This window comes from Acetanaerobacterium elongatum (assembly GCF_900103835.1).
Classification (GTDB): domain Bacteria; phylum Bacillota; class Clostridia; order Oscillospirales; family Ruminococcaceae; genus Acetanaerobacterium; species Acetanaerobacterium elongatum.
Genome location: NZ_FNID01000007.1, coordinates 1 through 57671, shown reverse-complemented (window position 1 = coordinate 57671; position 57671 = coordinate 1). Strand labels below are relative to the sequence as shown.

At 45.7% G+C, this 57671-nt stretch carries 52 protein-coding genes, 2 pseudogenes, 2 riboswitches and 1 other annotated feature (1 of these 57 running past the window's edge); of the genes and pseudogenes, 45 read left to right on the top strand and 9 right to left on the bottom strand.

Going from position 1 to position 57671, the window contains the following annotated elements; all coding sequences use genetic code 11:
* From BLR50_RS03455 to BLR50_RS03435, 5 genes are all read left to right on the top strand, one after another.
* A protein-coding gene (locus BLR50_RS03455) for a patatin-like phospholipase family protein (protein ID WP_092638603.1) crosses the window boundary here: on the top strand, positions 1-786 show its 3' portion. The gene continues 570 nt to the left of window position 1, outside the view; 786 of the gene's 1356 nt are visible here — the last part of the coding sequence; the start codon falls outside the window, past its left edge; it ends in the stop codon at positions 784-786.
* Positions 787-924: 138 nt separating this feature from the next.
* Positions 925-1428 (top strand): hypothetical protein, encoded by a 504-nt coding sequence (locus BLR50_RS14395; protein ID WP_162840306.1) that lies wholly within the window; start codon positions 925-927, stop codon positions 1426-1428.
* Positions 1429-1464: 36 nt separating this feature from the next.
* Positions 1465-2166 (top strand): ABC transporter ATP-binding protein, encoded by a 702-nt coding sequence (locus BLR50_RS03445; RefSeq protein WP_092638600.1) that lies wholly within the window; start codon positions 1465-1467, stop codon positions 2164-2166.
* Positions 2163-3713, top strand: a complete 1551-nt coding sequence (locus BLR50_RS03440; RefSeq protein WP_092638596.1) for a putative ABC exporter domain-containing protein — start codon at positions 2163-2165, stop codon at positions 3711-3713. Before BLR50_RS03445 ends, BLR50_RS03440 begins: the two co-directional genes overlap by 4 nt.
* Positions 3700-4221: a GNAT family N-acetyltransferase gene (locus BLR50_RS03435; protein WP_143008032.1), complete on the top strand. Its 522-nt coding sequence runs from the start codon at positions 3700-3702 to the stop codon at positions 4219-4221. The genes BLR50_RS03440 and BLR50_RS03435 overlap by 14 nt, the downstream gene beginning before the upstream one ends.
* A 79-nt stretch (positions 4222-4300) precedes the next feature.
* Here BLR50_RS03435 and BLR50_RS03430 read toward each other — a convergent pair whose 3' ends face one another.
* Together BLR50_RS03430 and BLR50_RS03425 are read right to left on the bottom strand one after the other, a co-directional pair.
* Positions 4301-5227, bottom strand: a complete 927-nt coding sequence (locus BLR50_RS03430; RefSeq protein ID WP_092638656.1) for a S1 RNA-binding domain-containing protein — start codon at positions 5225-5227, stop codon at positions 4301-4303.
* Between the two features lie 161 nt (positions 5228-5388).
* Positions 5389-5754 carry a hypothetical protein gene (locus BLR50_RS03425; RefSeq protein WP_092638590.1) on the bottom strand — a complete coding sequence of 122 codons (366 nt, stop codon included), beginning with the start codon at positions 5752-5754 and terminating at the stop codon, positions 5389-5391.
* Positions 5755-5956: 202 nt separating this feature from the next.
* Between BLR50_RS03425 and BLR50_RS03420 the strand changes: the two genes are divergently transcribed.
* From BLR50_RS03420 to BLR50_RS03410, 3 genes and pseudogenes are all read left to right on the top strand, one after another.
* Positions 5957-6724: an NYN domain-containing protein gene (locus BLR50_RS03420; protein ID WP_092638587.1), complete on the top strand. Its 768-nt coding sequence runs from the start codon at positions 5957-5959 to the stop codon at positions 6722-6724.
* Between the two features lie 99 nt (positions 6725-6823).
* Entirely contained in the window at positions 6824-7069 is a 246-nt protein-coding gene (locus BLR50_RS03415) for a FeoB-associated Cys-rich membrane protein (RefSeq protein ID WP_143008031.1), read from the top strand.
* 115 nt (positions 7070-7184) lie between these two features.
* A pseudogene (locus BLR50_RS03410) lies at positions 7185-7458 on the top strand (transposase); the annotation flags it as partial.
* A gap of 325 nt (positions 7459-7783) precedes the next feature.
* On the opposite strand, the gene BLR50_RS14390 reads toward BLR50_RS03410, so the two are convergent.
* From BLR50_RS14390 to BLR50_RS03395, 4 genes are all read right to left on the bottom strand, one after another.
* Positions 7784-7927 carry a hypothetical protein gene (locus tag BLR50_RS14390; RefSeq protein WP_162840305.1) on the bottom strand — a complete coding sequence of 48 codons (144 nt, stop codon included), beginning with the start codon at positions 7925-7927 and terminating at the stop codon, positions 7784-7786.
* Between the two features lie 143 nt (positions 7928-8070).
* Positions 8071-8847 (bottom strand): tRNA threonylcarbamoyladenosine dehydratase, encoded by a 777-nt coding sequence (locus tag BLR50_RS03405; RefSeq protein ID WP_092638581.1) that lies wholly within the window; start codon positions 8845-8847, stop codon positions 8071-8073.
* 20 nt (positions 8848-8867) lie between these two features.
* Entirely contained in the window at positions 8868-9431 is a 564-nt protein-coding gene (locus BLR50_RS03400; RefSeq protein WP_092638579.1) for an HD domain-containing protein, read from the bottom strand.
* Positions 9432-9467: 36 nt separating this feature from the next.
* Positions 9468-10871, bottom strand: a complete 1404-nt coding sequence (locus BLR50_RS03395) for an O-antigen ligase family protein (RefSeq protein WP_092638573.1) — start codon at positions 10869-10871, stop codon at positions 9468-9470.
* Between the two features lie 217 nt (positions 10872-11088).
* Here BLR50_RS03395 and BLR50_RS03390 point away from each other — a divergent pair, with 217 nt between their 5' ends.
* Positions 11089-12192 carry an iron-containing alcohol dehydrogenase family protein gene (locus BLR50_RS03390; RefSeq protein ID WP_092638572.1) on the top strand — a complete coding sequence of 368 codons (1104 nt, stop codon included), beginning with the start codon at positions 11089-11091 and terminating at the stop codon, positions 12190-12192.
* A gap of 104 nt (positions 12193-12296) precedes the next feature.
* On the top strand, positions 12297-12689 hold the full coding sequence (locus tag BLR50_RS03385; protein ID WP_092638571.1) for an FMN-binding protein: 393 nt from the start codon (positions 12297-12299) through the stop codon (positions 12687-12689).
* Between the two features lie 163 nt (positions 12690-12852).
* Here the strand turns inward: BLR50_RS03385 and BLR50_RS03380 are convergent, their stop codons facing one another.
* Entirely contained in the window at positions 12853-16632 is a 3780-nt protein-coding gene (locus BLR50_RS03380; RefSeq protein ID WP_092638570.1) for a phosphoribosylformylglycinamidine synthase, read from the bottom strand.
* Positions 16633-16714: 82 nt separating this feature from the next.
* Positions 16715-18001 carry a tRNA (N(6)-L-threonylcarbamoyladenosine(37)-C(2))-methylthiotransferase MtaB gene (gene mtaB / locus BLR50_RS03375; protein ID WP_092638568.1) on the bottom strand — a complete coding sequence of 429 codons (1287 nt, stop codon included), beginning with the start codon at positions 17999-18001 and terminating at the stop codon, positions 16715-16717.
* A gap of 317 nt (positions 18002-18318) precedes the next feature.
* On the opposite strand from mtaB, the gene BLR50_RS03370 reads away from it, so the two are divergent.
* The 34 genes from BLR50_RS03370 to BLR50_RS03205 all read left to right on the top strand — a co-directional run bounded on the left by BLR50_RS03370 (position 18319) and on the right by BLR50_RS03205 (position 56236).
* A complete protein-coding gene (locus tag BLR50_RS03370) occupies positions 18319-18549 on the top strand; it encodes an HPr family phosphocarrier protein (RefSeq protein WP_092638566.1) in 231 nt (76 codons plus the stop codon).
* Between the two features lie 163 nt (positions 18550-18712).
* Positions 18713-19882 (top strand): D-alanyl-D-alanine carboxypeptidase family protein, encoded by a 1170-nt coding sequence (locus BLR50_RS03365; protein WP_242871680.1) that lies wholly within the window; start codon positions 18713-18715, stop codon positions 19880-19882.
* A 223-nt stretch (positions 19883-20105) separates the two neighbouring features.
* A complete protein-coding gene (locus tag BLR50_RS03360) occupies positions 20106-21446 on the top strand; it encodes a glucose-6-phosphate isomerase (protein WP_092638564.1) in 1341 nt (446 codons plus the stop codon).
* A gap of 53 nt (positions 21447-21499) precedes the next feature.
* Positions 21500-21907, top strand: a complete 408-nt coding sequence (locus BLR50_RS03355) for a hypothetical protein (protein ID WP_092638562.1) — start codon at positions 21500-21502, stop codon at positions 21905-21907.
* Between the two features lie 177 nt (positions 21908-22084).
* Entirely contained in the window at positions 22085-24139 is a 2055-nt protein-coding gene (locus BLR50_RS03350; protein WP_092638561.1) for a M13 family metallopeptidase, read from the top strand.
* A 106-nt stretch (positions 24140-24245) separates the two neighbouring features.
* Entirely contained in the window at positions 24246-24740 is a 495-nt protein-coding gene (locus tag BLR50_RS03345) for a YceD family protein (RefSeq protein ID WP_092638559.1), read from the top strand.
* A 39-nt stretch (positions 24741-24779) separates the two neighbouring features.
* On the top strand, positions 24780-24962 hold the full coding sequence (gene rpmF / locus BLR50_RS03340; RefSeq protein WP_092638558.1) for a 50S ribosomal protein L32: 183 nt from the start codon (positions 24780-24782) through the stop codon (positions 24960-24962).
* 108 nt (positions 24963-25070) lie between these two features.
* Complete coding sequence (locus tag BLR50_RS03335) at positions 25071-26375, top strand: DUF512 domain-containing protein (protein WP_092638557.1); 1305 nt, start codon at positions 25071-25073, stop codon at positions 26373-26375.
* Positions 26376-26492: 117 nt separating this feature from the next.
* Complete coding sequence (der, locus tag BLR50_RS03330) at positions 26493-27824, top strand: ribosome biogenesis GTPase Der (RefSeq protein ID WP_092638555.1); 1332 nt, start codon at positions 26493-26495, stop codon at positions 27822-27824.
* A 36-nt stretch (positions 27825-27860) separates the two neighbouring features.
* Positions 27861-28511, top strand: a complete 651-nt coding sequence (plsY, locus tag BLR50_RS03325) for a glycerol-3-phosphate 1-O-acyltransferase PlsY (protein ID WP_092638553.1) — start codon at positions 27861-27863, stop codon at positions 28509-28511.
* Between the two features lie 17 nt (positions 28512-28528).
* Positions 28529-29557 (top strand): NAD(P)H-dependent glycerol-3-phosphate dehydrogenase, encoded by a 1029-nt coding sequence (locus BLR50_RS03320; protein WP_092638652.1) that lies wholly within the window; start codon positions 28529-28531, stop codon positions 29555-29557.
* Between the two features lie 244 nt (positions 29558-29801).
* Entirely contained in the window at positions 29802-30641 is an 840-nt protein-coding gene (gene dapF / locus BLR50_RS03315) for a diaminopimelate epimerase (RefSeq protein ID WP_479714955.1), read from the top strand.
* Between the two features lie 214 nt (positions 30642-30855).
* Positions 30856-32046, top strand: a complete 1191-nt coding sequence (locus tag BLR50_RS03310; RefSeq protein WP_092638650.1) for an LL-diaminopimelate aminotransferase — start codon at positions 30856-30858, stop codon at positions 32044-32046.
* Positions 32047-32143: 97 nt separating this feature from the next.
* The gene (gene metF / locus BLR50_RS03305; RefSeq protein ID WP_092638549.1) at positions 32144-33016 is read left to right on the top strand and encodes a methylenetetrahydrofolate reductase [NAD(P)H]; all 873 of its coding nucleotides are present in this window, start codon (positions 32144-32146) and stop codon (positions 33014-33016) included.
* 14 nt (positions 33017-33030) lie between these two features.
* On the top strand, positions 33031-33732 hold the full coding sequence (locus BLR50_RS03300) for a hypothetical protein (RefSeq protein ID WP_092638547.1): 702 nt from the start codon (positions 33031-33033) through the stop codon (positions 33730-33732).
* A complete protein-coding gene (locus BLR50_RS03295) occupies positions 33722-36091 on the top strand; it encodes a homocysteine S-methyltransferase family protein (protein WP_092638545.1) in 2370 nt (789 codons plus the stop codon). Before BLR50_RS03300 ends, BLR50_RS03295 begins: the two co-directional genes overlap by 11 nt.
* 64 nt (positions 36092-36155) lie before the next feature.
* Entirely contained in the window at positions 36156-37349 is a 1194-nt protein-coding gene (locus tag BLR50_RS03290) for an AI-2E family transporter (protein WP_092638544.1), read from the top strand.
* Positions 37350-37557: 208 nt separating this feature from the next.
* On the top strand, positions 37558-37884 hold the full coding sequence (locus tag BLR50_RS03285) for a PadR family transcriptional regulator (RefSeq protein WP_092638541.1): 327 nt from the start codon (positions 37558-37560) through the stop codon (positions 37882-37884).
* A complete protein-coding gene (locus BLR50_RS03280) occupies positions 37871-38449 on the top strand; it encodes a DUF1700 domain-containing protein (protein WP_092638531.1) in 579 nt (192 codons plus the stop codon). The genes BLR50_RS03285 and BLR50_RS03280 overlap by 14 nt, the downstream gene beginning before the upstream one ends.
* The gene (locus BLR50_RS03275) at positions 38446-39345 is read left to right on the top strand and encodes a DUF4097 family beta strand repeat-containing protein (RefSeq protein ID WP_092638530.1); all 900 of its coding nucleotides are present in this window, start codon (positions 38446-38448) and stop codon (positions 39343-39345) included. Before BLR50_RS03280 ends, BLR50_RS03275 begins: the two co-directional genes overlap by 4 nt.
* Before the next feature lie 160 nt (positions 39346-39505).
* A complete protein-coding gene (locus BLR50_RS03270) occupies positions 39506-40159 on the top strand; it encodes an HAD family hydrolase (protein ID WP_092638529.1) in 654 nt (217 codons plus the stop codon).
* A gap of 51 nt (positions 40160-40210) precedes the next feature.
* Positions 40211-40454: a binding site (T-box leader), on the top strand.
* 132 nt (positions 40455-40586) lie between these two features.
* Positions 40587-41183 (top strand): helix-turn-helix domain-containing protein, encoded by a 597-nt coding sequence (locus BLR50_RS03265; protein ID WP_092638523.1) that lies wholly within the window; start codon positions 40587-40589, stop codon positions 41181-41183.
* On the top strand, positions 41176-42843 hold the full coding sequence (locus tag BLR50_RS03260) for an AMP-binding protein (RefSeq protein WP_092638521.1): 1668 nt from the start codon (positions 41176-41178) through the stop codon (positions 42841-42843). Before BLR50_RS03265 ends, BLR50_RS03260 begins: the two co-directional genes overlap by 8 nt.
* Positions 42844-43019: 176 nt before the next feature.
* Positions 43020-43943: a sigma-E processing peptidase SpoIIGA gene (locus tag BLR50_RS03255; RefSeq protein ID WP_162840304.1), complete on the top strand. Its 924-nt coding sequence runs from the start codon at positions 43020-43022 to the stop codon at positions 43941-43943.
* Positions 43933-44664 carry an RNA polymerase sporulation sigma factor SigE gene (gene sigE / locus BLR50_RS03250; protein ID WP_092638517.1) on the top strand — a complete coding sequence of 244 codons (732 nt, stop codon included), beginning with the start codon at positions 43933-43935 and terminating at the stop codon, positions 44662-44664. Before BLR50_RS03255 ends, sigE begins: the two co-directional genes overlap by 11 nt.
* Positions 44665-44791: 127 nt before the next feature.
* Positions 44792-44888: riboswitch (NiCo riboswitch) on the top strand.
* A gap of 206 nt (positions 44889-45094) precedes the next feature.
* Positions 45095-47614 (top strand): cation-translocating P-type ATPase, encoded by a 2520-nt coding sequence (locus tag BLR50_RS03245; protein ID WP_092638515.1) that lies wholly within the window; start codon positions 45095-45097, stop codon positions 47612-47614.
* Between the two features lie 152 nt (positions 47615-47766).
* Positions 47767-48339: a manganese efflux pump MntP gene (locus BLR50_RS03240; RefSeq protein ID WP_092638513.1), complete on the top strand. Its 573-nt coding sequence runs from the start codon at positions 47767-47769 to the stop codon at positions 48337-48339.
* A 206-nt stretch (positions 48340-48545) separates the two neighbouring features.
* Positions 48546-50054: a sodium:solute symporter family protein gene (locus BLR50_RS03235; protein ID WP_092638510.1), complete on the top strand. Its 1509-nt coding sequence runs from the start codon at positions 48546-48548 to the stop codon at positions 50052-50054.
* A gap of 109 nt (positions 50055-50163) precedes the next feature.
* Positions 50164-51483, top strand: a complete 1320-nt coding sequence (locus BLR50_RS03230; protein WP_092638508.1) for a phenylacetate--CoA ligase family protein — start codon at positions 50164-50166, stop codon at positions 51481-51483.
* 137 nt (positions 51484-51620) lie between these two features.
* Complete coding sequence (gene iorA, locus BLR50_RS03225; protein ID WP_205408658.1) at positions 51621-53366, top strand: indolepyruvate ferredoxin oxidoreductase subunit alpha; 1746 nt, start codon at positions 51621-51623, stop codon at positions 53364-53366.
* The gene (locus tag BLR50_RS03220) at positions 53363-53953 is read left to right on the top strand and encodes an indolepyruvate oxidoreductase subunit beta (protein ID WP_092638497.1); all 591 of its coding nucleotides are present in this window, start codon (positions 53363-53365) and stop codon (positions 53951-53953) included. The genes iorA and BLR50_RS03220 overlap by 4 nt, the downstream gene beginning before the upstream one ends.
* A 41-nt stretch (positions 53954-53994) precedes the next feature.
* Positions 53995-55302 carry a phenylacetate--CoA ligase family protein gene (locus tag BLR50_RS03215; RefSeq protein ID WP_092638491.1) on the top strand — a complete coding sequence of 436 codons (1308 nt, stop codon included), beginning with the start codon at positions 53995-53997 and terminating at the stop codon, positions 55300-55302.
* A 73-nt stretch (positions 55303-55375) separates the two neighbouring features.
* Positions 55376-55807, top strand: coding sequence for an ACT domain-containing protein (locus BLR50_RS03210; RefSeq protein ID WP_092638489.1), 432 nt, complete (start codon positions 55376-55378; stop codon positions 55805-55807).
* Between the two features lie 30 nt (positions 55808-55837).
* Complete coding sequence (locus BLR50_RS03205) at positions 55838-56236, top strand: thioesterase family protein (protein WP_242871679.1); 399 nt, start codon at positions 55838-55840, stop codon at positions 56234-56236.
* 160 nt (positions 56237-56396) lie between these two features.
* On the opposite strand, the gene BLR50_RS03200 is transcribed toward BLR50_RS03205, so the two are convergent.
* Positions 56397-57026: an energy-coupled thiamine transporter ThiT gene (locus BLR50_RS03200; protein WP_092638488.1), complete on the bottom strand. Its 630-nt coding sequence runs from the start codon at positions 57024-57026 to the stop codon at positions 56397-56399.
* A 128-nt stretch (positions 57027-57154) separates the two neighbouring features.
* A riboswitch (TPP riboswitch) is annotated at positions 57155-57264 on the bottom strand.
* Positions 57265-57442: 178 nt separating this feature from the next.
* Between BLR50_RS03200 and BLR50_RS14550 the strand changes: the two are divergent.
* Positions 57443-57671 (top strand): annotated as a pseudogene (locus BLR50_RS14550) (IS481 family transposase); the annotation flags it as partial.

The window sequence follows — 57671 nt, the reverse complement described above, 5'->3', positions numbered from 1 at the left end:
GGCGCTGAGGAGGTAATAGCTGTCAAGCTCAAGGCAGTAGGCGTTGAAAAACTCTCACATTATCCCTCAATAAAGCTCGATGTAATTGAACCTAAGTGGGATTTAGGTGCCATGTTGGTGTTTGACGGAAGCCGTGCCAAGCGGAATATTGCATTGGGGTATTACGACTGCTTAAAGTATTTCGGGCAATATGACGGGTTTATGTACACCTTTTTCAAGGGTGACGCGGAAAAGAATGCTCATCGTATTCTTGAATTGTTTATGACATTTTTCATTAAACTCAATTTCAATATCCGGGCGACTGTTTCGCCGACATTCTCTCAAAGGTTTAGCGGTGCACATGAATACATTGCCCAGTTTGCGGTTTTAAAAGCCGCCAGAAGGCGCTGCGGCAGTAAAGATCTGTCGGAGGCCGACATCGTTACTGCGGCTGCAGAGGCGGCGGGGGAGCTGCTGGATATCAGCCCGATGGAGCCGTACTCTTTTGAAACCTTCAACCTCAGGCTGATGAATCAGCTGGTACGTTATGCCAGACTGCCATACTCTGAACTGAACCTGGATGTGAACCCGGCACTCTCGGTAAAGGAGTGCCTTACCAATATCACCCGGGCCGTTTCACCTATTTCTGCCCCGAACAGGATGATGTATATTCTTTCTTGCCTTACCGATGAAGAAAGGCTTGTACAGAACAAGCGGCTGCTTACCATGCTGGCGGTTTCTATGCCGGTTGAATTTATGGCTGCCCTATACATCAATGCACTCAGAGATTTTATACTGCTTGAATAGATTTTTTACTTTGGCAGACTGATAATTTAATCAGCCTGCCAAACTTATTATTGAAAGAAAGAAATAATTGACAGAGGCAATTCGATAGTGATATACTCCATATGGATGGTGCTTGGATGATATATGGAGGGTATATAGATGGATACCGAGAAAATTACAATCAATTTAGGTGCTGTAGACCTGGGACAGATTGACCTTTTGGTGGATCAGGGCTTTTACTCCAACCGTTCGGATTTTATCCGTACCGCAATACGCACCATGCTGTCGACACATGGGGATGATCTGCAGCGCATAAAGTCTACCAACCTGTTCAGAATGGATAAGGTTGTTTCGGAGCTTAACAAGGTTAACGATGAAGCGACACAGGCAGTGCAGGAGGTTGAAAAAATCAATCCCGCAAGTCGCGGAGGATACAGCTTTGCGGGAACCGGTATGTTTGTTTTTGATAAGGCTTACCTTGAGAGTGTAAAAATATCAGGTCGCAAAATTGAAGCAACAATAGTCGGTATGCTCGTTATAACAAAAGATGTGTCTGTTGAGCTTGTGAAAGAAACCTTTAAAAAAGCAAAGGTGTATGGTGTTATTAAGGCATCAGAAGAGGTAAAAAGTGCTCTTTTGAACATTGCGGATAACAAACACTAGAGATATATACATGGCATAAAGAAAGGACTGTTTTGAATGATTACAGTGAAGGAACTTACAAAAAAGTATGAAAAGCTTACGGCGGTTGATAATATCAGCTTTACCGCCCACCCCGGGGAGATTACCGTAATCCTTGGCCCGAACGGGGCAGGGAAGTCTACCGCTATTAAATGCATAGCGGGGCTGTTAAAATACAGCGGCCAGATAGACATCTGCTCCTTCCACAATAAAAGCCTGGAGGCAAAACGAATCCTCGGCTATATCCCCGAGGTGCCTGCACTGTACGATCTGCTTACCGTAGGTGAGCATCTGGAGTTTATCGCGCGTGCCTACCGGCTGGAGGATGGCTGGCAGCAGCGCGGAGATGCCCTGCTGGAGCGTCTTGAGATACTGGATAAAAAGGATAAGCTCTCGCGCGAGCTTTCCAAGGGTATGACGCAAAAACTCAGTATAGCTGCAGCACTGCTGCCGCAGCCAAAGGCTGTAATCTTTGACGAGCCGCTGGTGGGGCTGGACCCCAAAGCCATTGAAGAGGTTCTTAAGATGTTTACCGAGCTCAAGGAACAAGGTATCAGCGTGCTGATTAGTACACATATTATCGATACCATCGAAAGCATCTGGGATAGGGCGCTTATCATGAGCAAGGGCACCATTTTAAGTGAGATCACCCGTGAAGCGCTGGGCGAACAGCCTCTTAAAGAGCTGTTCTTCTCCTTAACAGGAGGGGTGCAGGAATGAAATCGATTCTGTACCTGCTTTGGCGCAGATATATAAACGGCCTTAAGCGTACCTTCACAAAGCCATTAAGCGCAATTATCACGGTACTTGCGGGTGGCGGCATGCTTACGGGAATGATCTTCGCCTTTGCCTTCCCGCGTAAAGGTATCGACGGCGACCTGAATATCATTGTTTCCTGTATTCTGCTGGGTATCGGTTTACTGCTTTCCAATGCGATGCTATCCTCCAACCAAAACGGTATATTTACCCTGCAGGATGCAAACTTTCTGTTTCAGGCGCCCATAAAACCCGCTTATGTCTTGTTTATGGCGATTCTGCAGATAGTACCTACCTCGCTGCTTACGGCCTTGATGTTTACCTTCTACATTCCGTTCCTTACTGGCACAAGTATGGGCGTGGGTGAATATCTGCTTACCCTGCTGCTTACCAGCCTGCTGATTGCCTTTACCTACCTTGTTTTTTATTATATCTATATTCTGGATACCGAATATAAGGGAATCCGCAAGAAGTCCAAATATGTGCTGTGGGCAGTTATAGGGTTGATTGCACTTGTCTTCCTTGCGGTGTTCTATTCTAAAGGATTTAATATCTACGAAGCGGCGAAAACATTCTTCTCCAGCCCGTTTTACAATGCCCTTCCGCTGTTCGGCTGGGCAAAATGGGGGGTAATGGGCACCATTGAGAAGCAATACCTTACCGCCTACATTCCTGCGCTGTTGCTGATGTTGGGAACCAACCTGCTGCTCATCTATGCCATCATGCGCTGCAAGGCTGATTTTTATGAGCAGGCACTCAGCGATTCCTATAAAATCAACGAGATTCTGGAGAGTGCCAAAACAAACAACTACGATGTCCGTTCGGTAGCCAAGGTAAAAAAGAAGGTGCAGAAGGGCTCCTTCAAATCGGGCGCCGCGGCCCTTTTCTCAAAACAGATACTTGAAATGCGAAAAACCTCCACCGCGTTTGTATTCCGCGAGCTGATTTCGGGGCTTGTATATATTGCGATGGCATATTTTATGAAAATGAGTTTTGTATTTGTTTTTTACATGATTCTGTTTATATCACTCACGGCATCTACCAGCGATACATGGAACAGGGATTTTAAAAAGCCCTATGTGTTCCTGATACCTGAAAGCTCACTGAAAAAAGTATTGTATTCTGTTCTGCCGTCGTTCTTTAAAACAGTGTTCAACGGTACGATAATCTTACTGCTTTCCGGAATTGTCTTTAAAGCGCCGGTGACAGATCTGCTTGCATATATCATCATCTTTGCAAGCTTTTCAATGGTGTTTGTATTAACCGAGGTGCTCTCCTATCGCGTGATGAACGGGCTGAAAAGCGCTGTGGCACTGGCATTTCTGCGTTCCTTGTTCGCGATGCTGGGTGGTATACCGTCGGCCATTGCGGCGGTTATCCTGATGATTATCCTGCAGGATGCATTTTCGGTTATCTATATAGCGCCGATTATAGTGTTGATGAATCTGGCCGTAAGCTTGTTGATGGCATTTTTGAGCCGAAGTCTGTTTGAAAGCAGTGAGCTGGCATAAAGCTATGATAATTGAGAATTTACAAGTAGCAGAACCATCGCAGCTTGAAATGGTTTGGGATATCTTCACCCGCGCAGTGGTACAGATGAACAGTATAGGGATCAACCAATGGGATGAACTTTACCCCGATAAAGCCATTTTGCTTGAAGATATACAGAAACAGCAGCTTTATATCTTCAGTGTGGATGACCAACCGGCAGCCTGTGCAGTGCTAAACGAAGAGCAGTCTGAAGAATATCGAGAGGTTCAATGGCAATATACGAATGGAAGGATTGCGGTAATACATCGGGTGTGCGTTGATCCAAGACTGCAGAATAGGGGTATTGCAAAAAAACTGCTGGTTCAGGTAGAAGAACTGTTCAAACGGCAGGGTTATACCTCGGTTAGGTTAGATGCGTTTTCGCAAAACCCTTATTCAAACAGGCTGTATCACGGCGCGGGTTATGTTGCCCGCGGGGAGATATTCTTCCGCAAAGGCAAGTTTTATTGTTACGAAAAATTACTATAAAAACACAAGGACGATTGCATTATTAGCAGTCGTCCTTGTGTGTCTTTACAGCTATTGTTCTTTTTCTGAATAATGCGTATTACTCGAATACCGTTTCAACCACCTTGCTGCAACAGTCGGGTGAATATTGGAACCTGTCAATATGGCCCTCGGTGATAAAATAGCTGAAGGTTGGGGTATAGTTGTTAACCTCAAACGAATCAACAATAATCAGCTTTACCTTCATCTTTTCGGGGATAAGTGATTTTATGTAAACACTAGCATGCTGCCCGGCGGCAACATCCTCTTTCAGTTCCGCAAGGCCGGCAAGATTAGGGGCAAGCTCTACAAAAACGCCATACTCCTCCACCGAACGAATAATGCCGGCAACAGTCTGCCCGGGTGCGAAAAAGATAGAGTTTTGCGCCCAAGTGCCTAGCAGCTCCTTGTGTGAAAGGCAGATACGTCCGGCCTCGTCAATGCTGCGTACAACGGCATAGATATCCTGCCCGCACCGGAATCGATCCTTTGGGTGCATAATACGCGAAACGGATATGCTGTCGATTGGAATAAGTGAAGGAATCCCACAGCCGATATCCACAAAGGCACCGAAGGGTTCAAGATGGGTTACCCTTGCCGGAATTACGTCGCCGCTGCGCAGCTTAGCCAGATAGCTTTGCCTGCATTCCTCCTGAGCCAGTCTGCGGGACAGTATGGCTATAGGCTTACCAGAGCTGTCTGCTTCGAGGCTCAATACCTTGAAGCAAACGGCCTTGTTTACCCTTGATATAATGGCAATATCCTTAGCGGTACCATCGATAATACCTAGTGCACCCTCTTCACGGGGTATAACGCCACGCATGATCCCAAGGTCTACCACCAGATTATGCTCGCTGTCGCACACTACCGCACGCGCTTCCAGTGTTTTGTTCGTCAGGCAAGCCTCCTGCAGAGCTGCGGCGCTGCGCATATGCTGTTTGTTTTCTGCGGTTTCCAGCAACAGACCTTCCGGTTTATAGCTGCTCATTTTAACCATTACCCCCCGTTTTCTTGGGCCAACAATCAGCAAAGGAACTGAGCACTGAAGGTTGGCTTTTCCTGTACACAACATAAGCTGCATTAACATTTATATGAGGGGCAATATGGGGAATAGACCATTGCAGCAGGGAAGAATGGTGTTTTTATCGGTTAATAAACCACAGTATCTCTTCCGCCGGAGTTTATAATAATACTCCTAATCCTATCCTCATCAAAGGCATCGGCAACAATATCAACGGTGGCATCTGAACTGAAAACGTCCGACTCGGTATCTTTTTCCCTATGGGCTCCATCTCCTGCGACCATGCCGAACAACCCGTTTCCATACCTGACGGTACCGGGATAGATGTTGTTCATAAGAGGTAAGATATCCTCTGCGGAAGCCCTGTCCTCCTGAAGGTATTTGGGGGGCAACAGGGTAATCTCCTTTACCCTCAAGTGCGCCTCGCGAATTCGCTTTACACAGATTTCTGCGGTTTCAACATTTTCAAAACGGCTGCGTATCAATATTTCCATGCATGCCTCCAAGCTCTTGATTTATTAGTCTACGCTAAGCATTAAAATATTGTACCCATGTTGAAATCTGCTAGTATAAAATGTTGTTCTCCAATTGTTTCCGTTTAGCACCGGGTATCAGGCAAGATTTAAGCACTATTTGTAAAACTAGACTGTTTTTGATATAATAAAGCTATACCTTTAAAGCAAAGGAGAAACACAAATGAAAAACGATAATCGGTTTGCGGTTTTAATAGATGCCGATAATGTTTCGGAGCGATATATAAAATTCATTCTTGACGAGATCTCCAACGAAGGAGTTATCACCTACAAGCGAATCTATGGAGATTGGACCAAGCCTGCGCTGGGTTCGTGGAAGAACGTTCTGCTGGAGCATTCCATCACGCCGATACAGCAGTACGGTTATACCACCGGGAAGAATGCCACCGATTCAGCCATGATTATTGATGCGATGGATATCCTTTATGCTGCAAATGTCGAGGGCTTTTGTATCGTGTCCAGTGACAGTGATTTTACGCGTCTGGCCTCACGTCTTCGCGAGGCAGGTATGACGGTAGTAGGAATGGGTGAAAAGAAAACGCCCAGCGCCTTTATCGCTGCATGCAATAAGTTTAAGTATTTAGAGGTCATTTCGCAAGAGGTAGCACCCGCCGGCCAATCACAAAAAAGTGCACCGGCCGTGGAACAAACAGCGCTTGAAACGGTCAAGAAGGCGATTCTAACCATTATTGAGGAGACCTCGGATGAAGAAGGTTGGGCCCTGTTAAGTATGGTGGGAGATACGCTGCAAAAGCGTTATCCTGCTTTTGATGTACGAAATTATGGCCACAGCAAGCTTACCCCATTTATTAACTCACTGGCAGAATTTGAAATTAAATCGGTAAGAACAAAAGAAGGAAACGTTAAACTGAATTATATACGTAAAAAGGTGAAGGCTCAATCCAAAGCCAAAACCACGCCCAATAAATAATACACTAATATTGTATAATATGCCTTGACAGTTTTACGAATTCATATTATACTTTAGTAAACAAGTTAGCATATGCTAACAGCAAGCGGAGGCAAAGACATGGCTACTTATGTTATCGTTGGTATAATAATACTATTATCAGTATTTGCAGTTATTAAAATTGTTATGGACCGTAAAAAGGGCGGGTGCAGCGGGAACTGTTCCGGTTGCTCCATGCAGTGCAGCTGCCGAAGTGAAGTTGCTGTCCCAAAGCATAAACGGCTCGTTGTCAATAATTGTGGTGCAGGAAAAGGAAAGAATGGGAACAATAAAAGCAACGAAGGAAGCGTTAAGAGGACAATATAGAACTGTTTTGAGCGTGTAAAATCAAAGTGAATATTTCCTGTCGAGTCTATCCCGAAATTTGTGTAAACCTTCATTGAGGTGTAAAATTGAAGCACCACAATGGAGGTTTTTACATATGGCTAAAAGAAATCGTAGCCCGGAAGAAACGGAGTGCCGCGATAAGATTCGGGATTTGCTGCAGATAAGCAACACCAGCAGCATGGATGACATTCAAGATCTGTTTCAGGAAACCATTGCTGAATATATTGAAAACGGCCTCGATGCGGAACTGGACGCGGAACTAGGCTACAGCAGATATGACTACCGGTACAAAGAAACATCAAACAGCCGGAACAGACACTAGCAAAACCTTACGCACGAGTTTCGGAAATGTGGATATTGCCGTACTTTAGGACAGGGACGGGCAGTTTGAGCTGAAGCTCTTCTAGAAAAGAACCAGTACAGCGTCGAGCTAGGGCATTGGAAGAAGGCTGTTTACATCGCTATCGGCGTTAATCTGGATTGGCATAAAGATGTTCTGGGTATGTCATGATTCACGCCCAACTGACTGTATTTTTCGCCGGCCGAATGCCAGACTAACATCAGCTGTTATATTGCAGATATGGCGGCATCGGACAATGCCGATGCCGCCATATTATATTCTTGCTTCATTTTTACGTTCGATGCTGGAGTTTACACAAAATCGGGATACACGCTGGAGGCTTTAGAAAATACTTAGCAGCGGCTATTGTTGTCATCCTTGCTGTTGCGGAAGTCGTTATTCCTTTTTTCGTTCTTTCTATCATTGACATTATTCTGGTTGTTTTGCTGATTGTTATTCTGTACATCTCGTCTTTCATTACGATTGTTCTTATCCATAGTATCACCTCTTTTCACCTGTAATCTTTAATTACCATTGACAATATTGTTTGTAAAGGTTTTAAAATTATACCGAAAAGTGCAAGGAAAAATGGTCATAGAATGCAGTAAAACTGCTTCATATGACCATCATTATTTAACACTTAATCATCCTGCTTAGCTAAGTAGGGTGCAACAAGGTCTTTGATTACCTCACCTGCCAGTATCAAACCGGCTGCAGAGGGTACAAAGGCGACGCTGCCCGGTATCTGCCTGCGAATGGTACATTTTTGTTTGGTATCCGGCGGGCAGACACAGCCGGTTTTACAGCCGCCGCCTTCAATATCAACCGGTGCAATCGGTGGCTCTTTAGAGTAAACGACCTTCAGCTTATCAACTCCGAGGTTTTTCAGCTCTTTTCGCATTACGCGCGCGAGTGGGCAGACGCTGGTTTTATAGATATCGGTAACCTCAAAACGTGTCGGATCGAGCTTATTACCCGCTCCCATACAGCTGATAATCGGAACACCAAGCTTGTAGGCTCTTAAAATAAGCTCGAGCTTGGAAGATACGGTATCAATGGCGTCTACAATATAATTATATTGCGTTAAATCATAATTATCGGCGTTTTCGGCAGTGTAGAAGCAGGAAAACACCTCAACCTGTGCCTTGGGGTTGATATCAAGTATTCTCTCGCGCATAACCTCGGTTTTTTGTCGACCCACCGTAGCGTGTGTGGCAATCAATTGACGATTAATATTCGTAAGGCACACCTTGTCGTCGTCAAATAGGGCGAAGCCGCCTACTCCACTGCGAGCCAGCGCCTCCACCACATAAGACCCCACTCCGCCGATGCCGAAAATCGCAACCCTTGAAGCCTTTAACGCGTCAACAGCCGGTGCGCCCAATAGCAGCTTTGTTCTTGAAAATTCATCTTGCATGAAAAGGTATACTCCTTTAATTAATCTACAATACTGCTGAGGGTCCGCATGGCCAAAATGGTTTGTTCTATAAGGTAGTCAAGCTCCCACCCAAGCATTCTAGCGCCCCGTTCTATAACATCTCTTGAACATCCTGCCGCAAAATTAGCAGTCTTATACTTCTTTTTAACAGACTTTAACTCAAGGTCGGATACACTTTTAGAGGGGCGCATGAGGGCAACCGCGCCAATCAGCCCCGTAAGCTCGTCCACGGCATATAAAACCTTCTCCATGATATGCTCGGGTTCAATATCCACCGTCAGCTTATAACCGTGGCTTGCAGTCGCATGGATGATTCGCTCATCAATGCCGTTCTCCCGCATAATCTCCTGCTGCTTGATGCAGTGTTGATCGGGGAACATCTCAAAATCAAGGTCATGCAACAAGCCGACAATACCCCAAAGCTCTTTTTCCTCTCCAAAGCCTAGGGTATCCGCAAAATACCTCATTACACCCTCTACAATCAGCGAATGTTTTAGATGAAATTCTTCCTTGTTATATTGTGTAAGCAGCGTCCAGGCCTGCTCTCTGGTGATTGAACCCACGATACATATCTCCTTTTCCTTGCTTTATAATTATTATTACTGAACGGTGGTCTCATTTGTTTTGGGATGTTCAATCTCTTTTTTTCTGTATAAAATGAATCGATCCTTGCTGCTTGCATATTTCAGTAAAATCCCTGCCAGTACATAAAAGACCGGTAATACACTGATAACGCCGATGTTGCATGCGGCCTGAACCAGATAGGCACCCACACCGCAAAATATGGCCTGAAGGGTGCAGGGTAATACTTTGAACCGTTTAAGCAGCGGAAACATCAGCAGGATAAGAAACAGCATAAAGCAGATAAATGCGGGAATACCCATGGTGGCGGCAATCTCCAGATATTCACTGTGGGCCTTATCGATATATACATTCGTTCCCCCCACCGCGATACGGTCAGCCTCCGTTACCAGCGGCTCCAGTGCCGTTCCAAGACAGTCCGGTCCGGTTCCCAACAAGGGATAATGTAGAATTGTTTGTAATGTATAACGGTAAATCACCGTTCTGCCGGAGCCGAAGCTTTCGGATTTGATATTCTGCACCTGATGTGAGAAATCTTGCCCTCGTTCCGAAATGCGTCCACCATCCGTTAGGGTTAATAAACTGAATAACAGAACAAAAATCAGCAAAAGAGCAATCAGGCGTTTAAGATTTTTAAAAATCAGCTTATACTGAAATATGGCCATCGCCATTGAAAAAGCCAAAAACCCAAGCCATGCTACCCGGGTTAGGGATACCACCAAACCGCTGAAGAATAAACCGGATAATATGAAGAATAGAATTGTTCGTTTTTTGGTTTTTGCCGTCAGGTAGAGTACCGCGGCAATTGGGGTGAGCATAGTGAAATAACTGCCCAGAAAGTTACGGTTTCCAATAGTACCGCGGGCTATGTATCGCCCATAGGTTTTTGCTCCAAACGAATCAAAGAAAAGCTCTATACCATAATACTGCAGTAATGCAATTATGGCGATGATACCGGCAGAGGCAAGTAATGCGTAAAGGACCGCTCGTATATTTTTGGCGGTTAAAAACGATGCACAGAAAACCAATACGGAGAGATAGAAGAAATAAGAGTAAAAACCCTGATATCTCCCGGCTATACCTAAAAAGGCGTTGGATCTGTTTAGTGCAAAGAGGGAAGATAACAGTACCAGTAATGCAAAGACAATATATAGTTTGCTGAGTACAAGAGGTTTGTATCGACTGAAGTAACCGTAAATGCTGTAAAATAACATTAGGCTTGCGATGATACAGAAGAAAATGAATTTGAAATAATAATAAAAATCGGATGATATGAAGAAGGTATTGGGTTTCAGGCTGATATCAACAGCCGTTTCCCCCACAATAAGCGGCAAAACCGCCGCGCAGAGGGTGGCGAGCACGGTACTGATCCATTGAAGCAGCCCGGTATTTGGAGGCCTGTCTGTTTTAAAGGTAAACATAAACCCCGACCCTCCTTATAGGGGAATCTACTAGGTGATGATAAAGTCTTATTTTGGATTATTATAACATAATACGAAGCAGAATAGTATACATTATATGTTTAAAATCAGTTATTTTATAACGGTTACTCAGAGTTGACACCAAGCTGTTTTAATAGTACGCTATAGCTAGTTAAACTTAGGTGCTAAACCAATGATGGAAAGGTCAGATATAATAATGAATTTACAGTTTTACATGCCAACCAAGGTTGTTATGGGTAAGGATTGCGTAAGGCAAAACGCTGTGCAGCTTACCGCTTTAGGTACCAAGGCACTTATTGTAACCGGAGCGCATTCCGCGAAGGCAAACGGCTCTATGGATGATGTAATCGCCGCACTTCGCGAAAATGGCAAGCAGTATGCGGTTTATGATAAGGTAATGGCAAACCCCACCATAGCATGCTGCTATGACGGTGCAAAGGTTGCCAAGGAAGAAAAGGCCGATTTTATTATCGCTATCGGCGGTGGCTCCCCGATGGATGCCGCCAAGGGAATTGCACTTCTGGCGTGCCAGGATATAGCGGAGGAGAATCTTTTTAGTGGCAAGTATGGGGAAAATGTTCTGCCGATGGCTTTTATCCCTACCACTGCGGGTACAGGCTCGGAAGTTACTCCCTATTCGGTTTTAATAAACCATAAGGTTAAAAGCAAAACCAGTATCTCCTCTCCGCTGTTATTTCCGAAGCTGTCACTGCTGGATGCAAAATATACAATGAATATGCCAATGCATACCACCGTCAATACGGCTATCGATGCGCTTTCGCATGCGGTAGAGGGGATGCTTACGGTACGGGCCACATCTGTAACCGATATCTTGGCAGCGGAAAGTATCCGCTGCATTTCAGGACGTTTTGAGGCATTAAAGAGCGGGAAGCTAACCTATGAAGACCGTGAGCAGTTGTTATATGGCTCGATGCTGGCGGGAATGGTGATTGCTCACACCGGCACCACGGCGGTTCATGCAATGGGCTATTCCTTAACCTACTTTAAGAATGTGGATCATGGCCGTGCCAACGGCCTGCTTCTGGCAGAATTCCTCCGTTTTATATCCTGCTCCCGTCCCGACCTGACCAATGCCGTTTTGAAACCGATGGGGTATAGCTCAATTGACCAATTTAGTCATACGCTGAATGAACTTCTAGAAAAGAAGGAATTGCTTACCAAAGAAGAGGTTGAGCAGTATACGGCAATCTCGGAAAGAGCCAAAAGTATTCCAAACAGTAAGGTTGTGCCAGAGAAAAATGACATTCGAAATATATATTTGAAAAGTTTTAACTTATAATTTACGGGCAGGAAGAAGAACCTGCCCATTTTTGAAGACAATGATAGACTAACATCGTTAGTATAGATGAAGCATTTAAAACATTGAAGGGTAGGGTGGATGACATGGCAAAAAAGATATTAAAGATTTTTGGGTGTATTATACTGGTTATTGCGTTAATAATCATCGGCTTTGCAACTTTTATATTATTGGGTAAAGATTCTACAATGAAGCAGCCTATCGGTGACATTAACCTTTCTAATGTAGAAGACGGGGTATATACCGGCAGCTACAACGGGTTTCGTTTTTCAGACGCGGTTGAGGTGATCGTTAAAAACCATGAAATTACCGATATAAAAGTAATTAAACCACAGCTCTTTGCAAAAGAATCTGTTTATCAGGAGCTCACCGAAAAGGTAAAAGAGCAGCAAAGCTTGGATGTGGATGCAGTTACAGGTGCAACGGCAGATACCAAGGCATTTTTAAAGGCGGTTGAAAACGCCATCAAAAACAAATAGCGGCCTTAAATATTGAACACCCCCGAACGCTACCGTTTGGGGGTGTTGTAGTAAATAACCCTTACACTTCTCTCGATTATAAAACATCTAAAGAATCGAGAGAAAAGTCTGACTTAATTGCTTTGTAAAGACTTCATAGAAAGGATTTAATGAGAGATTAGTGTTATAAAGCAAAGTAATCCACGGCGGCCTGGAACAGTTTTTGGTTCTTCTCGCCGGGTACGTTCTTAATAACATTATCGCCCCTGCGTTCACTGTGCCCCATCTTGCCGAAGATACGGCCGTCGGGGGAGGTAATACCCTCAACCGCATATGCAGAACCATTGGGGTTGAAAGGAATATCCATGGTGGGAACGCCCGAGAGATCTACATACTGTGTGGCAATCTGTCCGTTCTGAACGAGCTTTGTCATTAGTTCATCGCTAATAATAAACCGACCTTCACCGTGTGATACAGCAATGGTGTGAACATCGCCTACCTTGTTGTACATCAGCCATGGCGAGAGATTGGAGGCTACACGGGTACGCACCATCATCGACTGGTGTCTGCCGATGGTGTTATAGGTGAGGGTAGGGCTTACCTCGTCCACGTCAACGATATCACCGAAGGGTACCAAGCCGAGCTTGATGAGTGCCTGAAAACCGTTGCAGATGCCGATCATCAGGCCATCACGTTGGTGAATGAGTTCACGCACCGCTTCTTTAATCTGCGGGTTTCTAAAGAACGCGGTAATAAACTTTGCCGAACCATCCGGCTCGTCACCGCCCGAGAATCCGCCCGGGATGGCGATAATCTGGCTGTTTGAGATGGCCTTTGCCATGCTTTCAACCGACTGGGCAACCGCTTCGGGTGTTAGGTTACGAACCACAAAACATTCGGCTTCGGCGCCTGCCAAGGTAAATGCCTTTGCAGTATCATACTCGCAGTTTGTACCCGGAAACACGGGAATCAGTACTCTCGGCTTTGCAACCTTTGCTTTGGGCGCGGTACGCAGAAGTGCATTGTAGGAGTATGCCGGTAAATCTGCTGCAGGCTTAGTAAAGGCAGCGGATGCATGTTTTTCGGTATTATAAGAGAATGCCTCCACGGGGCCTTCCTTGCCCTTCACATTGCAGGGGAATACGCTTTCAAGCTTATTCTTCCAAAGGTTTTCCAAGGGCATAATCGCAGTCTTTTTACCGGCATATTCAATATAATATTCACTCTGCGTTACACCGATAATATTAAGCTCCTCAACGTTACTGTTCAGCTCCAGCAAGAAGCCGCCGTAGCCGCCGGAGAACAGAGCTTCATCGTCAATTTCCTTGGTGAAGGAAAAACCAATCTGGTTGCCTAAGCCCATCTTAAAGATGCCCTCGGCAATGCCGCCCATCGATAGTGCCCACGCAGAGAGCACCTTTCCTTCAGAAATCAGGGCTTCTACCTGATCAAAGCAGGCTTTAATACTGTCAAAATCGGGCAGGCGGTTTGCAAGGGTTTTAGGCTGAATAAGCGCAACGTGACTGCCGCTCTGCTTAAACTCAGTGGAAACAACCGTTGAGGCCTTTCCGCAAGAGATTGCAAATGAAACCAGCGTGGGGGGAACGTCAATATCCTCAAAGCTGCCGGACATAGAGTCCTTGCCGCCGATAGCCGCAATACCCAGTTCCAGCTGTGCCTTCAATGCGCCCAAAAGAGCCGCAAACGGCTTACCCCAGCGCTCAGGGTTACCCTTGGTACGCTCGAAATACTCTTGCAGGGTGAGGTAGCAGCCCTTGCGTGAACCACCTGCCGCAATCACCTTTGCCACCGAGCTTATAATAGCGGTCATTGCGCCGTGAAAGGGGCTTTGCTCAGAGATAAACGGATCAAACCCATAGGCCATAATCGAACAGGTATCTGTATTGCCGTCTAAAACCGGTATCTTGGCAGCCATGGCCTGCGTTTCAGTTAATTGTGTCTTTCCGCCGTAAGGCAGTATTACCGATGCGGCACCGATGGTGGAGTCGAAGCGTTCTACCAAGCCCTTCTGTGAGCAGATGTTCAGGTCGCTTACCAGTTCCTCCATACGAGAGGCAAAGTCCTTATTATCCGCGGCCTTTTCTCGGAAGGATGGAGCATTTACCTTTACCGCCGTTTTCTTGGAAGCACCGTTGCTGTTTAGAAAATCACGGGTGATGTTTACGATATTGATGCCGTCAAGCTCCATAACCAAACGGTTGGTATCGGTAACGTCCGCAACATAGGTGGCTTCAAGGTTTTCGGTATCAGCCAGCGCGATGAAACGCTCAAGATCCTTTTTGCGAACCACACAGGCCATACGTTCCTGCGATTCACTGATGGCAAGCTCGGTACCGTTTAAGCCGTCATACTTTTTGGGTACACGGTCAAGGTATATTTTCAGCCCGTCGGCAAGCTCGCCGATGGCCACAGAAACGCCGCCTGCGCCAAAATCGTTGCAGCGGCGGATAAGCCCGGTTACCTCGGGGTTGCGGAACAGTCTTTGCAGCTTGCGTTCCTCGGGGGCGTTACCTTTTTGAACCTCCGCACCGCAGCTTTCAAGCGAGGCAAGGGTATGGGATTTCGAAGAACCTGTGGCACCGCCGCAGCCGTCACGACCGGTCTTGCCGCCAAGCAGCACCACTACGTCGCCGGGTTCAGGGCATTCGAGAATTACATTTTCAGCCTTTGCAGCACCCACCACGGCACCGATCTCCAAGCGCTTTGCCACATATCCTGGGTGGTAGAATTCTTTAACATGGCCGGTAGCAAGACCGATCTGGTTGCCGTACGAAGAATAGCCGTTTGCCGCTGTGGTAACAAGCTTTTTCTGCGGCAGCTTTCCCTTAAGGGTTTTCTCAAAGGGGGTAAGCGGGTTGGCAGCGCCTGTTACGCGCATGGCCTGATAAACATAGGCACGCCCGGAAAGCGGGTCGCGGATAGCGCCGCCAAGGCAGGTGGCCGCGCCGCCGAACGGCTCAATCTCGGTAGGATGGTTATGGGTTTCGTTCTTAAACAGTAACAGCCAATCTTCCTCTTTGTTATCCACATCCACCTTAATCTTCACCGTACAGGCGTTAATTTCATCGGATTCATCAAGGTTAGGGAGCAGGCCGTTCTTTTTAAGGTACTTTGCACCGATTACCGCAATATCCATGAGTGTTTGCGGCTTGTTTTTGCCGGCATACAGCTCTTTGCGGCAGTTTAGGTAATCGTTATAGGCGTCCTGGATATAGTCACTGGCAATGTCGGCTGATTCTATCTCGGTAAGGAAGGTGGTATGCCGGCAGTGATCCGACCAATAGGTGTCAATCATACGAATCTCGGTTACGGTCGGGTTGCGTTTTTCGGTATTCTTAAAATAATCCTGACAAAACTTAATGTCGTCAAGATCCATGGCCAACCCCATGGATACAATGAACCCGCCGAGCTGTTCCTCGGTATAATCAATAAAGCCGTCAAGGGTTGCAACAGGCTCTGGTACCGGCTGCTTCATTTCAAGCGTGTCAAAGGAAGCAAGCGTCGCCTCCCGGGACTCTACGGGGTTTATCAGATAGCCCTTAATGGTTTCAAATTCCGCGTCGGTAACAGCGCCCTTCAAAATAAATACCCGTGCCGATTTAATCAGCGGCCTGGCTTTCTGCGTCATCAGTGAGATACACTGGCCGCAGGAATCAGCGCGCTGGTCAAACTGCCCGGGTAAGAATTCAACCGCAAATATCCGCTCGTCCGCATTTAACGCAGGCAGCTTGTCATAGACGTTATCTACCTGTGGCTCTGAAAAGATGGAGCGCTTTGCCGCCGCAAAATCGCTTTCGCTCAATCCCTGAGCGTCATAGCGGTTAATCACCCTTACGCCTTTTAGTGACTGGATGTTAAGAGTAGAGTGGATATCCCCCAAAATTCCTTTAGCCTCTACCGCAAACTCGTTCTTCTTTTCTACATACACACGAAAAACTTTCATCTGTTTACAATCCTTTCCCCAACAAAGTTTGCCATGCCTTTATATTATAAATCCGACTACGCGGAGGTAAAACTCAATATTCTTAAACCAGCTGTCCAACACAGGCATCCTCTGCCGCTCCGGTCAACCGTACCTGCCTGATGGTGCCCTGCAGGTTTTCGGAGCACGCAACATGCACAGGGGTATAGTTCATGGTATAGCCGCTGTTTAGGCCATTCTCACTGGTTTCAAACAGCACCGGAACGATTATGCCAGTCTGTGACCAAAGAAATTGCTCGCGGGCTTGCTCGGCGGCGGTAAGCATGCGGTGGCTTCGTTGCTCCTTGATGCTTTTTTTAACCTGCTCATTTAGTAGGGCAGCCTTGGTTCCCGCACGCGGAGAGTAGGCAAAAACATGAGCCTTTGCAAACCCTACCGACTTAAAAAATGCAAGTGATGCTTCAAATTCTGCGTCTGTTTCACCGGGAAAGCCTACCATAATGTCGGTGGTAATGGCGCTGTTTTTAAATACCGAACGTATCATCTTGACAATTTTCATATATTCAGCGGCTGTATAGTGGCGGTTCATCCGCTTTAAGGTCTCATCACAGCCGCTTTGCAGCGAAAGGTGAAACTGCGGGCAAAACTGTGGCAGAGAAGCGAGTGCCTTAATATCCTCATAGGTTAGCAGCTCGGGCTCCAGCGAGCCAAGGCGTATGCGCTCAATTCCGGGTATTGCCGCGGCAGCCTTTACAGCATCCAGTAAGCGAAGCCCCAAATCTTTGCCATAGCAGGAAAGGTTAATGCCCACCAGCACTGCCTCTTTAAAACCCTGTGCAGCAAGCTCCCGCAGTTCTGTCTGAAGCTCCTCTATGGGCTTGGAGCGAACCGGCCCGCGGGCGGTAGGAATAATACAATACGAGCAATAGCGTTCACAGCCGTCTTCAATCTTCACAAAAGCGCGGGTATGCTCGTCAAAAGCCTTGGCGCGCATCCGTTCAAAGCCTTCACCGCGTTGATGAGGCGTTATATCAATAACGCGCTCACCGGTTGCAAGGCTGAGTTTTACCGCATCCAAAAGCCCTTTGCGGTTATACGAGCCGGTAATTACCTGTGCTTCCGGCAGTTCATCACAAAGGTTGGGAAAGGCCTGTGGCATGCAGCCGCATAAGGCTACCACGGCTCCGGGGTTTTCACGTTTTGCGCGACGCAGAGCTTGTCTGGTTTTCTTATCGCCAGTATCGGTTACGGTACAGGAGTTGACAACACAAACCTCGGCCTGTTCGCCAAACTCTACGATATCATAGCCCTCTGCCGAAAACATTTGTTTTAATATCTGCGTTTCATACTGGTTTACCTTGCAGCCGAGTGTAAAAAATGAAGCTCTCATAGCCTGCGGGTACCAAGCCTTTCCGGCCTGCTAACCCCCGTTGGTGCCGGCCTAAGTAATGCTTTTAAACCATACAGTAAATTTACATGTATATTACATGAGATTTACCCTTAAAAAACAAAACGAAAATGTCTGTAAAAATACAGACATAATGCCATAATCAAGACGTAAAACTACACAAAAAAGAATGTCTATTTATTAGTATTATAATAAATTATTAGTATAAATACAATTAGCAGTTGACTTAAAATAAACAGGCTGATATATTGTATTTATAGGCAAAATATAAGTTATTATTTTCATAGGAGGTAGTTTCAATGAAAAGTGTAAATATCATGCTGAACACCATTAACGACGTAAAGGATTTTGTTACCGTAGTAAATAAGTACAACTTTGATGTTGACTTAATTTCTGGCCGTTATGCTGTTGATGCAAAGTCTATCATGGGTATCTTCAGCCTTGACCTTTCCAAGCCGATTGCGCTGCAGGCTCATTGCGAGAACTGTGCAGAGTTTGATGCTGACATTGCAAAGTTTATCATCAAATAAGTAGTCTTTATCGTACATTAAGCGCCATGCTGCATCTTAGCGGCATGGCGCTTTTGTGTATAACAAATTTTGGCCAAACCCTATAACAGTAACATATCCTGCTGCACAGCGCGCATAAAATATAGAAAACAGACAATCATACGCTGTAAAGGTGGGTATATGTATGCTTACTATAAAAAAACGGATGGGCGCGGCAGCGGTGGCTGTTCTATGCATGGCAGCTTTGGTATGCCCTACGGTAATGGCCGATAATGCTCCACAGGCGCTTCCGGTGGATGTTCCGGCGCCGTCAGCTATACTAATCGACGGTATTTCCGGTGAGGTATTGTTTGAGAAGAATGCCGACGAGCAGATGCCGCCCGCTTCGGTAACCAAGATAATGACGCTGCTGCTCACCATGGAGGCCATTGACGCAGGCAAGATGAAGCTGGAGGATATGGTGTCGGTATCAGAGCATGCAAGCTCGATGGGCGGCAGCCAGATTTGGCTGGAGGTGGGGGAGCAGATGTCGGTAAACGACCTGTTGAAGGCTACCGCAATCTCTTCTGCTAACGACGCTTCTGTTGCATTGGGCGAGAATATTTCGGGCAGTGAAGACACCTTTGTAGCGCTCATGAACCAGCGGGCTAAGGAACTGGGCATGAACAACACCGTTTTTAAAAATGCCTCCGGCTTGGATGAGGACGGCCATGTTACAACGGCCCGTGATATTGCTATTATGTCTAAAGAACTGCTTTCCCACCCACTTATCAAGCAGTATTCCACCGTATGGATGGATACGCTGCGCGGAGGTGAAACCTCGCTGGTTAATACAAACAAGCTGGTGCGGTTTTATGAAGGCACCACCGGCCTGAAAACCGGTACTACCGATTCTGCGGGCTACTGTTTGAGCGCTTCTGCCGAGCGCAACGGCCTTTCGCTCATTTCGGTGGTAATGGGTGCAAAAACAAGCGAAGAACGCTTTGCTTCGGCAAGAACGCTGCTGGATTACGGCTTTGCAAACTGGCAGGTCTACACGCCTAAGCCATTAGAAAAGCCCGTTGAGCCCGTAAAGGTAGTCAACGGCACCGAAAGTACGGTTGCGGTGGAATCTCACCCGATGGCGGCGGTGGTTATTAAAAAAGGGCAGGAGCAGGATATAGAATATAAGGTTGAGGTTGTAAAGGATGTTCAGGCGCCGGTTGCACTCGGTCAGACCTTGGGGCGGGTAGTACTGTATATCGGTGACAAGGAGATTGGATCCTATCCGCTCACCGCTGTAAAGTATGTAGGAAAGCTTACCTTCTGGGTGGCTTTACAGATGCTATGGGCCAATATGCTTAACATGAAATAGAAGTACCGATATTTCATTGGGTCGACACAAGACCCCAACTAATATATGAAATTTTAGCAGTAATCTATTTAACATTTTGGCAATATTTCTTCGTCATACTTGAAAAAGGGTTGCTTTTAAGGTAATATAGAATCATAGAGAAAATAAAGGAAAAGGATAGGACATCTAAAACGTCGGGCGGCTGCAGCTAGAATAAACCGCTCGTAGGATGGAGGTATGCGCAATGGGAATGAAATATAACGGCAAGTATCTTAAAGGCTTCTTGGGAGCACACGAAATCAAGGCGCTTGAAGGCCAGATTAAGGATGCTCACGAGAAACTGCACAATAAAACCGGGCTTGGCAACGACTTTTTGGGGTGGGTAAATCTCCCCACCGATTATAACAAATTTGAATTTGAGCGCATCAAGCGGGCGGCTGCCAGAATCCAGAAAAACTCACAGGTGCTCATTGTAATTGGCATCGGAGGGTCCTATCTGGGTGCCAGAGCGGCAATCGAGCTGTTGCGCTCACCTTTTTACAACAACTTAAAAAAAGATACCCCGGAAATCTATTTTGCGGGCAACAATATCAACCCCACCTATCTGTGCGAGCTGCTCTCTATCTGTGAGGGCAAGGATATCTCGCTGAATGTTATCTCGAAGTCTGGCACCACTACAGAGCCGGCACTTGCTTTCAGAATCTTCCGTGAGCTGATTGAAAAGAAATACGGCAAAGAGGGCGCCCGTGAGCGTATCTTCTGCACAACCGATGCGGCACGCGGTACCTTAAAGGAGCTTTGCAACCGCGAAGGCTACGAAACCTTTGTAATACCCGACGATGTAGGAGGGCGTTTCTCGGTTCTTACTGCGGTAGGTCTTCTGCCTATTGCGGTGGCGGGCGCTGATATTGAAGCCATTATGAATGGTGCCAAGGCAGCGCAGGACGAGCTTTCGGTTTGTGACTTGGATAGAAATGACTGCTATAAATATGCTGCTGCCCGCAACTGTTTATACCGCAAGGGTAAGTCGATGGAACTGCTGGTAAGCTTCGACCCGTCATTTACCATGATGTCAGAGTGGTTTAAGCAACTGTTCGGCGAAAGCGAGGGCAAGGACAACAAAGGCTTGTTCCCGGCCTCGGTTACCTTCTCTACTGATCTGCATTCTCTCGGTCAGTTTGTACAGGAAGGCTCAAGACTGATGTTTGAAACGGTTGTAGACATTAAAAAGCCCAAGCAGGATTTGTTTATTAATGAGGATGCCGAAAACTTTGACGGCCTAAATTTCCTTTCAAACCAGAACATGAGCATTGTTAACCGTAAAGCCTTTGAAGGTACGGTACTTGCCCATACCGGCGGCGGTGTGCCCAATATCGTGCTTGAGGTTCCTGAAATCAACGAGCATGAATTTGGATATATGGTTTACTTCTTTGAAAAGGCGTGTGCAATCTCGGGATATCTCCTTGGTGTAAACCCCTTTGACCAGCCCGGTGTTGAAAGTTATAAAAAGAATATGTTCGCTCTGCTCGGCAAGCCCGGTTATGAGAGCGAGAAGGCTGCTCTTGAGGCTCAGATTAATGGTTAATTCACTTGCGTAAGCGGGTGAGGTTATAGCAAATTTTTTATGGAGGTATTCTTATGATAAAACTGATTGTAGGCAACAAAGGCTCGGGAAAAACCAAAACCCTGATTGAAATGATTAACACGGCCACCAAGGAATCCAAGGGTAATATCGTTTGCATTGAAAAGAGCATGAAGCTTACCTACGACATTGACCATACGGTTCGGCTGATTGATATTGATGCGTATAAAATCTCCGGTTATGATGCTTTTTATGGCTTTGTAGCAGGTCTGTTTGCGGGAAACTATGACATTACCGATGTATTTGTTGACGGTATTTTAAAAATCGGTGGCAGAAACCTTGAAGAATTGGGTGCAACCTTTGACAAAATCGTTGAACTGACAAAGGACGCAGAGGTAAACATTACCTTTACCGTTTCCTGCGATTCCTGTGAGCTTCCCGAAAGTGTTAAGAAGTACCTCTAAGATTGTTCTTTTTATGGCAGCCGCTGCGATTTGCAGCGGCTGTTTTAGGTTTTGGCGATATTAAAGAAACGAGCAAAATTGACATTTTAGTCATGAATTTGTTTTTTACTAATGTTATAATTTTTTATGCATATAATAGATACCATATTAAAGTGCAAATAGAAAGGGTTTGATTCGGTGAAGCGTAAGACCATTGTGAAACTGCTGGCCGCTCTTGCAGTGTTAACCGCGCTCTCGTTGTTTACTACCGGTTGTCTGCCTCTTATTCTCAGGGATACGGTGAAAGAGGTATTCTCACAAGTCACTTCTGAAGAGGTTAAGAGCGGTGAACTGCGCCTGCAGGACGATTATTATGATTATGTCAACGCCAAATGGCTTAAAACCGCTGAAATCGGCAGTGGGGTGCCTGCGATTGATAGTTTTGCCGAAGCCTCGATGCAAACAACAACCGATCTGCTCGAAATCCTTATGGAATTGGATGATAAGGCTAAAGCCTATGAAAAGGGCAGTGACGAGCAGATGCTCGCTGATTTTTATCATACCTCTATGGATTATGCTAACCGTGATAAGGACGGCTTAAACCCTATCATGCCCTTTTTAAATGCCATCAAGAACGCCAAGTCGATTGACGGGTTGATGGACGCGCTGATACTCATGGATAATGCAGGCATCGGGTCTTTTATTATGTGGGGAGTAAGCGCCGATGCGCATGACAGCCGTAAGAATGCGCTCTACGTTGATACCGGGCATATCGGCCTGCCGCAGAAGGATTATTATCAGGATACCGATACGCAAACACAAAAGATACAGAGTGAATACAAAAAATACCTCAAGGCTCTGTTTGCAAATATTCCATGGTATAAAACAGATGCCGAGAAATGTGCCGAGGCCGTATACGCCTTTGAGAAAGAACTTTCTTCCTCCTACTGGGATGCGGAGGAACAGCGTGAAATTGAAAAGCTCTATAACCCAACCTCACTTGATGAGCTAATTGCCACAAACAAAACCTTTGATATCAAAAAGTTCTTTATTGGTACCGGTATCGGTAACGCAAGCACCTACATTGTACAGTGCCCGCAGTACTTTACCAAGCTCAATGAGCTGTTTACTGCGGATAAGCTGGAGCTTTTAAAACAATATGCTACTGCTAAGGTGCTTTTGCAGACGGATTACTTCCTTACCAGTGACCTTGAAAAGCTGCATATAGCTTTTAACAATATAGTTAATGGCTCTGACGGCAGCTTACTGGATATTGAAAAAGGGTATAACAACGTCAATGATTATCTCGGCGAACTGCTCAGTCGTATCTATGTAAAGGACTTTTTCAGTGAAGATACGAAAAAGAACGTTACTAAGATGGTTGAGATGATTATTAAAACGTATGAAAAGCGAATTAACAAGCTTGATTGGATGAGCGATACCACGAAGCAGAAAGCAATTAAAAAGCTGGAGACCATGAAGCTGAAAATCGGTTACCCCGATAAATGGAACGACTATTCTACGCTGGACATCAAAACCTACGAGGAAGGCGGAAGCCTTTATGGGAACATTATTAACACCTATAAGCTCAGCTGCAAGAAATCACTTTCAGAGATTGATCAACCCGTGGATCCTAAAGAATGGGGTATGACAGCGCATACGGTAAACGCCTACTACAACCCTTCCAACAACGAGATTGTTTTCCCCGCCGCAATGCTTCAGGCCCCGTTTTATGATGAAAGTGCTCCCCTAGAGGCAAACCTTGGCGGTATAGGTTCGATTATTGCTCATGAGGTTTCACATGCGTTTGATGACGAAGGCGCGAAATACGATGAAAATGGTAATCTCAACAACTGGTGGACGGAGCAGGACCTTAAGGTATATCAAACTAAGACGCAGGCGCTGGTGGAGCAGTATGATAGTGTAGAGGTTGCCGACGGGGAGTATATCAACGGCACGCTGACACTGGGGGAGAATATTGCAGATCTTGGTGGTATGAACTGCATTGTTGAGGTGGCTAAAGAGTTCGGCAACGGTGATTTGGATGTTTTATTCCAAGCATATGCCAATGCGTGGCGTTCCAAATGTACGCCCGAGTACACCTCCTATGCATTGAAGGCGGATGTGCACTCGCCTGATAAATACCGTGTAAATGAGGTTTTGAAGAATATTGATGATTTTTATACAACCTATAACGTCAAGAAGGGCGATGGCATGTATCTGTCGCCTAAGGAACGAGTAAAAATATGGTGATGGCAAAACGTATTTTTGAATAAATCCTGAACAAAATACGTTTTGTGTATTGACAAACTTTAGAGAAAAATCTATAATATAACCCGTGGCGTTATGAGGTATTGTTATGATTATTGATCTGCAGCAGCTTTTTGACATTGAAAATGAACGGGTTGCCATTGATTACAGCCTTGATTTTTCCGACATTGAGCTGTGGGGACAATGCCCTTTTGGCTCCCATGTGCATATCACGGGGGCGGTAGAGAACCGAGCCGGTATAGTTAATCTGGCGTATACCGCTGGCTTTGTGCTTTCAGCCGACTGTGACAGATGCTTAGACAGGTTTTCACGCGATGAAGCTTATCATTTTACTCATGTATTAGTGCGTGAGCTGAATGAGGAAGATACCGATGAGTATATCCTCGTTGAGAATGCCAGGCTTGATCTTGACGAACTTGTTCGGTCTGATATCCTTCTCAGCCTCCCTACCAAGTTGCTGTGCAAGGATGATTGCAAAGGGTTATGCCAATCCTGCGGAAATAACCTTAATCATACCGATTGCACTTGTTCCCGAAAAGAGTGCGACCCTCGCCTTGAGGCTTTAAAAAAGCTACTTGATTAATAACCGGTTGGTTATATAAGATATAAGGAGGTGCACAACATGGCTGTACCAAAGAGAAGAGTATCTAAAGCAAGACGCGATAAAAGACGTTCTAATGTTTGGAAGCTTGCAACCCCTGGCTTTTCAAAATGCACACAGTGCGGCGAGCTGAAGCTCCCTCACAGAGTTTGCCCCAACTGCGGTTACTACAAGGGCAAAGAGATTATTAAGAAAGAAGCTTAATAGCTTTACCGCGATAGAGAAGGGAAACCTTCTCTATTTTGTTATATACGAAAGATAACATAAAAGCTTAATGAAATACTCATAATACCATATGAAAGCTGGTATAATATGCCGGTAGTAATTGCAGAAGTTAAAGAACATTCCCCCGCCTTCCGGGCAGGGCTGAGCATAGGCGATACTTTGCTACGTATTAACGAGAACGAGATCAATGATGTACTTGATTATCGTTTTTACATGACAAATCGTATCCTCTCAGTTGAATATTTGCGCGCAGGGTGCTTGCTTGCCACCGTGATTAAAAAAGGCGAATACGAGGAACTGGGGTTGGAGTTTGACACCTTTTTAATGGACAAACAGCACAGCTGCCAAAACCGCTGTATCTTCTGCTTTGTCGACCAGCTTCCCAAGGGTATGCGTGAAACCCTCTATTTTAAAGATGATGACTCCCGCATGTCTTTTTTGTTTGGCAACTATATTACTCTTACCAACTTAACTGACAGTGATGTTGAGCGCATTGTTAAAATGAAAATCAGCCCGGTAAATATCTCGGTTCATACCACCAATCCGTTGTTGCGCGTAGAAATGATGAAAAACAAGCGCGCAGGTGAGAGCCTTCGGTTCATTAAGCGGCTTGCACAAGGTGGCATAAAAATCAATGCCCAGCTTGTGCTCTGCCCGGGAATAAACGATGGTGAAGAGCTTGTAAGAAGCCTTAACGATCTCTCTGAATACTATCCTTGGGTTGAGAGTATCGCATTGGTGCCAGTGGGGCTTACGAAGTACCGTCAAAACCTGCCAGAGCTCGTGCCCTATACCGTTGATACGGCACGGGCGGTAATTACTATCGCGCAGGAATTTTCCGATAACTTCTTGAAGCTGCACGGAACACGCCTTGCCTATCCGGCAGATGAATTCTTTATCAAGGCACAGCTTCCTATACCGGATGCTGACTATTATGAAGAGTTTGCGCAGTTGGATAACGGTGTAGGGCTTATCGCCTCCCTGCGGGAGGATTTCAGGCTGGAGCTTGAAGACCTTGCTCCCAGCGAGCAGACAAGGAAGGTAACCATTGCAACCGGAATGGATGCATGTTCCTTCCTTGTAGAATTGGTTGACGAGTTAAAAGAAAAATGGCATAATTTAACCTGTAACGTGATTCCCATACGCAACGACTTCTTTGGACACACCATTACGGTGGCGGGGCTTGTAACCGGTGGCGACCTGCTGGAACAGCTGAAGGGTTATAATTTGGGAGAAGAACTGCTGTTGCCAGAGGTAATGCTGCGTTACGAGCAGGATCGCTTTTTGGATGATATCACCGTAAAGCAGGCAGAGCAGGCATTGTCAATACCCATACATGTGGTTAAGGGCGGCGGCGCTGGCTTACTAAGGGCAATTTGTGGGTTAGAATAAACTAAAAAGGATAATACTAATCACTTATTTAAACCTTTCTAAAATTTATGCAAAAACCAGTGATTTTTGCTTGTTTTTTTAGAGGTTATATAATTGTGATAAGTATAAGGAATTAAAATGTCAAAACCGATCATCGCAGTTGTTGGCCGACCAAATGTCGGAAAAAGTACGCTGTTTAACAAGATTATTGGCCAGCGACTCTCTATTGTAGAGGATACGCCCGGTGTTACCCGCGACAGAATCTACGCCGAATTTGAATGGCGCAGCAAAAGCTGTATGCTGGTGGATACCGGCGGTATTGAGCCATTTTCCAATGATGTGATTCTTTCACAGATGCGCAGGCAGGCCCAACTGGCGATTGACAGCGCGGATGTGATTATCTTTGTTACCGATATCCGCTCCGGCGTTACGGCCACCGATGCCGATGTGGCTAATATGCTTTTAAAAAGCGGTAAGCCTATCGTGCTGTGTGTAAACAAGTGCGATAATGTCGGCAGCCCACCCGCAGACATCTACGAGTTTTATAATCTTGGTTTGGGTGACCCGATTCCCGTTTCTTCAGTACACGGCCATGGAACCGGCGACCTGCTGGATGCCGTATTTGAACACTTGAAGGATTATCAGGATGAAGATTACGCCGACGAATACATCAAGGTAGCCGTTATCGGTAAACCCAATGTGGGCAAATCCTCTCTCATTAACCGCATTGCGGGAGAAGAGCGCGTTATTGTGTCCAACATTCCCGGCACCACGCGCGACGCGGTGGATACGGTAATAGAAAACGAGTATGGCAAGTTTGTTTTCATTGATACCGCGGGTATTCGCAGACAGTCGAAGGTGGAGGAGAACATTGAAAAGTACAGTGTTCTGCGCTCCTATATGGCCGTAGATAGAGCGGATGTGTGTATCATTGTGATAGATGCCACCGAAGGCTTTACCGAACAGGATTCCAAGGTTGCAGGCTATGCGCATGATCAGGGCAAGGCCAGCATTGTTGCGGTGAATAAATGGGATGCGATTGAGAAAACCGATAAAACGATGAATGAGTTTGAAAAGAAGCTGAAAGAAGACTTCAGCTTTATGTCATATGCTCCCTTTCTGTTTATCTCGGCCAAAACCGGTCAAAGGGTGGATAAGCTGTTTGAACTGATTAAGCATGTGTACGAGCAGAACGCCATGCGCATATCCACCGGTAAGCTCAACGAGGTGCTGGCTTATGCTACTGCACGGGTGCAGCCACCTTCCGATAAAGGCAAGCGGCTGAAGATTTACTATATTACACAGGCGGGAGTGAAGCCCCCTATGTTTGTGTGTTTTGTAAATCGTGCGGAGCTTTTTCATTTCTCATACCAGCGATACCTGGAGAACCAAATACGTGAAACCTTTGGTCTGACCGGTACGCCCATGAAGATGGTTGTACGCGAGCGTGGTGAGGGGAACGGCCAGTAAAAAACTCGGCAGTATACAGGATAAGGGTGAAAGGAAATGGCAATCGAAATTTTATTGATGGTTGCGACGGCAGCAACGGCTTATCTGCTTGGCAGCATCAGCTTTGCCGTTATCATCTCTAAAGCGCTTGCGCATAAGGATGTACGCGAGGTAGGCAGCGGAAACGCGGGAATGACCAACGTGTTCCGCAGCTTCGGCAAGCTGCCCGGCATACTGACGTTATTGGGGGATTTTTCAAAGGGCATTATTTCGGTAATTATCGGTCGGCTTGTTTTTGAATATCTTTTAGGGCTAAACCCGTTATACGGTGCCTATGTGGCCGGCTTATTTGCGATATTGGGGCATATCTTTCCGCTGTATTTTCACTTTAAGGGTGGTAAGGGTGTGCTTACTACAGCCGGAATGGCGCTGGTGCTGGATTATAGAATATTCATTATAACGATAGGTATCTTCCTGCTAATTATCCTTATCACACGCATGGTTTCGGTAGGCTCTATCATTGCAGCTATTGCGTACCCTATTACTACCTATACGGTGTATACCGTTACGGGCCAGCCTGCTTTGGTGGGAACCGTTATTACTGCATGCATAGCGGCGCTACTGATATATATGCATCGTACGAATATTAAGCGTATTCTAAACGGTACCGAATCTAAAATCGGAAGCAAAAAGAAGAACAATCCTTAATTTTGGGGGTGTTTTGGTTGAATATTGCCATACTTGGCGCGGGGGGCTTTGGAATAGCCCTTTCAGTTATGGCGGCTCAATATGGGCACAGTGTTACTTTATGGTCTGCGTTTGATCAGGAGGTTGCGCTGTTAAAAACAGAGCACGAGAATAAAAAGCTTCTGCCAGGTGTTATCATTCCGCCGGAAGTAGCTATAACCACCGATGAAACCTGTGTTTTGAATAAGGAGATTATTTTGCTCGCGGTGCCGTCTGGTGTTGTTAATCAGGTTGCACAGCGCTTTCAGAACAGTATTCCTCACGAGGCGGTAATCGTAAATGTTGCAAAGGGGTTAGAGGAGCAGCACCTCAGACGGCTTTCTCAGGTACTGACAGAGCTTCTGCCCAACAATCGTATCGTTGTACTATCCGGTCCGTCTCATGCCGAAGAGGTTGCCAGAGGAGTACCCACCACGGTGGTTGCTGCCTCCAGTGACCGGGCAGCGGCGGAGTTTGTACAGGACGCGCTGATGAACCCCACCTTACGCATCTATGTAAACGATGATGTGGTAGGCGTTGAACTGGGCGGGGCTTTAAAGAATATTATTGCACTCGCTGCCGGTATTGCCGACGGTCTTGGCTTGGGGGATAATTCAAAGGCGGCGCTGATGACACGCGGAATTACCGAGATGGCCCGTCTGGGCGTAATGTTGGGCGGAAAAACCGAAACCTTTGCTGGCCTTTCAGGTATCGGAGACTTAATTGTTACCTGTACCAGTATGCACTCCCGAAACCGCCGCGCAGGAATACTGATTGGGGAAGGCCATACCGCGGAGGAGGCCATCGAGCAGGTAGGTATGACGGTTGAAGGTTATCGTTCTGCAAAATGCGCCTATCTTCTTGCTCAGCAGGTAGGTATAGAGATGCCCATTATCAATGAAATTTACCGTGTACTCTATGAGGGAAAGAACGCAAAGCAGGCGCTGTTTGATTTAATGGGCCGCTCCAAAAAGCACGAGAGCGAAGAAATCTGGCTTTACAGCACGGGAAGCAAAGATAATACTTAAAATCGTTTTTAGGCATAAAATGGCTGCTATAGCTGTTCTATGCCTTCTTTCATATGTTTATAACACCTTCTTAATGATTTTCATATGATAGGTTATCCGATACTATGAGAATCTAACACTAATTACTCGTAAAAACCTTTCTAAAAATCTAGCGAAAATCAATAAACCAAAGCTTTTTGCTCGGTTTTTTAATACGAAATTTATTTCGTATGGTTTTTATAATTGTGATTAGTATAACGAGAAGGTGGCTTTATTGAGGTTTTGTAAGATGCATGGCACCGGCAACGACTACATATTTATAAACTGCATGCAGCAAACAATAATAAACCCTTCTCAAACAGCGGTTATGCTTTCAGACCGGCATTTTGGCGTCGGCGGTGATGGTTTGGTGCTAATTCTTAAATCAGACAAGGCTGACGCTCGCATGAAAATCTATAATGCCGACGGCAGTGAAGGGCGGATATGCGGAAATGCAATTCGATGTGTAGGCAAATACCTTTACGATCAGGATATTATCAAAAAGACGAATCTAAGTGTGGAAACCGCTTCAGGGATAAGGCAGCTTCAATTGATAGTATCTGATGGCCTGGTGAGCGAAGCTACAGTAGATATGGGCGAGCCGGTTTTCAGTCCGAACGATATCCCTATGTTCTCAGCGGGTAATAACTTTATTAACCAACCTATCGCTATATGGGGGCGCACAATGTATGCTACCGCACTCTCTATGGGAAACCCCCATTGGGTGTTTCGGGTAAAGGATGTCGATTCCATTAACCTTGAAGCAACCGGTCCTCTTTTTGAACATCATAAGCTGTTCCCCGACCGAGTAAATACGGAGTTTGTTGCTGTCGAGCAAAATGCAATCCATATGCGTGTATGGGAACGGGGCAGCGGCGAGACATTGTCCTGCGGCTCAGGTGCTTGTGCAGCCGCGGTAGCCTGCTGCTTAAACGGCTGGTGCCCGCGAAGCGTTGACGTATTCTTGCGTGGCGGTACGTTACATGTGGATTGGGCTGAGCAGAATAATCATGTGTTCTTAACAGGGGATGCGCAACATGTATATTCCGGAGAGATTTTTATCTAGTATTACTAAGAATAGGGCAATGCGCAGTTATATTTTTTTCTTGCCTGTCTGGCAATAATTTAGTATAATACCAGTTAAGAAAGTTTTAATTGGGTATTACGTTGAAGTACGAAACTTGCTATTTTAGTTATTGCTTTAATTTAAAGGACATGCTTGGCATAAGGCTTTTTTACAGTTATTTTTACCGCCACAGAACGGCGAGATGGGGGTTAATATGGCATACAGCAATCGGCATTATGAGGAATTAAAGGGGGCTTATCTTTTTGCTGAGGTAGCAAGACGCAGCAGCGAGTATAAAAGAGCAAACCCCGATAAAAAGGTTATCAGCCTCGGTATCGGCGATGTTACTCTGCCGCTTGTTCCAGCGGTAATAGAGGCTATGCATAAAGCAACCGACGATATGGCAAAAAAAGAGACCTTTTACGGCTATGGCCCGTACGAAGGCTATGATTTTCTGCTTGAAAAGATTGCACAACAGGATTATAAGGCACGGGGCGTGGATATCTCCACCAAAGAGATATTTGTGAGCGACGGTGCCAAAAGCGATACGGGTAATATCGGTGACATTTTTGGGGAAGAGAACACGGTCTTAATCGCCGATCCGGCCTATCCTGTTTACATCGATACCAACGTTATGTCGGGGCGAAAGGTAGTTCTTGTTCCTACTAAGGCAGATAATGGTTTTATTCCTGAGCCACCGGATTTTGCAAGCGATATTATCTACCTTTGTTCACCCAACAACCCAACCGGTGCTGTGATGAATAAGAAACAGCTCTTAGCATGGGTAGGCTATGCAAAAAAGCATCATGCCGTAATTTTGTTTGACGGAGCCTATGAGGCATTTATTCAGGACTCAAGCTTACCGCATTCGATTTATGAGGTTGAGGGTGCAAAAGAGGTTGCAATCGAGTTCCGCAGCTTTTCTAAAACCGCCGGGTTTACCGGTATCCGCTGTGGTTATGCGGTTATCCCCAAGGAGCTTAAGCTACAGGGTAAAAACGGAGAGGTTTCTGCTAACGAGCTTTGGTTCCGCAGGCAGAGTACAAAGTTTAACGGTACATCCTACATTACACAGCGCGGTGCTGAGGCCATCTATACGCCGGAAGGCCGTGCACAGGCGATGCAGAATATTGCGTTTTATCTGGAGAACGTGGCAATCATTAAAAAGGGCTTAGATGCCTGCGGTATTGAGTACTTAGCGGGGTTAAGTTCTCCATATGTATGGTTCAAGTGTCCCGGTGGGCTTTCGTCTTGGGATTTCTTTGATAAGCTGTTGACCGTGTGTAATGTAGTTGGAACCCCGGGAGAAGGATTTGGCGAATGCGGTAAGGGATGGTTCCGACTGACCGGGTTTAACGACAGATCAAACACTATTGAGGCGATTGAACGTTTTAAGCAGTTATAATAGCATTTAGGAATGTTGGTTGTAAAATGCAGCCAACATTCTTATTGTATAATCCCTATAATTATACTATAATATCCGTAAGGGGTGTGGTTTAGTAATGAAGCTGTGCAAGCTGTTTGATGAGAAGAAGGTCGTATTCTCATTTGAGATATTCCCACCGAAGAAAACCTCCTCTATAGAAACGGTTTATAATACATTGGATGCCCTAAAAGGGCTGCACCCCGATTACATCAGTGTCACTTACGGCGCGGGTGGGGCGGGAAGCGGCAAAACCTGCGAGATAGCAACCTTAATCAAAGGCAAGTACCATATTGAACCCTTGGCTCACCTAACCTGTATAAACGCTACCAGAGAGCAGATACTGGCCGAATTGGAAGCCTTTAAGAAAAGCGGTATTGAGAATATTCTGGCGCTCAGAGGCGATCGCAACCCGGAAATTCCGGCATGTTACGACTTTGCCTATGCCGGTGAATTAGTGGAGTTTATTGCACAACATGGTGATTATAATATCGTTGGTGCGTGCTATCCTGAGGGGCATCCTGAATGCAACAGCCTTGAGGAGGATATTACTCATTTAAAGGATAAGGTGGACAAGGGGGTATCTCACTTAAATTCACAGCTGTTTTTTGACAATAACGATTTCTATCGCTTTTTAGAGCTTACCCAAAAGGCCGGGATATTTGTACCTATACAGGCAGGGATAATGCCGGTAACCAACTCGCGCCAGATTGAACGTATGGTTTCGCTTACCGGCGCAAAGCTGCCATCGAAATTTTCTAAGATTATGGCGCGCTATGGCGATAACCCAGAGGCTTTACGCGATGCCGGTATTGCCTATGCAACCGAACAAATTGTTGACCTTATAGCGAGCGGAGTTAGAGGAATTCACTTGTATACCATGAACCTTCCATATGTGGCCCAACGGATTTCTACCAATATATCATCAATATTGCAAACCAGTAATCAGTAATAGGAGCGCACGTAATGAAGTTACTGCTTCAAGAAAATGCTTTTATACCGGATGTACCGTTTCAAGAGGTTGTGCGGTATTTAGGGTATCGGGGTGTGGAACCTGATAAAGCCCTGACGGCAGAGATTAGTGAATGCAAACAGCTGTTAAAAGAAACTGTATCTCCACATTATGTTTGTGCTGAGTTTTCTTTATTGTGCTTAGAAACGGGCCTTGCGCTCGAGCAAAGCGGGGTAGTACTTGCAGGGCAATCCATCAACAATCACCTGGCACACTCTAAACGGTGCTTGGTAATGGCCGCAACCTTGGGTAGCGGAGTGGATAAGCTGATACGTTATATGCAGATTTCAGAGCCACATAGGGCGTTAATTCTAGATGCATGTGCCAATGCTATGATAGAGGATTATTGTGATAGGATTACCGCAGCTGCGGAGGTTCAAGCGTGCAGTGCCTCGGAAACGCTTACCTGGCGTTTCAGCCCGGGATATGGTGATTTTCCACTGGATATACACACCAAGCTATTGCCGCTGCTTAACACCGGTCGCAGGATGGGTTTATATGAAACAACAACTCATCTGCTTACCCCATTAAAATCTGTTACGGCGCTGATGGGTATCATCGACAAGGATATTAAAAATAGTAAACGTGGCTGTGAGACCTGTACCAATGTTGCAACCTGCAGATTCAAACAAGGGGGTGCTACCTGTGGGGCTTAAGGAACGTATTCAAAATGAGATACTGATATTGGACGGCGCCATGGGAACCATGCTGCAGAGCATGGGGCTGCCAACCGGAGAATTCCCCGAAACCTATAATATCACTCACCCCGAGGTTGTGCGGCAGATTCATCGCGGCTACCTTGAAAGCGGCAGTAATATCATCTATGCCAACACCTTTGGTGCCAGTAAGAAGAAGGCCGCTTTATCAGGGTATTCTTATGAAGAGTTAATTGTTGCGGGAATAGCTGCAGCTAAAGCGGAAGCACAAAAGTATAACGCTTATGTTGCACTGGATATCGGTCCTTTGGGTGAACTGATGGAACCGATGGGGCAGCTTACCTTTGAGGAGGCCTTTGAGCAGTTTTCAGGCCAGATCCGCTGCGGCGTACAGGCTGGTGCTGACCTGATTGTTATTGAAACTATGACCGACCTTTATGAGTGCAAGGCGGCTTTATTGGCTGCAAAGGAGAACAGCAGCTTACCGATATTCTGCACCATGAGTTTTGAACAGAATATGCGTACCTTCGCAGGCAGTGATTACCGCGCCATGGCGCTGACGCTAGGGGGATTAGGAGCCGATGCCATCGGCATTAACTGCTCCTTGGGCCCGCAGGAAATACTGCCGATTGTTAGGGAGCTTATAAAATACACCAACCTGCCTGTTGTGGTAAAGCCCAATGCAGGGCTGCCTTCGCCCGACGGAACTTATTATGCCGTTCAGCCCACGGAATTTGCAAAAGCAATCGCTGAATTCGTTAAATTAGGGGTCAATATTGTAGGTGGCTGCTGTGGAACCAATACGCAGTATATTGCTGCTGTTAAGAAGACCGTTGAAGGTTTGAAACCGGTTAAGCGCTGCCCGGTTAAACCGTGCGCGGTGTGCTCAGCCTCCCGGGTTACTGAAATCAACCGTGTATGTGTTGTGGGAGAGCGAGTAAACCCAACGGGGAAAAAGCTGTTTAGGCAGGCACTTATTGATCGTAACATCGGATATATCGTTAAACAGGCCGTAGAGCAGGTAGAGGCCGGAGCCGATATACTTGACGTTAATGTTGGCATCCCTGATATAGATGAAAAAGAAATGCTGGTCACAGTAGTCAAAGCCATACAGGCGGTGACAGATATTCCTCTTCAGATTGATTCCAGTGATCCGATGGCGATAGAGGCGGCACTTCGCGTCTATAACGGCAAGGCAATTGTAAACTCGGTAAACGGTGATGAAAAGGTGCTGGATACGATTCTGCCGATTGTGAGGAAATATGGTGCCGCGGTGGTTGGGCTTACACTCGATGAACGCGGTATTCCTGAAAACGCACAGCAGCGTTATGAGATTGCGCAAAAGATTGTCAGCCGGGCTGAATATTACGGAATCCCCCGCAGGGATGTGTTTATAGATTGCCTAACTCTTACTGTGAGCGCGCAGCAGCAAAACGCAGCACAAACGCTGGAAGCGCTGAGATTGGTAAAGGAAAAGCTGGGGGTTAAAACACTGCTTGGCGTATCCAACATCTCGTTTGGGCTGCCGGAGCGGGAGCTTATTAACAAAACCTTCCTGACGATGGCCCTGCAAAACGGGCTGGATTTACCTATCGTCAACCCCAATATTCCGGCAATAATGGATGTTATTTATGCTTTTAATGTGCTCACTGCGCAGGATATTAACAGCGAGCTCTATGTAGAGCGCTTTGCGAACACAGCCGAGGCTAAGCCTTCACAGCAGAGTATAGAGCAGCTAAGCATTGGCAGCTGCATTAAGAAAGGGCTCAAGGAGCAGTGCAGGGAAGAGGCCCGCAGACTCTTAAAGAGCAATGAGCCGATGGAGGTTGTAAATAGTTATCTTATCCCCGCACTGGACGAGGTAGGAAAGGAATATGAGGCGGGCAAAATATATCTGCCGCAGCTGATTCAGGCGGCCGAGACGGCAAAATACGCCTTTGAGGTAGTAAATGCCGCTATGCCCAAATCTCAGCAGGAGAACGATAAGACCATCGTTTTGGCTACGGTAAAGGGTGATATTCACGATATAGGAAAGAATATCGTGAAGGTGATTCTTGAAAACTACGGCTACAGGATTATCGACTTGGGGCGGGATGTAGCGCCTCAAGCTGTGGTGGAGGCGGCCCAAAAGAGCGGTGCCAGGATGGTTGGCTTGAGCGCACTGATGACGACGACGATTAAGAGCATGGAAGAAACCATTCAGGCATTGCATAAGCACAATATTTGCTGTAAGATATGTGTAGGCGGTGCTGTACTTACACCAGAATACGCCGCGAAGATGGGTGCCGATTATTATGCCAAGGATGCAAACGACGCAGTAACAGTGGCAAAAGCTATATATAGTGAACCTACAGCTTAGAAAAGGGAAGTAGTTTCAACCATTTTTAGCATTTGTGACAGGATAGGAAAGCTAGGATAAAACGATGAAGATTAACTGGAATGAAAAATACACTACGATTGCCATCTATGCGCTGCTTGTAATCTGCGGTGGTATCTTGTTCTACCTTTTTGTAGGGCACTTTGATATTACCCTGAGCTTTCTGAATAAGCTGAAGAATCTGCTATTGCCGTTTGCCTACGGGTTTTCAATTGCTTACCTGTTAAACCCGCTGTGTAATTGGTTTGAGAAAACGGTATTTGCATTCTTAACTAAGAAAAAACCGCGCCCAAAACTTATCCGTGCCCTTGCCATTGTAATGACCTATCTGATTGCTTTGCTGTTGATTGTAGGAACTATCATGTTTATCATCCCGCAGATTGCAATCAATATTAAACTCATAAGCACCAATATACCCGGTTATTATGAGAATGTCCTAGGTTTTATCCGTGAAAACATTGCTAAACTTGGTATTCCCGAAAGCGCAGTTATTTCTCGAATAGAAAAATTCTATACCTATCTGCAAAACCTGTTCGGTCAGTCATCAGACCTTATTACAAAGGTTTTGCCGTATGTTTATGGAGTAACCGTATCATTTACCACAACCCTGCTCAATCTTATTGTGGGGTTAATTCTATCCATCTATGTGCTTATTGCCAAAGAACGCATCTTTGCCCAGTGCAAGAAGCTCCTATTCGCTGTTGCAAAGCCCCAGCTTGCTGATCGTTTGATAGAAATAACTCGTTCCAGCAATAAAATCTTCAGCGGTTTTATAACCGGAAAAATAATCGATTCGCTGATATTGGGTGCCATTTGTTTTATTGGCATGAGCATCCTGAGATTCCCGTTTGCGTTGCTTGTCTCGGTTATTGTAGCCATCAGCAACATTATCCCTTATTTCGGGCCGATTATCGGTGCGATTCCCAGCATACTGCTTGTGTTACTGGTGAACCCCATGCAGGGAATAGGGTTTGCAATCTTCCTGCTTATCTTGCAGCAGTTCGACGGCAATATTCTTGAGCCCAAAATCCTTGGCGATTCCACGGGGCTTTCTCCGTTGTGGGTTGTCTTTGCGGTATTGGTAGGCGGGGGGCTGTTTGGAATTCTTGGAATGTTTGTGGGTATTCCGCTATTCTCGGTGCTATACTCACTGGTAAAAGAATACCTCAATAACCGTTTAACTAAAAAGGGCCTGAGCACGAATACAACCGACTATGCATCAGAACGCCATAAGCTATAGAGACTTGGATAAAAGTTACAACTTACCTACCAATAGCGAGCATAGATTTATACAAAAAATAGAATGTGTCTTCAGTATATTGCATTATACAGTAGTATATAATATACTGTAGGCATACCTATTTTTTACGTCAGGTAGGTGGTAATAATCAATACTGAATATTGTATACTTATCAATCACTGCCTGAAAAAGAAAGGAGCATTGCCTAATGAATGTACAGTATAAAAAGGGTGTGCTGGAACTATGCGTGCTTTCACTGCTGAAGCAAGGGGATAAATACGGTTACGAACTTGCAGAATCTATCAGTAAAGAGATTCCGGTAGCTGAGGGAACCATTTATCCGATACTCAGACGGCTGAAAGACGATGGGCAGTTTGAGGTGTATATTAAAGATTCCAGCGAAGGCCCACCGCGGAAGTATTATCGGTTAACCTCGAAAGGGCTCGCAACTCAGGAAGAACAGTACAAAGAATGGTCAGTTTTTACAAAACAGGTCATCAAGGTGATAGGGGGGCTTGACAATGACGAAAAATGAATACCTTGCGCAGCTGAATTCGCATCTGGTAGGTATACCCGAGCATGAGAAGATTGAGATAATCTTGGATTTTGAAGAACATTTTTCTGCCGGTCTTGCCAAGGGAAAAACCGAGGAAGAGATCTGCAACGATCTTGGTGACCCGCTCAAGAATGCAAGCCAATATATTCCCAACAATGCGGCTTATAGTGTAGGTAGCTCGGGAAGGCCTCCGGTTTCAACGGTACCTCCCGTTGCAGCTTCTGTACCCTACAACCCAGAAGCCGCAAGAGTTCAGGCACGTAAGAGCAATGAAACTACCTTTTTGGTGCTTTTTATTCTAGCCATACTTTTTGCGGTGTTTATGTATGTAACCTTTATACCGGTTTTTATCAGTGGCGCGGTGGTTATGGTTTCAGGGATAGCTGCAGGTGTGGCGCTGGGCTCATGGATTATTACCGCACTTGTAATCTCTGTTGGAGTATTTCTGATGGCGCTCTCCTTACTCCTCATGCTGGCCGTTACCTGGCTGTGCATCTGGTTATATAAAAAATACAGAAGTTACGGGGAGGTAAGAGTACAATGAAAAAAGCAATTATAATAGTTTCAATTATAACCGTCGTATCCTTGCTTTGCGTAATTGGCTTTGCGGTGGCTGCTGCGGCAACCGGTATACCGGTTATACTTAATAATATCCCGGGCCATATCGGGAATATTAAAATAGGTGAATTTATAACTAATAACTTCAAACATTCTGCAGTTGAATGGGATTATAAATGGGATGACTTTGTTGCTGAAGAAAGCCAAACAAAAACCCTTGATCTTTCACAAGTAGATACCGTTGATATTTCAGTAGACGCGGCAAAACTTGAGATTGTCAAAACTCAGGGTACTACGGCTGAGATACTGCTAGAGACCACCAAAGCCGCCTGGGATCATAGAACCTTTAAAGCGGAGGCTTCCGGTAGTACCGCAAGTATTGATGTATCTTACCGTGATAATGTAAATCTTGATTTGAAGGGCATTACACATACAAAGGTTACAATCCGGCTTCCTGAGAAGAGCTATAAGAAGCTGAAGCTTAACCTGAATGCCGGGGATTTCAGTATGGATAATATCAACTGCGATGAGACTGAAGTTGACCTCAATGCCGGTAATATTGAGCTTAATAATGTAAGCGGTAAAAAGCTGAATATTACCAATAACGCCGGTAACGCCGAGATACACGAGGGCTGCCGCTTTACCGAAGAGATAATCGCCAAGGTTAATGCTGGCAATATATCGCTGAATATACCCAAAGATCAGGGCTTCCTGATTAAGTACGACTGCAATATGGGAACTGTTTCGAACCACCTGAGTATTGATGCCGATGAGGATTCTGATCGGGGTGAATTCATCTCTAAATCTGGTACCATCAGGTATAAGGATGAATCATGCAAGATTCGCTTAAGCGCGGATGTCGGAAACATAGACATCTATTAGTCTAAGATTAGTAGGGCTGTTGCTTTAAACAAAAGTTTATAGCATCGGCCCTGTTTCTTTCAGTTTTTGTACATTGATTTTATTATTATCGTTGATGTAATATATTAATGATCGGCCGCCGTCGAAAGGCGGCTTATTCTGTAGAAAGAGGCCTTAGCGGATGATAAAATGCTGTATCTTTGATCTAGACGGAACATTGCTCAATACATTAGACGACCTTGCTGCCAGCTGCAACTACGCATTAAGCCTTTACGGATACAAGACCTATCCCGCAGATGATTACCGCTACTTTGTTGGCAACGGGGTGAGTGTTTTGCTGGATCGTACCCTCCCCCCAGATGTTGATGAACGGCAAAAGCAAAAGGTAAAAGAGGCTTTTTCTAAGCATTACGCTCAGCATTATATCGATTTGACTGTACCCTATAAAGGAATTGAGGGGCTGCTGCGCATATTAAAACTTAAGGGATACTTAGTATGTGTGGTAAGCAATAAGCCGCATGATTATTCCAAGGAGCTTATTACCAAGATTTTTGGCGAGAAGTTTTTTAACATAGTGCTGGGTGCAAGTGAAGAGCTGCCCAAGAAGCCTGCACCGGATGGTGTACTTTATTGTATGAATAAGCTGAGGCTCAGTGCCTCTGAATGTGTTTATATCGGCGATTCAAACGTAGACGTACTAACGGCTAAAAATGCAAAGATGCCCTCAATTGGTGTCGCTTGGGGTTTTAGAGGGGAAGAGGAACTGAAGACTACCGGCGCAGATTATATAGTGCAGGAGCCGAAGGAGATTGCACAACTTTTAGAACATTTATAAAATCAACTATTGACAATTGATAATCTACCGCATATTATAAATACATAAAGGTTAAAAGCGATGATGGAGACGGGTTGTTTCACCGCATTTCAGAGAGCCGGTGGTTGGTGTAAACCGGTATGCGAAAACAGGTTGCCCTATCACTCCTGAGCTGAGGGTTGAACACCGATATGGTAAGTAGATATCCTCCGTATGGCTGCGTTAATGTCGGAAGTTTGTTGGAACTTCGCTAAGTGGTGTTTTATACACAAATATGGGTGGTACCGCGGGCACTGATTATAAGCTCGTCCCAGTTCTTTTTAGAATTGGGATGGGCTTTTTTATTTTTCTCAAATACAAGGTTACCTCGTATACTTGAGGAAATAATTATGATGTATCATGAGGGGCTAACCAGCCTAATCAAATCATTATTACAGGAGGAATTATCATGGAAACTCGAATTGCGGAGATTGCAGAGCGCATTAAAACCCTAAGAGAGATTCTTGAGCTTTCGGTGGAACACATGGCAAAGGCTACGGGCGTTTCGGTAGATGAATATGTAGCACTTGAAAGTGGAAACACTGATTTTTCGTTTACCTTTCTTTACCGTTGCTCAGACGTATTTCACGTTGATCTTGTCGAACTTCTTACCGGCGAGAACCCTCGCCTTTCCTTCTATTCGGTGATACGCAAGGATAAGGGCCTGCCTATCAAGCGTCGTGAAGGCTTTACCTACCAGCACCTGGCTCCGCTGTTTAAAGGAAAGTATGCTGAACCATTTTTGGTTACAGCGCCGTTTCACCAGCAGGAGCAGGAACAACCCATTCATCTGAGCAGCCATGAGGGGCAGGAGTTTGATTTTGTTCTTGAAGGCAGCCTGAAGGTGGCGATGGAAAACCATATTGAAATCCTGCATGAGGGCGATGCCATCTATTATAATTCCGGTCACGGACATGGCATGATTGCAATCGACGGTAGCGACTGTACGTTCCTTGCCGTTGTTTTGAAAGACCATAAGGAAGCAGAGGAGAAACACAATGGATAATCTTCATTTAGCTTATTGTAAGGAGAGTTTCGATGAAAACGGTGTTCTTACATCGTTTGAACCGGTTTATCCTTCTGACTTTAATTTTGCCTACAATGTTGTTGATGCCTTTGCACAGAAAGAGCCAAACCGTCGTGCATTGGTATGGTGTAACGAGCATGGAGAAGAGCGTATTTTCAGCTTTGGGGAGTTAAAAGACCTCAGTGACCGCACAGCAGCCGTATTTCAGAAAGCGGGGGTTAAAAAAGGTGACAGGGTCATGCTGATTCTAAAGCGGCACTATCAGTTTTGGTATGTGATTACCGCGTTGATGAAACTCGGTGCTATCGTTATCCCTGCTACCAACCTTCTAACCAAGAAGGATTTATTATATCGCTATGAAGCGGCCGGCATTACAACAGTGATTTGCACCGGCGAAGGTGAGGTAGCGCAGCATGTTATGGATGCGGCAAAAGAGTATCCGGATTTGAAACTGAAGTATATGGTTAGAGGGGAAAACCCTGAGTTTATCGATTTGGACGATGAAATCTCTAAATCAGATGGTTCATTTGTTAAGCCGGAGATTTCGGCTGATGACCCAATGTTGCTGTATTTTACTTCCGGTACCACCGGTTACCCCAAGATGGTAATCCATGATAACACCTATGCAATCGGGCATATGATTACCGCCAAACATTGGCAGAACATCCCCTCCGATGGATTACATCTAACCGTTGCCGAAACAGGCTGGGGCAAGGCAGTTTGGGGTAAGCTTTTTGGTCAATGGTTTCTTGGGGCTGCAGTCTTCGTTTACGACTTCGAAAAATTCTCAGCAGGTGATCTGCTGCACAAGATTGAAAAATACGGTATTACCTCGTTCTGCGCGCCCCCAACTATCTATCGTTTCTTTATTAAAGAGGGTATGGAAGGGTACGACCTTAGCTCGTTAAAGTATGCAACCGTAGCTGGAGAGGCATTAAACCCCGAGGTGTTCAACCGTTTTTACGATTACACCGGCTTAAAGCTGATGGAGGGGTTTGGCCAGACCGAGACAACGGTTTTAATTGCAAATCTATACGGAACTACGCCTAAGCCAGGCTCAATGGGCAAGCCTTCGCCCCTATTTAATATCGATCTGGTAGACGATGACGGAAACCCTGTGGCAACCGGTGAGGTAGGCGAGATTGTCGTGCGCACTGCCGATAAAAAGCAGGTTGGCCTGTTTATGGGGTACTATCGCGATGAGAACCGTACCAAAGAGGCATGGCATGACGGCATGTACCATACCGGTGACACCGCTTGGCGGGATGAGGACGGTTACTTCTGGTATGTTGGCCGTACCGACGATGTCATTAAGGCATCCGGTTACCGTATTGGCCCGTTTGAGATCGAAAGCGTCTTGATGGAGCATCCCGCTGTGTTGGAGTGTGCCGTTACCGGTGCGCCGGACCCTATTCGCGGGCAGGTAGTAAAGGCTACGATAGTGCTTACCAAGAGCTATACTGCTTCCGACACGCTTGCTAAAGAGCTGCAGGAGTATGTGAAGAAGCAAACCGCTCCCTATAAATACCCGCGTATCATTGAGTTTGTATCCGAACTGCCCAAAACCATCAGCGGTAAGATTCGCCGTGTGCAGATTAGGCAGGAAAGTGAAAACAAGGCTAAAGAGTCTGCACAGTAATTATAATATTGTTTAGGAAGAGACGTCCGAATAACGGGCGTCTTTTTGTTTGTGCGGGGTTACAAACATAGAGTTAATCAATAAATGGGAGCATTTTCGCTATTTTATCCGCATATAATATGACACAATCTCAAAAAGGATGTCTTTATAATTGAATACAAAAGGGGACGATTACGTTGAATGAGCAGGTCGTGTATCTGGATGTTTTACTCGGCTTAAACCTGCTCGTCAACTATTTTTTATTGCTTTTTACGGCAAAATGCGCCTCGATGCCTTATAAAAGGCTGCGATTATTGTTAGGGTCAGCTGTTGGTGCAATTACCTCACTGATTATCTTTGCCCCGCGGCTAAACCTTTTTATAGACTTGCTTTTAAAGGTACTTTTCGCATCCGGCATTACGGCTGCTTCCTTTGGTATTAAGAATTTTAAGAACTTTATTCGGTGCTGCTGTATTTTTATTATCAGCACGCTGTTGTATGGCGGTGTGGCTATCGGGTTGTATTTTCTGTTAAGCCCGGAAGGTATGATTATTAACAATTCGGTGGTTTATATCAATATTTCCGCATTATGGCTGATGATCTATACCATTGCCGCGTATCTTATCCTTTCCGTTATTCAGTTTGTTGCAAAGCGAAGAGCACCTCAGGCATTGAACTATCGGGTTACAATCGGCTTTTGCGGTAAAAAGGTGACAGTGAATGCGGTTGTTGATACCGGTAACAGCCTGTGTGAAACCTTTTCTCAGGCACCTGTAGCGGTATGCAGTTTAAATGAACTTAAACATATCCTCCCTGAGCAGATTACAGAGATGGTTATACGAAAAGATATTACAGCGGGGTTTCAGGCCCTTTCACAAAGCCAACATGCAGTCGCCATACGTCTTATTCCATATAACGATGTTTCAGGCGAAGGGGTACTGCCGGCATTCAGGCCTGAAAGCTTTGAACTTGAGCAGAACGGAAAACGCTATTCCGTTCGAGACGTTTATGTCGCGGTTTCGGAAAAGCAAGTAACCGGGACAGATTATTCCTGTATACTCAACCCTAAAATAATAGAAATAAGTAACGAGAAACGGAGAGCTGAGGCATATGAAGGGTAAATCTGGCATACCGGATAAAATTCGATTGGCGGTTATTAGACTGCTATTACGCCTTGGACTATATGAAAAAATATATTATATCAACGGCCCCGAAACCCTTCCGCCGCCTTTAACACTCGATGAAGAATCCATCGTGTTTAAAAAGCTTGAAACCGATGAAGAGAGTGCCCGAAAGACCTTGATTGTACACAATTTAAGACTGGTGGTATACATATCGCGCAAGTTTGAATCCACCGGAGTGGGGGTTGAGGACTTGATCTCCATCGGAACAATCGGGCTGATTAAGGCGGTAAACACCTTCTGCCCGGATAAAGGAATCAAACTTGCTACCTATGCCTCCCGCTGTATTGAGAACGAGATTTTGATGTTTTTACGCAAGAGCACTCAGTATAAGAACGACCTATCGATTGATGAGCCGCTGAATATTGACTGGGATGGCAATGAGCTTCTTCTTTCGGATGTTTTGGGAACCGACAGCGATTATATCAGCCGCCATATTGAACAGGATGTGGAAAAAACGCTGCTGCATGAAGCGGTTGATAAGCTTTCAGAGCGCGAAAAAATCATCATGCAGATGCGTTTTGGCTTGGTTGACGGCGTAGAGCGAACGCAGAAGGAGGTAGCCGATATGATCGGTATCTCACAGTCGTACATTTCACGGCTTGAAAAACGCATTATTAAGCGCCTTAGAAAGGAACTGGATAAGGTTACCTGTATGTAATGCTTATTTGCTAATACTTATTCCAATGTGACCTTATTTGAAATTATTTAGAATTAGTATGAGAACGCTTGACAGTTTTGGCTGCATATATTACAATATATCCAATCTCTTTGCACTGCATATCGCTACAGTACAATCTGATCAGGCCATAAATTGTACTAAGTTTATGTGCCGGGCCGTGGTATACGGCAGCAGATGAAATACATTACATCTGTGGGACAGTAGTATGTTCCACAGATGTATTTTTTATGCTCTGGGGAATATATACTGTAATACTGTTTGCGTAAAAAACACCGTGTGAGGTATTTTATTTCTTTAATTACGTAGCAGTATTATACAACTCTGCAACTCGAAAAGCAGAGTTGTATTAAGATGGAGTGCCATAGAGTATTCACTACTCATCGAAAGATGATATCAGGAGGATACTGTTATGAGCAACATTACAACGTCTACAACCGGCTTAACCGAAGCCGAGGTGCAGAAGCGCCGTCAGCAGTATGGCAAGAACGAACTGGCGCCCCAGAAAAAGCAAAGCTTTATCAGCAAGGCCTTTCATGTAATCTGCGAACCAATGTTCCTGCTGCTGATTGTGGCGGCTGTTATCTACTTTATTTTGGGTGAGCCCCGGGATGGGGCGATTATGCTGATTTTTGTTATCGGTATTATCAGCATCGACATTATTCAGGAGTGGAAAACCGATAAAACCCTGAATGCGCTCAAAGATCTATCCGCGCCGCGAATTACCGTAATTCGTGAGGGTAAGGAAATAGTAATTGCCAGCGCAGAACTTGTTCCCGGTGATTTAATGCTCATCTGTGAAGGAGTCAAGATTCCCGCGGATGGTGTGGTTATAAAATGCAGTGACCTTTGTGTGGATGAATCCTCTCTTACCGGTGAGGCAGAGGGTGTTTGGAAGGTAGCTACTGAGAATTCACAACCCTCCAACGATTACTGGCGCAGGGACTACTGTTACGCCGGTACTTTGGTAACACAGGGGAATGCCGTAATTTGTGTAGATAAGATTGGTACTCAAACAGAGTACGGAAAAATTGGGGCGAATGTAGCGTCAGCCCCCGTACAGGATACACCGCTTCAAAAGCAGACCGGGGGGTTGGTTAAGCTCTGCACCGGTATTGCTGCTGTATTATTCTCGGCGGTAGGTTTCATAACATGGTTTAATATACCTGATCACGCAGTCGGGGATCGTATCATAGAAAGCATTCTTTCGGGCATCACGCTTGCGATGGCCATGATTCCAGAAGAGTTCCCCGTAATACTGACCGTTTTCCTCTCTATGGGTGCATGGCGCCTTGCAAAAAAGCAATCGCTTGTGCGTAAGCTGCCCTCGGTTGAGACGTTAGGTGCTGTTTCGGTGCTTTGTGTAGACAAAACCGGTACCATAACCATGAACCAGATGACGGTTCAGGAAACATGGGCGGCAGAGGTTGATGAAAAAGAGCTCTGTGAGGTTATGGGCCTCGGCTGTGAAACAGATGCATACGACCCTATGGAAAAGGCAATGCTTGCCCATTGTGAGCAACTTGGAATCAGCAGGGAGCACCTGTTTGGCGGTGAGCTTATAACCGAGTATGCCTTTACCAACGAACTAAAGATGATGGGCCACGTTTGGCGTCATGACGACAAGCTTATTATCGCCGCCAAAGGCTCGCCTGAACGGATATTGCCGCTTTGTTCTCTGACCGATGAGCAGCGCAGTAATGCGGAAGAAAAGCTTCGCAGCATGTCATTGCTTGGGCTGCGCGTAATCGCGGTTGGCAAGATGGGACTTGTGTCAACAAAAGAGATTCCTGCTGAAATTACCGGCTGTACCTTAACTTTATGCGGGTTAATCGGCCTTGCCGACCCGCCCAGAGAATCAGTAAAACAGGATATTGCTGTTTGCTATCAAGCGGGTATCCGCGTGGTAATGATTACAGGCGATAACGGTATTACCGCGGCAAGCATTGCCAAGAAGATTGGCATGAAGGACTGTGACCATATTATTACGGGTGATATGCTCAATGATATGTCGGACGAGGAGCTTCGTGAAAGGGTAAAAGACGTCAGCATCTTTTCTCGGGTAATTCCGGAGCATAAGATGAGAATTGTAAAAGCGTTTAAGGAAAACGGCGAAATTGTGGCCATGACAGGTGATGGCGTAAACGACGCCCCGGCGTTAAAATACGCGGATATCGGTATTGCGATGGGTAAGCGGGGCAGCGAGGTATCCCGCGAAGCCGCAGACCTTATTCTGATGGATGATAACTTCTCTACCATCGTGGATACCATCCGGGATGGCAGACGGATTTATGATAACATCCGTAAAGCGGTAGGATATGTGTTTACCATTCATATTCCCATTGCGTTTGCATCCCTGCTGGCACCGCTTTTGGGTATTGCTCCGGCGAACCTTATGCTTCTACCTCTGCATGTGGTGCTATTGGAACTGATTATCGACCCAACCTGCTCCATTGTGTTGGAACGCCAGCCCAATGAAAAGAACATCATGGAACGCAAGCCACGCAATCCGAAGGAAAAGCTTTTAACCGTGGGTGGGCTGACTAAGAGTATTCTGCAGGGTTTGGCGGTATTCGGTGCTTCATTCGGAACCTATTATTTAGTGCTGATGCAAAACGGCAGTGCCGAGTTGGCCCGTTCCATGGGGCTTGCGATTATTATGTTGGCAAACCTGTTCCTAGTTCAGGTGAACAGCTCCATTACTGATTTTGCACTGCAATCGATTGGCCGATTAATGAAGGATAAGGTAATGTGGGCGGTTAACCTTGGAACGATAGCTGGCCTGCTGGTAATTCTGTATACACCGCTAAACGCCTTCTTAAAATTGGCTCCGTTATCCTTAGAGCAGCTTTTGCTAACGATAGGCATCGCAGCTGGATCGGTTTTGTGGTATGAGTTGGTAAAACTTATTAAAAAACTTGCAGTAAAATAAGTGCTTATATGATTGCTGGGGCAACATATTCGGTTGCCCCAGCGTTTTTAAACAACATAACAAAGTAAAATGCTGTCTAATGTATTGAGTGACTGCGGAAATATTAGTATAATAATTGAAGTGATATTCTAGTATTAAGGGGATTTGACGTCGTGAGTTTGTTAACCTTATTGGTTATGTCAATTGGTCTTGCAATGGATGCGTTTGCTGTTTCGGTTAGTAATGGTATGTGCGTTGCAAAAATGCGGCTTAAGCAGGCATTGATATTTGCGTTTGCTTTCGGGCTTGCGCAGGGTATCATGCCCTGTATAGGATGGCTGGCGGGGCAGGTTTTTGCTTCCTACATTCAACAGATTGATCATTGGGTGGCACTGATATTACTAAGCTTTATCGGTGTTAAAATGATTGTGGAAACCATCAAAGAGCTTAGAAACCCAAAGGAAGAGTGCCCTGCAGGCGGAATCTCTGCAAAAACTATATTTATTCAGGCCGTTGCAACCAGTATTGACGCACTGGCAGTTGGTGTAAGTTTAGCGGCGATGAACGTGGATATTATCTATGCTGCAGCTATGATTGCAGGCGTGACCTTTGTTATTTGTCTGGCCGGTGCATACTTAGGCAAAAGTGTTGGCAGGCTTTTAAAGGACAAAGCTGAAATTTTTGGCGGTGTAGTGCTCATTTTACTAGGAATAAAGATATTCATTGAGGATGTTTTTTTTAGCTAAATATACAAAATTATTTTTTACAACCTACGACTGCTTGACTATTTTTACATGCAGTCGTATTATTATTACTAAGGCACTTTATCACCTAAAAGCTTTAAAACATTAAAATGGCAGGGTGTTAAACTTATACCTTATCCTACTGTGCAGGATAAGGCTGTTTTTAAAAATACATAGCCGAATGCACAGCGGCAGAACGGAAATGATTTATGGCCACATGGATTATTGTAGGTATCTATTTTTTACTCATGCTTGCTGTCGGCGTTGCGAGTGCCAGAAAAGCAAATTCCTTAACAGCCTTTGTGGTAGGTGGCCGTAGTGCAGGGCCGTGGGTTTCGGCGTTCACCTATGGTGCTACGTACTTTTCCGCGGTTATTTTTATCGGCTACGCTGGGCGCTCTGGCTGGGACTTTGGGCTTTGGGCACTTGCCATTGGTTTAGGAAATGCGCTATTTGGTGCATTTCTTGCATGGGCCGTTTTGGCTGAGCGTACACGCGAGGTTACAAGGCGGTTGAAAATAAAAACCATGCCGCAGTTTTTCGAAACACGTTTTTTTAGCAAGGGCATGAAAATCTATGCAGCGGTTATTATATTTATTTTTATGACTCCTTATTCTGCGTCGGTATACTCCGGTTTAAGCTACCTATGCGAAAAGGTTTTGAATGTTGATTATCATATGGCTATGCTGGGTATTGCGGTTGTCGCAGCTATTTATTTGGTAGTAGGCGGCTATGTAGCGTCGCTTCAGGCTGACTTTATTCAAGGTGTCGTTATGCTTATAGGTGTTGCTGCAATGGTATTCTTTATTTTGCGCAGCGGTTCGGTAGGCGGCATTGCAAACGGTGTTGCAATGGTGTATGATAAAATGGTTGATAGTGGCTTGACCAGCTTTTCGTGGCAGACAGTAATTGGAGTAGTGAGCTTGGTGTTGCTTACCAGCTTCGGAAGCTGGGGGATGCCTCAGATGATCCATAAATACTATTGCATTGCCGACAAAAGGAGCGTAAAGGCCGGAACAGTCATCTCCACCATCTTCTGCGCAGTTATTGCTGTCAGCGCGTATTTTATCGGTTCACTCACAAGGCTATTTTTTAATGAGGTACCTAAGGTGAACGGAGCGGTAAATTATGATGTAATGGTACCAAACATATTGGTAGGTACTCTGCCTGAGATACTATTAGGTGTTGTTTTAGTATTGGTTCTGTCAGCTTCTGTATCTACACTTTCAGGTATTACGCTAACCTCCTGCTCAGCAATTGCGATAGATCTGTTAAAGGAAACTTTCGTGAAATCGATGAGCAAAAAAACAACTCTTTGGGTTACAAGGCTGCTGTGCCTGTTGTTTATTGCAACCTCTTATTTGATTGCTTCACTAAAATCGCCAATACTGATGCTGATGGCCTTCTCATGGGGCAGCGTTGCTGGAGCTTTTTTGGCACCGTTCCTTCTTTCACTTTACTGGAAGGGGTTAAACCGTGCAGGGGCGTGGGCTGGGATGATTACAGGGCCGTTGCTTTGCACCGTGCTTGCGGTATCCTCCGGTTTTAAATCGGCAAATTCTGCGGTATACGGGGTAATTTCGATTGCAGCTTCGTTTTTAGCGTGCTTTATCGGCAGCAAGCTTAGTAAAAAGCTCAGCGCCGAGGAGCAAACCGCTAAAGAACATTTTTATAATAAGGAATATACGCTTCAAACTGCAGAACCCACGAACGTATAATATAACCCTTAATAGGAATGATAGTGCAGATATTGCTAAACTGTATGCCAGCCATATGGTTTAGCATTCTGCGTTATTGAATACAAATATAAAATTGGAGGTTCTGCTCATGTTTTGGCAGAAGGAACTTGAAACCATGAACCGCAAAGAGCTGGAAAAGCTACAGCTTGAACGGCTTAAATGGATTGTGAGCCACTGTTATCAAACGGTGCCGATGTATCGTAAAAAGTTTGATGATGCAAAGGTCTCACCCGATAAGATTAAGTGCCTAAGCGACTTAAAATACATACCGTTTACAACCAAAGAGGATATTCGTGATACCTACCCGTTTGGCATGTTTGCGGCTCCCATGAACAAGATTGTACGCATTCATGCTTCCTCCGGAACCACGGGAAAGCCAACGGTGGTTGGCTATACCAAGAGCGATTTGAATAATTGGAGCGACCTTGTTGCCCGGTTGGTTGTTGCCGCGGGGGCACGGGAAGACGACTTGGTACATATAGCTTTTGGCTACGGGCTTTTTACCGGTGCACTTGGCCTGCACTACGGGCTTGAACGCCTTGGTGCGACCGTTGTACCTACCTCCAGTGGCAATACCGAAAAGAACCTTATGCTCATGAAGGACTTCGGTGCAACCGCTCTTGTTTCTACTCCCTCTTATGCATTATATATGGCAGAGGTTTCCAAGGATATGGGCTTTACAAGGGATGATTTTAAGCTTCGGCTGGGTCTGTTTGGCTCAGAGGGCTGCTCATTAGAGATGCGTAATAAAATAGAAGAGGCTTGGGGGCTGTTTGCTACCGATAACTATGGGATGAGCGAACTGATGGGCCCGGGGGTTTCGGGCGAATGTGAGTATCGCGATGGTATGCACATTGCAGAGGATCATTTTATCCCCGAGATTATCGACAGTAAAACCGGAGAAAACCTTGCCGCCGGGGAAGCGGGAGAACTGATTATTACCACCATAACAAAAGAGGGCTTCCCGGTGCTGCGCTACCGTACCAAGGATATTTCCAGACTAAACTACGAGGTTTGCCGCTGCGGCAGAACCCATGTGCGAATGGATAAGATTATGGGCCGAACCGACGACATGCTGAAGATTCGCGGTGTGAATGTATTCCCGTCGCAGATTGAAAGCGTACTGGTTTCCTGCCCGCAGGTGGGCGCACACTATCAATTGATTGTACGCCGTGAAGGGTTCATGGATACCCTTGAGGTAAAGGTTGAACTGATAGATACCAGCCTGCTTGAAAAATATTCTGAACTTGAGAAGCTGCAGCGTGTTATCCGTGCCAAGTTAAAGACGGTACTTGGTATCGAAGCAAAGGTTACACTTGCCGAGCCTAAATCGCTGGAGCGGTATCAGGGCAAGGCTAAACGAGTATTTGATTTACGCAATACCAAGGAGGAAAAGTTTGAAAGATAGATCTTTCAAACTCAGGGTTTTGTGCTTTTCTGGTCCAAACCAAAATTCGGTAAACTGAATTTTGGTTTACCGAGAATTTCGGCAACGCCGAAACCGCACAACTCCCCGGCTTCTACAAGAAAGGAAAGATTATAGTAGTGAAAGGTCTAATGCTGGGCAACGAGGCGGTTGCGCGTGGTTTATACGAAACGGGTGTTCGGGTTGTTTCAAGCTATCCGGGAACACCAAGCACCGAGATTACCGAATATGCCTGCAAGTATGAAGAAATCTATTGCGAGTGGGCTCCTAATGAGAAGGTAGCCTGCGAGGTGGCTTTGGGGGCTTCTATCGGCGGGGCACGTGCGTTCTGTGCCATGAAGCATGTGGGTATGAATGTGGCGGCCGACCCGTTGTTTACCGCATCCTATACCGGCGTAAATGCAGGCCTGGTGATCGCTGTGGCCGACGATCCCGGGATGCACTCATCACAGAATGAACAGGATTCCCGCCATTATGCAAAGTCTGCCAAGGTACCGATGCTGGAACCGGCTGATTCAGAGGAATGCAAAAGATACACCAAACTTGCCTATGAATTGTCAGAGCAGTTTGATACCCCTGTATTACTACGCCTGAGCACCCGAGTATCGCACTCTCAAAGCATAATTGAAACTGAGGATAGGCAGGAGCTGGATCTAAAAGAGTATAAAAAGGACCCCACAAAGTATGTAATGATGCCGGCCTACGCAAAACCAAAGCATGTGGTGGTGGAAGAGCGTACCAAGAAGCTGATTGAATACGCTGAAACCGCTGATATTAATACCGTAGAATATAACAGCTTAAAGGTAGGCGTAATCACTGCAGGCATTGCATATCAATACGCAAAAGAGGCGCTTGGCGACAGCGCAAGCTACCTAAAGCTGGGTATGATACACCCGTTGCCGGTGAAATTGATTAAAGAATTTGCATGTAAGGTTGATACGCTTTACATCATTGAAGAGCTGGATGATGTCATCGAAACCCACTGCCGGAAGCTTGGCCTTGAGGTTATTGGAAAGGAACTGTTTACTTACATCGGAGAGTATTCTCAAAGCCTTATTCGCGAGAAGATGCTGGGAGAAAAAACAAGCATACAAAGCTTCGGGGAGGCTGTACCCATGCGTCCGCCGGTGATGTGCCCGGGCTGCCCGCACAGAGGGCTGTTTTATGCGTTGAACCGATTAGGTGTAACGGTATTCGGCGATATTGGCTGCTATACCCTTGGGGCAGCTCCGCCCCTTGCGGCCATGGATACCACCATCTGCATGGGCGCCTCCATCTCCGGCCTGCACGGTTTTAATAAGGCGCGCGGGGAACAGTCGGCTAGAAACAGCGTTGCGGTTATCGGTGATTCCACTTTTATGCACTCCGGCGTCACCGGCCTTATAGATATCGCATACAACCAAGGTGTATCAACTATACTTATTCTTGATAACTCAATTACCGGAATGACGGGGCACCAGCAGAATCCTACCACCGGTTTTACTATTAAGGGTGACCCTACTGCCAGGATCAGCATCGAAAAGCTGTGTGAGGCCGTAGGTATTTCAAGAGTTCGGATTACCGACCCCAATGATGTAAAGAACACCCTTGCTATTATTAAAGAGGAATTAGCCGTAGAGGAGCCTTCTGTTATCATCGCACGCCGCCCTTGTGCGCTGCTCAAGAATGTTAAGCACGACAAACCTCTTGCGATTAACCGTGAAAAGTGCCGCGCCTGCCGTGCCTGTTTTAAGATCGGCTGCCCATCCATCCGTATGCAGGATGGCAAAGCAAGCATTGATACAACCCTTTGTGTGGGCTGCGGCCTATGTGCCGGCTTATGTGCATTTGGCGCTATCGGCTCAGAGAAGGAGGAGCAGGCATGAGCTTTAACAATGATGTGAAAAGTATTATGATTGTAGGCGTCGGTGGGCAGGGTTCGCTGCTTGCCAGTAAGCTGCTTGGGCATGTATTGGTAAGTGAAGGTTATGATGCCAAGGTTTCAGAGGTACACGGCATGTCGCAGCGCGGCGGTTCCGTTGTTACCTATGTAAAATACGGCAGTAAGGTTTATTCCCCGACCATAGACCCCGGCGAGGCTGATTATATCATCGCCTTTGAGCTGCTGGAGGCTGCCCGTTATATCCCGTTTTTAAAAAAGGGCGGCACTATTATCACCAGCAGTCAGCATATCGACCCGATGCCGGTGATTACCGGAGCAGCAGCTTACCCCGAGGATATAGCCGGTAAGATTAAAGCTATGGACATAAATCTGGTGCAGATCGACGCATTATCACTTGCTAAGCAGGCGGGAAACGCAAAAGCGGTAAATGTTGTTCTGATGGGCGTTCTCTCAAAATTCCTGCATTTTAAGAGTGAGATATGGTCTAAGGCCATTATCGAATGCGTTCCCGCAAAGTTTTTAGAGTTTAACCAAAAGGCATTCAATATCGGAGCGAACTCCTCCCTATAAGTTTGGCGGATACTGCTTACAAGAAAGGATGGTCTATAAACATGCAGCAGAATTACTGGACCCCGAATATAGAAACCGCGCCTGTTCACGAAATAAAGAGTCTGCAGTCTTTGCGTCTCTCTCAAACCGTACGCAAGGTATACGCGAACGTGGCCTACTTCAGAAACCGTATGGATGAGATGGGCGTTACCCCTGATGATATCCGTTCGGTTGATGACCTTTCCAAGCTGCCGTTTACGGTAAAGCAGGATTTAAGGGATAATTACCCCTTTGGGATGTTTGCGGTACCGATGGATGAGATTGTAAGAATCCATGCTTCCTCCGGCACCACCGGTAAACAGACGGTGGTAGGGTATACCCAGAATGATGTGGATGTATGGAAAGAGATTATTGCCCGTGCGCTGGTAGCAGCGGGTGGTAATGCAAAGGATTTCGTACATATCGCCTACGGTTACGGTTTGTTTACTGGTGGACTGGGAATGCATTACGGTGCGGAGGCCATGAAGGCGTCGGTTATCCCGGTTTCAACGGGCAACACCCAGCGTCAGATTCAAATCATGCTTGATTACGGCTCTACCATCCTCTGCAGTACGCCGTCTTACGCGCTTTATCTGGGTGAGACGCTTAAAGAGATGGGTGTAGATAAATCTCAGCTCAAGCTCAAGGCCGGGATCTTTGGTGCCGAGCCGTGGACAGAGCAGATGCGCAAAGAGATTGAAAACTTGCTGGGCATCAAGGCCTATGATATCTATGGTCTTTCGGAGGTTATGGGGCCTGGCGTTTCGTTTGAATGCAGCGAGCAAACCGGCATGCATATCAACGAGGATCATTTCATCGCTGAGATTATAGACCCTGAAACGGGTAAGCAGCTGCCAGAAGGCGAGCAGGGCGAGCTTGTATTTACCGCAATTACAAAAGAAGCGCTTCCGCTCATTCGTTACCGTACCAGAGATATTGCGACCCTTACACGTGAGAAATGCTCCTGCGGGCGCACCTTCATTAAGATGACCAAGCCCTGTGGCAGAACCGATGATATGCTGATTATCCGAGGTGTAAATGTATTTCCTTCACAGGTTGAAAGCGTACTGCTTTCACTTGGCCAAACCGCGCCGCACTACATGCTGATTGTAGATAGAGTAGACAATCTCGACACGCTTGAGATTCAGGTGGAGATGTCTGAATCGATGTTCTCCGACGCTGTAAGGCACATTGAGGAACAGGAGCGCAGAATCCGCGCCGCTGTGGAATCCACCCTTGGTATTGCAGCAAAGGTGCGGCTGGTTGAGCCGAAATCTATCCAGCGTTCCGAAGGAAAGGCCAAGCGTGTTATTGATAAGCGCAAGATTTAACCTTCACTCGCATACAGAAGAAGGATATGGTATAATAATCTTATGGATAAAACTACACGACGGAGGGATACGAATGTTTATTAAGCAGCTGTCCGTTTTTGTTGAGAATAAGCCTGGCAGACTTTCAGAGATTTCTACAATTCTGGAGCAACACAAGATTGATATCCGCGCGCTTTCTATTGCCGATACTACCGATTTTGGGATTCTGCGGCTGATTGTCAATAACCCCGACCAAGCAGAAAAGTCCCTCAAGGAGGCAGGCTTCGCGGTTTCGCTCACCCAGGTTATCGCCATCGGTATAGATGATAAGCCGGGCGGGCTGGCCAAGGCACTCAACCTTTTATACAACGCCAATATCGGGGTAGAATATATGTATGCCTTTGTGAGCCGCAAAGGAGAAAAGGCATATGTTATCCTGCGTCTGGAAGACAATGAGAAGGCTGTGGAGATGTTTAAGCAAAACGGCGTGGAGTTGTTGGAGTGCACTGATATCTATTCGCTCTAAACAAATCACTGATACGATGAGAGGTTAAGCGTGGAAATCATAATCGGAACAAGGTATAAGCAAGAATGGATTGTAACAGAAGAGATGCTTGCTAAAAACGTTAAAAGCGGAGATGTGTCTGTCTTTGCAACCCCAATGATGATTGCGTTGATTGAAAGCACCGCTAGCGCCTGCCTGCAGCAGTTTTTAGAACCCGGAATTATCAGCGTGGGATCGGCTGTTAGCGTAAGCCATACGGCGGCTACGCCGCTTGGCATGAAGGTATATGCTGAAGCCGAGATTATTGCGGTTGAGGGCAGACGGATTGATTTTAGGGTAAGTGCATTTGATGAAAAAGAAAAGATCGGTGAAGGTACTCATTCAAGAGTGTACCTGAATAAAGACAAATTTGAACAGAAAGCCCAAAGCAAACTGCCAGAAAGAGCATAAAAAAGAACGGTATAAAGTAACACTAGTCTCTCATTAAAACCTTACTAATAAATCTTCGCCAGAAGCTATAAATCAAAGCTTTTGGCGAAGATTTTTTAGAGGTTTTATAATCGAGATGAGTATAAACACTTTGTACCGTTCTTTATTTCGGTGAAAAGAGTTATTTAGCAGCTGCTTTCTTTGCAGTAAGGGTAAATATCCCCCCAACAAGTACCGCAACCACAGCGGTGATGATGATTTCAGGTATCATAAAGGTGCCGTTGTAGAAAAGGGTATAGATAATTGACAGTGTGGTTCCGCTGTATTTGTTCAGAATATTCTGGCCAAGCGTAAAACCTTCCTGGCTGAAGAACCATTCTGCGTAAGACGAGTAAAAGATAAAGCCGGAAATAGCATGTGAAAGATAACGCAGCAAGCCGGAAACTATTACGCCGCATAAAATTGCCAGGCTAGGGTTTTTGACAGCCTTTCTGAACAATCCGGCAAGGCCGAGACAGGTAAAGGCAATCAGATAGTCAAAAAGGATAACCCCGACAACCGAACCCAGTGTAACACCCTTAAAGATACCGGAGGGGATATCCAGAATAAGCTGTACAATACCATAGGCAAAACCGGTAAACAACCCCCATTTTATGCCATTCCTATAGCTGATCAGCATGATGGGCAGCATACTGCACAGCGTAACAGAGCCACCATAGGGCATAGGGATAAACTTTATGAGTGAAAGAATTGCAGCTAGGGCTATCATCAGCCCGCTTTCGGCCAGAAGCCTTGTTTTGTTTTTTTCCATGATTAAATTCCTCCCAAGTAATATATGCGACAATTACTGAGCATATTCCCGGAAAGTACGACATGGCATCCACCTCAAACTTACAAGGCAATAAAAAACGCCATGCCGGTAAAGCATGACGAGTGAATCATAAATAACTTTATTCTTCCTACGCCGGCATTATCCGGATCAGGTTAAAGGGTTCAAAACCTTATGTGGTTTTATCTCAGCCGAATGTTCAGCACCCCTGTTTAATTGTCAGGTTAAGTATAACCGCAAAAAAGCTTCTTGTCAATTGTCTGTTGCGTTCTTTTCATTATTTCCTTGTAGGACTACAATACATATTGGACAGTAGATAAAAAAAGATGAAAGATGAGGAGAAATCGGTTATTGTTGAGTTACCACACCTAACAAGCCGAAAGGAGACCTCATCTCTCATGAACAGCATAACACAAGACATGAAGTACAGACAATCCCTAATGAAGTATGTGGAGAAATATGGCGTGAGCCGAGCCAGCCGGAAATATAACAAAAGCCGATCGTATATCTATTTTTGGAAAAAGCGATATGATGGAACGGTAGAATCTCTAGGCTGCCAATCACGAAGGCCACACAGTCATCCAAATCAGCATACCAAAGAAGAGCTCGACCTGATAGGTCGCATGC

Coding starts and splice junctions, on each gene's coding strand:
- BLR50_RS14390 (WP_162840305.1), bottom strand. CDS start 7,927: ATGGATAAGAACAATCGTAATGAAAGACGAGATGTACAGAATAACAAT.
- BLR50_RS03200 (WP_092638488.1), bottom strand. CDS start 57,026: ATGGAAAAAAACAAAACAAGGCTTCTGGCCGAAAGCGGGCTGATGATA.
- BLR50_RS03420 (WP_092638587.1), top strand. CDS start 5,957: ATGAAAAACGATAATCGGTTTGCGGTTTTAATAGATGCCGATAATGTT.
- BLR50_RS03310 (WP_092638650.1), top strand. CDS start 30,856: ATGGCATACAGCAATCGGCATTATGAGGAATTAAAGGGGGCTTATCTT.
- sigE (WP_092638517.1), top strand. CDS start 43,933: ATGAAGGGTAAATCTGGCATACCGGATAAAATTCGATTGGCGGTTATT.
- BLR50_RS03345 (WP_092638559.1), top strand. CDS start 24,246: ATGATTATTGATCTGCAGCAGCTTTTTGACATTGAAAATGAACGGGTT.
- BLR50_RS03210 (WP_092638489.1), top strand. CDS start 55,376: ATGTTTATTAAGCAGCTGTCCGTTTTTGTTGAGAATAAGCCTGGCAGA.
- BLR50_RS14395 (WP_162840306.1), top strand. CDS start 925: ATGGATACCGAGAAAATTACAATCAATTTAGGTGCTGTAGACCTGGGA.
- BLR50_RS03215 (WP_092638491.1), top strand. CDS start 53,995: ATGCAGCAGAATTACTGGACCCCGAATATAGAAACCGCGCCTGTTCAC.
- BLR50_RS03265 (WP_092638523.1), top strand. CDS start 40,587: ATGGAAACTCGAATTGCGGAGATTGCAGAGCGCATTAAAACCCTAAGA.
- BLR50_RS03355 (WP_092638562.1), top strand. CDS start 21,500: ATGATAAAACTGATTGTAGGCAACAAAGGCTCGGGAAAAACCAAAACC.
- der (WP_092638555.1), top strand. CDS start 26,493: ATGTCAAAACCGATCATCGCAGTTGTTGGCCGACCAAATGTCGGAAAA.
- BLR50_RS03335 (WP_092638557.1), top strand. CDS start 25,071: ATGCCGGTAGTAATTGCAGAAGTTAAAGAACATTCCCCCGCCTTCCGG.
- metF (WP_092638549.1), top strand. CDS start 32,144: ATGAAGCTGTGCAAGCTGTTTGATGAGAAGAAGGTCGTATTCTCATTT.
- rpmF (WP_092638558.1), top strand. CDS start 24,780: ATGGCTGTACCAAAGAGAAGAGTATCTAAAGCAAGACGCGATAAAAGA.
- BLR50_RS03395 (WP_092638573.1), bottom strand. CDS start 10,871: ATGTTTACCTTTAAAACAGACAGGCCTCCAAATACCGGGCTGCTTCAA.
- BLR50_RS03275 (WP_092638530.1), top strand. CDS start 38,446: ATGAAAAAAGCAATTATAATAGTTTCAATTATAACCGTCGTATCCTTG.
- BLR50_RS03230 (WP_092638508.1), top strand. CDS start 50,164: ATGTTTTGGCAGAAGGAACTTGAAACCATGAACCGCAAAGAGCTGGAA.
- BLR50_RS03260 (WP_092638521.1), top strand. CDS start 41,176: ATGGATAATCTTCATTTAGCTTATTGTAAGGAGAGTTTCGATGAAAAC.
- BLR50_RS03390 (WP_092638572.1), top strand. CDS start 11,089: ATGAATTTACAGTTTTACATGCCAACCAAGGTTGTTATGGGTAAGGAT.
- BLR50_RS03360 (WP_092638564.1), top strand. CDS start 20,106: ATGGGAATGAAATATAACGGCAAGTATCTTAAAGGCTTCTTGGGAGCA.
- BLR50_RS03385 (WP_092638571.1), top strand. CDS start 12,297: ATGGCAAAAAAGATATTAAAGATTTTTGGGTGTATTATACTGGTTATT.
- BLR50_RS03300 (WP_092638547.1), top strand. CDS start 33,031: ATGAAGTTACTGCTTCAAGAAAATGCTTTTATACCGGATGTACCGTTT.
- BLR50_RS03290 (WP_092638544.1), top strand. CDS start 36,156: ATGAAGATTAACTGGAATGAAAAATACACTACGATTGCCATCTATGCG.
- BLR50_RS03380 (WP_092638570.1), bottom strand. CDS start 16,632: ATGAAAGTTTTTCGTGTGTATGTAGAAAAGAAGAACGAGTTTGCGGTA.
- mtaB (WP_092638568.1), bottom strand. CDS start 18,001: ATGAGAGCTTCATTTTTTACACTCGGCTGCAAGGTAAACCAGTATGAA.
- BLR50_RS03445 (WP_092638600.1), top strand. CDS start 1,465: ATGATTACAGTGAAGGAACTTACAAAAAAGTATGAAAAGCTTACGGCG.
- BLR50_RS03365 (WP_242871680.1), top strand. CDS start 18,713: ATGCTTACTATAAAAAAACGGATGGGCGCGGCAGCGGTGGCTGTTCTA.
- BLR50_RS03245 (WP_092638515.1), top strand. CDS start 45,095: ATGAGCAACATTACAACGTCTACAACCGGCTTAACCGAAGCCGAGGTG.
- BLR50_RS03280 (WP_092638531.1), top strand. CDS start 37,871: ATGACGAAAAATGAATACCTTGCGCAGCTGAATTCGCATCTGGTAGGT.
- BLR50_RS03285 (WP_092638541.1), top strand. CDS start 37,558: ATGAATGTACAGTATAAAAAGGGTGTGCTGGAACTATGCGTGCTTTCA.
- BLR50_RS03220 (WP_092638497.1), top strand. CDS start 53,363: ATGAGCTTTAACAATGATGTGAAAAGTATTATGATTGTAGGCGTCGGT.
- BLR50_RS03430 (WP_092638656.1), bottom strand. CDS start 5,227: ATGAGCAGCTATAAACCGGAAGGTCTGTTGCTGGAAACCGCAGAAAAC.
- BLR50_RS03440 (WP_092638596.1), top strand. CDS start 2,163: ATGAAATCGATTCTGTACCTGCTTTGGCGCAGATATATAAACGGCCTT.
- BLR50_RS03425 (WP_092638590.1), bottom strand. CDS start 5,754: ATGGAAATATTGATACGCAGCCGTTTTGAAAATGTTGAAACCGCAGAA.
- BLR50_RS03235 (WP_092638510.1), top strand. CDS start 48,546: ATGGCCACATGGATTATTGTAGGTATCTATTTTTTACTCATGCTTGCT.
- BLR50_RS03415 (WP_143008031.1), top strand. CDS start 6,824: ATGGCTACTTATGTTATCGTTGGTATAATAATACTATTATCAGTATTT.
- plsY (WP_092638553.1), top strand. CDS start 27,861: ATGGCAATCGAAATTTTATTGATGGTTGCGACGGCAGCAACGGCTTAT.
- BLR50_RS03405 (WP_092638581.1), bottom strand. CDS start 8,847: ATGCAAGATGAATTTTCAAGAACAAAGCTGCTATTGGGCGCACCGGCT.
- BLR50_RS03370 (WP_092638566.1), top strand. CDS start 18,319: ATGAAAAGTGTAAATATCATGCTGAACACCATTAACGACGTAAAGGAT.
- BLR50_RS03270 (WP_092638529.1), top strand. CDS start 39,506: ATGATAAAATGCTGTATCTTTGATCTAGACGGAACATTGCTCAATACA.